We start from the raw sequence: 57671 nt of genomic DNA, 5'->3' as shown, positions 1-57671 counted from the left end.
CTTTTTGACGGCATTTTTTATATCATCTTGTCTCATAAAATGCTCTCCTATCAAGAAAGCATCTACGCCTATTTTACTTAGCTCTCTAAGCTGTTCATGCTCGTAAAGACCGCTTTCAGCGACTATTATCTTGCCATTTGGCAAAAGTGGTATGAGCTTCTCACAAAGGCTCATATCCATCGTAAAATCATCTAAATTTCGGTGATTTATACCTATTATATTTGCTCCTGCAAAGATAGCTTTTTTCACATCACTCGCATCGTGAGTTTCAACCAAAACTTCAAGACCTAAATGATGAGCGTAGTCTAAAAACTCTTTTAGCTCGTTTTGAGTTAGTGCTTTTGCGATGAGCAAGATAAAGTCTGCCCCATAAACAAGAGCTTCAAGAATTTGATACTTATCAACGATAAAATCTTTTCTAAGGATCGGCCTTGAGGCGTAGCGGCGAACTTGCGTGATGTATTCAATATCGCCTTTAAACCAATGTGGCTCAGTCAAGATACTAAAAGCATTTGCGTATGGCTCGTATTCCTGGGCTATTTTTATCGGCTCAAAGTCTTCTCTTATCACGCCCTTACTTGGGCTTGCTTTTTTGATCTCGGCTATGATTCTTATAGGCTCATTTTGACTTGCTCTAAGTGCATTTAAAACATCTCTTGGCACGTATGGATTGTACGCTAGCGAGCGACCAAGCCACTCCTCAGGGAAGTCTATTTTTCTTTTTTCAAGATCATCTTTAGTCTTTTTTATTATCTCATCAAGTATCATTTTTTAAGCCTTTTGTTTAGATTTATTATACAGCGCTCTATTAGGTGCAAATGCTCTTTTGCCTCTTTTGAAGCTCTAAAATCAACATCTTTCATCGCATGCTGTATAATGCTTTTTGCCTTTTTGCACTCACCAAGCTTAAAATATCCCCACGCTAGCGAATCCTCGTAATAAGGCGAATCAGGCGAGATATCAAGTGCCTTTTGCACAAGCTCTATACCCTTTCTAGGGTCAATATCATGATCTATCAGCAAGTAGCCATAATAGTTAAAAAACATATCATTTTCTAGCTTTGGCACGCTAGCTTCAAATTTATCTAAAATTTCAGCCATTTTTTGTTCGTTCAAGTTATCTTTATTCATCTCGTATTCGTAAATCGCGGCTTTTGCTAAAAAATTTAAATCCCTGCTATCGTTATAAATTTTAACAGCAAGTATGTATGCGTCACCAAAATTACTAGTTGCCGCATAAAGATCCATAAGTGCCACATCGTTGTAGCTATATTTTTTTAAAATTTCAATTGCTGCTTTGTAATTTTTATCATAGATAAAAAACTGCACGATCTTATCAATATATGAAGTATCGTGATTTAGCTCATAAAGCTCTTCAAAGAGCTCGATCACTTTTGGGAAATTTCTTTGCTGGGAGTAAATTTCAGCCAAAAGCTCGCAAGTCTTTAGTGTGCAGCCTTGTTCATCTCTAAAATTTTCAAGATATTTTGTAGCGTCTTTTATCTTATCCATGCGATTTATCAAAATATCAACGATGCGGAGCAAGTTTTCTTCTTCTTGCTTTAGTGAGTATGCCTCTTCAAAGTATTTTAAGGCTGTTGCTGCCTCATTTTGCATCATACAAATAGTGCCAAGCATTAGTAAATTTTGAGCATTTGGCTCTTTTGTAGCAAGCTCTTGCATTAAACTTTTAGCTTCATTTAGCTTTGAAAGATTTACTAAATTTGCCACCTTTATACGTATAAAATCGCTGTCGTCTTTTAAGCTTTTTTCGCCTTCACTTATCAAAGCATCTAAATTTTCATTTTTTGTAGCAAAGGCGAGTTTGATCGCCTCTTTTAAATAAGCTTTTTGATTTGTATCTTTAAAAATGTTTGAGTAAGCTTGAATGCTAGCATTCACATCTCCGCTATCTTGAAACAATAAAGCCTGCATTAGACGTAAATTTATACTTTTATTATCATCAGCCAAAAGTAGCTGCGAGTTAAAAAATACGCTCATAAAAATTACTAAAATTTTACGCCAATGCATTCTGCTTTTAACTCCTTTAAATTTTTTTTAAAATAATCCCAAAATGGAAAAGTCCTACATTGCTGTGGCCTTAGCTCATAAACTGAGCAGTTTTTATTTTTTTCATCAAAAAATACACAAGCAAAGCCATCTTCATAAGGCTTCTCTTTTATGCTACACCTTAGCCCAACTCTTATTAAAAACTGCTTTTCAAACTCATCTTTACTCATATGAAATGCGGTGCAAAATTTTGAAATTTCTTCTTCATTTATCCAAGTGTAGCCACTCTCTCCCGTGCAACACTTGCCACCGCAGTTCTCGCAAAAACTAGCATCAAACTCATAGTTAAAGCCTTGCACCCTCACGCTAGCCCCTGATAATCAACGCTGTTTGTATCAGCTTTTTTAAAAATTTCAATCGCCTCTTTTGTATGCGAGCCATTTTCACTCATCACTAAAGGTGGCAAAATTTTTAGCTTTGAGTTTGAATTATTTCTCACCTCAAATAAGGCCAAATTTGCTGGCTTATCTGCCTTTGTATGAATAAATTTTAGGTTTACTAAATTTAGCTTAAACTCTTTTAGGCACATTGCGATCTGGCTAAGATCATCAGGTGCATAGCAAAAAAATGCCCTTTTGTGAGGCTTTAAATTTATGCTTATACCTTTTATAAAGTCTTTTAGACCCAAAGAGCTTGTGTATCTACTAGCCTTTATATGCTCATCTTCGCTCTGCTTTGCACCCTCGTGATAAAATGGCGGATTTGATACGATGAGGTCAAATTTCTCACTATCTTTAAAATTCGCAAAATTAGCATTTATAATTTCTGCTTCCAAGCCGTTCTTGCTGGCATTAAATTTAGAAATTTCGCCATTTATCTGCAAGATATCAAGCAAGCTTAGGCTGGAATTTTTAAAGTCGCGTTTAAGCAAAAGCCCAAGTATCCCGCACCCTGCGCCAACGTCTAAAATCCTGCCTGAAAAATTTTTCAAACTTGAGCTTATAAAATCATAAAGTACCAGCGTATCGCTGTTGTAGCGATAGCCACTTTTTAGCTGAGTCAAGATCATCTATAAACCTTGATGATAAAGCCACGCGTGACATCTTTTACGATCACTTCTGAGCTAAAGCTGATCCTTGCAAAATCGCCAAATTCTTCTTTTATAAGCTCGGCTGCTGCCTTTGCGCGCTCTTTACCAACGCCATAATTTACATAGTTATTTAGCCTGCCAAGATCGTCTTTTTTGATGCTTTGCGCCACATTTGATGGGATGACAAAATTTTTCTTATCTACGATCGGAATTATCTCATAAAGGTAGTTTGAGTTAAATCTTTGCAAAAATTCGCTCACTCTATTCTTGCACATCACGCTAACCTTATCTTTTGCATCCATATCATCACACTCAAGACTAGAGATCAAAACTAGCTTTGTTGGCGTCTCTGGCTTAGTTGTCGCCTGCAAGATATTTTTTAAATTCACATTTTCATTTTCAAGCTCATCTTGCCTATTTAAATTTTGCTCGATATCTTTTTGAAGTTCGATAATTTTGGCATTTACTGGACTTCCTTTTACGCTAGATGAGCTAAGTTCATTTATTTTAGAATTTAACCTCTCAATCGTCTTATTGCTCTCGTTTAACTTATGTTTTGCGCTTTCAAGCTCATTTTGTAAGCTTAGTAAATTTTTACCACCACTTTTATTACTATCAGCAAAAAGAGCTGATGTATCAGCTATCTTTTTTTGCAAAATATTTATTTGCTGACGCAAAATTTCATAATTTTGCATATCGATCTTTAGCGTCCTTTTTTGAGCTTCTAGCTCACTTTGCTTTGCTGCTAGCATTTGACTTGTTTGCGTGAGATTATTTTCTAGCTCTTTTATCTTTTCATCTTTTAAGTTTATCTTTGCACTTAAATTTTTTAACTCGCTGTCATTTAAACCAAGCTTTTGAGTCTGCAAAGAGATAGTTTGATTTTGCTCAAACAAAGTTTTTAAAAATTTATTTGTCTTTGTATCAAGCGTCTTTAGCTCATCTCGTGCATTTTTAAAGCTCTCTTCACTTAAATTTAGCTTTTTATTTAGCTCACTTAAACTTGCATTTGCATCTAAATTTTGCTTCTCTAGCTTTTTATTTATCAAATTTATCCGTTCAAGCTCTTTTTTAAGCAAGCTTATATTTTCATTTGCGAGTTTATTTTCCTGCTCACTTTTAAGATTTTTTTCTTTTAGATCATTAAAACTTTTATGAAGTGCCGCAAGAGAGGCGTTTAGCTCTAAATTTTTACCATTATAGTTTTCAACTGCCAAATCTTTTGAGTTTAAATTTTTCTTTATCTCATCAAGCTCATAAATTCTATCTTTTAAGGCGGTCTTGCTTGACTCAAGTGCTTCCTCAAGATCAATTATCTTATTTGCCTTTTTTGAAAGCTCATCCTCCATAACACTCTTTTGCGTTTCAAAGCCATCAGTTAGAGCGTTTATCTCTTTTTCATAGCTAAATTTTTGTGTCTTAGCGTCATTTTTTGCTCGCTCGATCTCCTCTTTTAAAAGCAAAATTTCTCTTTTTTCGTTTTTATCTTTTTCATTTTGAGTATTTTCATACTCTTTTATTAGCGCGTCTTTTTGAGCCAGCGTCGTATTTAGCTCTATATTTTGCTCTTTTAAAGCTGTGTAATTTGCCTCAGCTGCCTCTTTAAATTTAGCAAAATTTGCTTCGATATCTTTTACCTTACTTTCATCACCATTTTTTGCCTCATTTATCGCATTTTCAAGGTCTATTATCTTTTTTTCATAGGCTTTTGAGCTCTCTATCATATCAGCTTGAGCTTCATTTAGCCGTTTTGTGAGAGTTTGTATATTTTCAAAGTGTTGTGCTTCAAGCTCGCCTAGCGTCTTTTGATTTTTCTCAACTATCTCATTTTTTTCATTTTCTATATTTTTTTTCATCTCTGAAATTTTGCTTATAAAGTCTAAATTTTTCTCGCTAATATCGACATTATCAGTAGCTAAAATTTTATTTTTTTTACTTAGCTCACGAACTTGTTCTTGAAGTTCGTTTACATCATTTGATAAATTTTGATCGTTCGTTTCAGTAAAATTTTGGATATAGCTTTTTGGAGTTATATATCCGCCATATTCGTAAAGATCGTCTTTACTGATGTATTTTTGTCTCTCTTCTTCTGGCAAATTATCAAAATTTATAGAATAAATCGTTTGATTAGTATCTTTTGGTGTCTCATCTTCTTTTGGAGATTTAAAAAACGATAGGCAAAAGCCAGCTATCAAACAAAAAATAGCTAGTAAAATTTTATTTATCAAGCTTATGCCTTGCCCTTTAGAATGTCTTTTATGACGTGATGAGCGTGATTTAGAGCAACGACTATTGAGCCGCCATTTTTTAGTACTATATCACCGCCCACATAAAGTCCTGGTACGCTACTTTGGTAGTTGCTATCAACTATTGGAGTGCCTTTTTCATCAATTTTTATCTGACATTTTTGTAAAAAATCAACCGGACTTGAGCCACCTATTGCATAAACAACTCTATCATAAACGCGAATTTTGCCATTTTCGTAATGCACTCTAACTTTGCCTGATTCGTTATCTATCTCTTTTATATCGTGATTTAGCCTAACTTTTATCTTGCCGTGCTTTTCTAGCTCCCAAAGTGCGCTTAAATTTGTCTCATTTACGCGGCTAAAATTATCTTTTCTATAAGCGATTGTGGTTTTATTGTATTGGCAAAGCTCGATCGCATACTCAACTGCTGAGTTTCCGCCACCTACAACAAGCACCTTTTCGCCGTTCGTACAGCTATCAAGATTAAAATTTACAACCGAGTTTAGTGAAGGCGGGATTTTATAATCAGGCTTATTTGGTCGTCCCATTTTGCCAATTGATATCATCACATTTTTAGCTTCATAGACGGCTTTTGAGGTAGTTACTTTAAAATTTTCTCCATCTTTTTTCACGCTCTCTACTTCAGAGTTAAAAAAAGCTTCGATCTTTTCAGTATCAAGCAGCTTGTCAAAATAATCAAGCGTGCTCTCTTTCGTGCCATCCTCAAATGAAACTACGCCATGTATCGTGCTATCTTGCCCTTTATACTCTTTATCTACGCGTTTATTATCTTTATAAAATTTTCTTATCGTTTGGCTGTGATTATCGCCTTTTTCAAGAAGCAAAACGTTGTTTAAGCCATTTCTTTTTGCCTCAACTACACTAGCAATTCCACAGGGTCCGCCACCAACAACAATTAGATCATAAACATTTACCATCTTTTTCTCCAAATTTTATAATTTTAAGCTTTTTTAACTAGATCAGCCATCAAAAATGCAAGCTCAAGTGCCTGATCAGCATTTAGCCTTGGATCACATTGTGTTTCATATCTTTGCTCAAGCGAGCTTTCAGTGATATTTAATGCCCCACCCGTACACTCAGTCACGTCTTGGCCTGTCATCTCAAGATGTACGCCGCCAGCTCTTGTGCCCTCAGCTTTGTGAATTTCAAAAAAGCTTCTAACTTCACTTATTATCTTGTCAAATTCTCTGGTTTTGTAGTTATTTGAGGTTTTTACGGTGTTGCCATGCATCGGATCGATACTATAAACGATATTTAGCCCTTCTCGCTTTAGCTCTCTTAAAATTTTTGGTAAATTTTCGCCTATCTTATCAGCGCCCATTCTGATTATCACATTTAGTCTACCAGCTTCATTTTCTGGATTTAGCTTATTTGCAAGTGTGACGACATCTTCAGCCTTTGCACTTGGTCCGATCTTTACGCCGATAGGATTTTTTACACCGCTTAAAAAATGCACGTGAGCGTCGTTTATACCACGCGTTCTTTCACCTATCCAAAGCATATGAGCCGAGCAGTCGTACCACTCACCACTAAGACTATCAACTCTAGTTAAAGCCTCCTCATAAGGCAGTAAAAGTGCCTCGTGAGATGTATAAACCGCGGTTTGATTTATGACTGGCGTATTTGCTGAAGTTATGCCACAAGCTGCCATAAATGAAAGCGTCTTTGTTAATTCATCAGCTAGTTTTGCGTATTTCTCGCCGATCTCTGGCTTTTTGACAAAGCCTAAATTCCACTTATGGACTTGATGAAGGTCGGCCAAACCGCCTCTTGAAAAGGCTCTAAGTAAGTTCATCGTAGATGCACTTTGATAATACGCCTCGATCATGCGTTTTGGATCAGGCACTCTTGCCTTTTCGTCAAATTCAAAGCCATTTATGATATCGCCTCTATAGCTTGGAAGCTTAACGCCATTTGCCTCTTCAAAATCGCTACTTCTAGGCTTTGCAAACTGCCCTGCTACGCGGCCCACTTTGACCACTGGATAGCCACCTGCAAAGGTTAAAACTATCGCCATTTGAAGTAAAACCTTAAACATATCTCTGATGTTGTTTGCATTAAAATTTGTAAAGCTCTCAGCACAGTCGCCACCTTGAAGCAAAAATGCCTCGCCATTACAAACTTTTGCAAGTTCTTCTTTTAAACTTCTAGCCTCGCCAGCAAAGACCAAAGGAGGAAGTGATTTTAATTTTTCTTCGACTTCTTTAAGCTCTTTTAAATCTGGGTAATTTGGTTGTTGCAAGATATTAAATTCTCTCCAGCTATCGCGGTTCCAAGTCATTTATTTTCCTATCTTTTTTGCCTTAAATTAGACGCTGATTATATCACGGCAAACTTAAAAAATAAAAGCCATTAATGGGTTATTAAAGATATTTTGCCTACAATCGCTACTTTAAATTTACCCAAAAAAAGAGAAGATTTTTTTCATGATAAAAGGCATTTTTTATTCGCTTTTGGCATCAGTTTTATTTAACTGCATTTACTACATGTCAGTGCTTATGAATCCAATTAGCACGCAAGCTCTTATTGGATACCGCATGATCTTTGCCATGCCTTTTGTCATCGCCGCCATTTTTTTGTTAAAACAGCAGCGAAATTTCAAATTTTTACTTCTAAAAATAAAGCTAAAACCTAAAATTTTACTAGTTTTGCTTGCTACCTCGCTCATCGTCTCATTTCAGATGTGGCTCTATCTCTGGGCTCCAAGTAACGGCGCAGCGCTAAAAGTCTCGATAGGCTACCTCATCATGCCAATAGTCATGGTCCTTTTTGGACGGATATTTTTCAAAGAGCACCTCTCAAAAACAAAGTTAGCATCGATATTTTTCGCTGCCATTGGCGTCTTTAGCACAGCAGTCATTAGTGGTGGCATCTCGTGGGAGAGCGCTGTAGTTTTTTGCCTTTATCCAGTCTATTTTACCATTAGAAAGTACTACAACCTTGCAAATTTCTCAAGCTTTGTTATAGAGATAATTTTTATGTTTTTATTCTCATTTTATTTTGCGCTCACAGCCGATATGGACTACGTAATGAGCCAAAATCCAAACATTTACTATCTACTCATCTTGCTTGGTGCTATCAGCGGCATAGCCCTCATCGCCCAGATCCTCTCAAGCACGCTCGTGCCGATAAATGTACTAGGTTTGCTTACATATTTTGAGCCTATAATGATGCTTTTTGTCTCATTTGCTATCGGCGAGAGACTGGAAAAAAGCTCATACTTTTTGATGATCTGCCTAGCCATCTCTGTCACGCTTTTGATGATAGATAGTATAAATTCTATAAAAGGTGACAAAAATACCAAGACTAAATGAGAGCCAAAAAGGCGTTATTCTCGCGCTTAGCGCCTTTTTTATGTGGGGATTTTTGGCGGTTTATTTCAACCTATTTAGCAAAGATGTCGATGCTTATGAAATTTTAGCCCACAGAGTCATTTGGTCATTTTTCTTAATGGCTGGAGTGCTTTATTTTAGTGGCAGAATGGGTGAAATTTTTGCTTTACTTAAAGATATTCGTTCGCTAAAAACCTTATTTTTGAGTGGTATATTTATCACCACAAACTGGGGCGTTTATGTATATGCGGTTAGCAATGGCAAAATTTTGGACACAAGCTTGGGCTATTTTATAAATCCACTAATAAGCATGCTCCTTGGCGTTATCATCTTCAAAGAAAGGCTAAATAAAAGCGGAATTTTAGCCATTTGTATAGTCGTTTTAGCCATTAGCGTACAAATTTATGCCCAAAGCGGATTGCCATTAGTTTCCATTATCTTGCCGCTTTCATTTGGATTTTACGCAGTAGTTAGAAAGATGGCAAAGATTAGCGCATTTAACGGGCTTTTTATAGAGACATTTTTTATGTTCCCATTTGCACTTGCTTACGTCCTTTACATAGCATTTTTAGGTAAAAGCCATTTTGGACTAAACGAAGACTCACTTTTAATGATCGCTTCAAGCATCGTAACTATCGTGCCACTTGTCGCATTTAACGCAGCTGCAACAAGGATAAATTTAACCACGATTGGCTACTTGCAATACATCTCGCCGACCATCGCGATCCTTTGTGCGGTCTTCATTTACGGCGAAAATTTGGACGGCTACAAGGTCATCTCGTTTTGTATGATCTGGCTGGCACTTGCGATAATTAGCATAGATAAATTTAGAAAAAGGAGTAAAAATGAATAGTGTGACGATTTATTTGCTACTTGCATTTTTTGCAGCGCTTATTTTATATTTTCAGATACAAAAACTAACCAGAAAGCTCGACAAAGAGGGGGCGGTGCCAGCTTATCAAAAGGCTGCGCAGGAGATTTTAGAAAATTTAAGCAATGCTGAGAAATATCCAAAATTTTGCAATGTAATATTTAAAAAAATAAACGCCTTAAGGCAAGATATTTTATTTGAAGATGCGCTAAATAGTGAGTCTGAGAAGGATAAAGCATTAGATGCCTTAGAGCAAATAAGAGAAAAACTGGAAACTTTATCAAAGCAAGAGAATTTAAGCTGGGAGAGCGAACTCTTTGCGATCTTGGACGAGCTTGATGGCTTTATAAAGATAAATTTCAAAAACGGCGAAAATAGAGCCGAAGAGCTAAGAGAGGAGCTAAAGAGAGAATTTGATGGGCTGTGAAAAGATACTTAAAAGGTCTGAAGCTATAAAATAACAAAAACTAAGGATAGAAATATGATAAGCGATAATTTAAAAAATGAAATTTTAGATGGGTTTAAATATTTTACAAATAGATACGTTCAGGGTACAAAATACAGCAAATACGAAAAAATAACACGTGACAAATTAAGTAATTTTCGTGAAAATTTGATCAAATTTACAGATAATACTTTTAAAAATTTTACAAGTGAGCGTAATGGAAATTGGCTAAAAGCAGATGGTAAAACTATTGCAAGATATATATGGAATAGATATCAACCTTTTAAGAATGAGTCTCATTTGGTTGTTTATTTTGCCGTTTTAGCAGAACCAAGTAATTTTTATGTATCTATAGGACTAACTGACACAAAACTAAGCGATACAGAAGAAAATCTAAAAGATGAAATATATAACTTCCTAGAGTCAGAATGCAAAAAGATACATATTCCTGGCTTCAAGCTCGATAAACTTGCATGGGAAAAGTATATATACTTTACCATAGAAAATATATATACTTTTACAACTCTTGACTACACAAGCTTACTTAATGCACTAACAAATGTATATAAGCTGGCATATGACAAATTTTATAAAAACATAGAAAACAACAGACAAAATAATAGTGATAACAAAGGATATGAAATGACAAATGATGACAAAAAATTAACTTATCCCCTTAATCAAATTTTATACGGTCCTCCTGGAACTGGAAAAACATATAACGTTGTTCGTAAAGCACTAGAAATTATAGAAGGCAATGCGTCAGATGATATGTCTAAATTTAAAAGGTATATTGAAAGCGGACAAATAAAATTCGTAACATTCCACCAAAGCTATGGATATGAGGAATTTGTCGAGGGGATTAAGGCCAAAAATGATACCAACGGAAATTTGAAATACGAAGTAGAGGATGGCGTATTTAAGGCTCTATGCCAAGTAGCAAAAAAGAAAAATGAGATAATAGTAAAAACAAAAGATGACAACAAAATCATAAATGAGGAGAATTTTAAGGAGCTATACGATAGCTATGTTTTGACTTTACCAGAATACTCTACATCGCCATCAAGCAAAGTTTTAACTACTCAAACTGGATATGAATTTTATCTATATAAAAACACAACTCCATCTATAGTCGTTCGCGCAAAAAACGGTTCGTCGCCCATGTCTGTCGCATACAGCAAGCTTAAAAGAGTATTGTTTGATGGTGAAGAGTACACATATTCATCATATGAACCAAAGATAATTGATGACATGAGGCTAGATATACAAAAATACATAGTAGATAATAGCTCTAAAAACTATGTCTTAATCATCGACGAGATCAATCGCGGGAATATCTCTAAAATTTTTGGTGAGCTCATAACTCTAATAGAGCCGTCAAAAAGGCTAGGGGCAGATGACGAGATAATGGTCGAGCTGCCATATTCAAAAGAGAAATTTGGAGTGCCATCAAATTTATACATAATAGGCACGATGAATACAGCAGATCGTAGCATAGCCCTTATGGATACGGCACTTAGAAGAAGGTTTGAATTTGTGGAGATGATGCCAGAATACAATAATCTAAAAGAAGTTGCTGGCATAGATATCGGACAAATGCTAAAAACGATAAACAAACGCATAGAGTATCTTTACGACAGAGATCACACGATAGGACATGCTTATTTTATAAATGTGTCAGACATGGAAATGCTTGCAAATGTCTTTAAAAACAAAATTTTACCGCTGCTACAAGAGTATTTTTATGACGATTGGGAAAAGATAAGGCTAGTACTAGGAGATAATGGGTTTATAAAAGAAAAAGAGAAAGATAGAAAATTGCTTGTGTTGGATGGCAAAGAATACGAAACTGATAAAATTTTATATGAGATAAAATTTGAAGCCTTTAAAGAGCCAGAAAACTATATAAAAATTTACGAATGAAACAAAACGCAAAGCAATGACCAAATACTTAATAGAGTTTGAAAAATTTCGCCCGGAAGATAACCAAGACCTATTTAAAGCCATAGATACCTTTACTAGAGAAAATTTTGCCGCAGTAGAGTTTTTAAAGCTCGGCAGAGATAAGAAGGGCGATTTTTTACAAGCTCAAAACTATGTCGGTATCATCCAAACAAAAAGTGGCGATAGCCTTGAGATACTTCCTAAAATCCACGATAACGACAATGGCAACAATAAAGAAGCGGTAGAAAATTCTAAAAGAATTTTACTGAGAATGTTAAAAACTTTAAAAAACCATCCATTTAAAAATATAAACATAGCAAATTTAAAAAGCCTAAATTTACCGCTTCTTGAAATTTTTATATCAATGTTCCTCGACGAAGTATCAAAACTCGTAAAAATAGGCATAAAAAGCGACTATGTAGAGCTTGAGGATAATCTAAAATTTTTAAAAGGAAAGCTAAAAATCTCGGAACAAATACGTAAAAATATCGTCCATAAAGAGAGATTTTACGTTTGCTATCAGGAATTTTCCATAGATAGAGCCGAAAATCGCCTCATAAAAAGTACGCTTGAGTTTTTATACAGGCACTCAAAATCAAGCAGAAATCAACGACTCATTAGGGAATATTTATTTATTTTTGATGAAATTTCATCTAGCTCTGATATAAACGCGGACTTTAGCCGATTAAAACTAAATCGCCAAACAAAACACTATGAGCAAGCGCTTTTATGGAGTAAGATATTTTTACAAAATAAGTCGTTTAGCCCGTATAGAGGTAGCGATGTGGCTTTTGCTTTGCTATTTGATATGAATGTGCTCTTTGAAAGCTATGTTGGAAATTTTATTAAGAAAAAGCTTCCTAACGTCATACTGCAACACTCAGAAAAGCACCTCGTAGAAAATCCAAAGAGCTTTAGATTAAGGCCTGATATATTTTTAGAAAGCAAATTTATAGCTGATACAAAATGGAAGATCATAAAGTCAAGAGATAATATCTCACAAGCTGACCTATATCAACTTTACTCTTATGGTAAGAAATACGAGTGCGGTAGGCTTTATCTTGTCTACCCAAGAATAAGTGGTGTTGACCAAAAAGCTATGAAATTTAGATATGAAAACAATATGTGGCTTAATGTTTTATACTTTGATTTAGAAAAAGACGAGATTGCTAGAAATTTACTAGTCTAAAGTACTTTTTAAAGTCTCTTAAAATTCCACTCTAATTTTCTATTTCTTAATAAGTGGATTGCAACTCATCAGAGCAACCATTAAAGCTTCGCTTTTAGAGCCATTATCCTCTTATATGAAGCATCGATTCGCTCTTTGCTGATCTTTTTCTCGTTTACTGCATCGACTATGATTTGAGCGACTAGATCGGCCGTTCTTTGGTTATTTATCTTGAACTCGCTAAAGAGCAAGATGTCGCCACCAGCGTTTATAAATTTCACCACTTTTTGAGCCAAAGCTTCGTCGCCAACGCCTTTCATCAGCATATCATCGCTTATGACTACGCCATTAAATTTAAGCTCATTTCGCAAAAGATCGGTTATTATTTTTTTAGAAAGTGTGGCTGGATTGTCCTCGTCGATGCCCTTTACAAAAAGGTGTCCTACCATGATGATCTGCGCTCTACCAGTGCTTATGGCGTCTTTATATGGCAAAAGCGCGTCTTTGCTTAGCGTGACTTCGCTCTTATTTTTATGCGAGTCCTCTTTTGAGCTGCCGTGTCCCGGAAAATGCTTAAGCGTCGTTAAAATGCTCTGCTCTTTAAATGCGTCCATAAAGGCATCAGCATAGATCACCACCTTGCTTGCATACTCGCTAAACGCCCTTTGCTTAGCAGCGATGATCGGAGAGTTTTCATCGTGCAGATCGACCACTGGAGCGAAATTTAAATTTATGCCACACTCTTTTAAATTTGTAGCCATTTTTGAGTAGAGATCGTATGCACTTTTGATATCAAGCGTACTTGCGACCTCGTATGCGCTAAGATATGGGCCATCAAAGCTCTTATCCTTCATGCGGCTTACGTTGCCGCCCTCTTCGTCGATAGCGATAAAAATTTTAGGACTTTTCTCTTTGATAGCTTTTATGCTAGCTTTTAACTGGGCTTTATTGGTGACGTTTCTGCCAAGTAGCATCACACCACCGAATCTCTCATATCCAGCGTCACTTAACATCGCGCGAAACGCAGCGTCCTTTGTGCTAGCTCCGTTAAAACCAACCATTATCATCTGCGAGATTTTGGCTCTTAGGCTCACTTCAGCGCCGTTTAGCCCCAGAGCAAAAATAGCCACAAAAAGTATAAATTTAAAAGCTTTCATCTTCTTCCCAAAAGCGATTTTACGCTCTCAAAAACGTCTTTGCCATTTAGCATATTTTCAACCTCACTGGCAATCGGCACGTATATGCCCTTTTCTTTAGCGATCTTGCTAATAGCCCTTGCAGTATCGACGCCCTCTGCCACCTCGCCAAGCTCATTTAAAATTTTCTCTAATCTCTCGTGCCTTGCGATGCCAAGACCTACACGGTAGTTGCGTGAAAGTATCGATGAAGCGGTTAAGAAAAGATCCCCTGCACCGCTTAGCCCCATAAATGTCTCATCTTTTGCGCCAAAAAATTTACCAAATCTAGCCATCTCGACAAGCCCACGTGAAATGAGACTTGCCCTTGCGTTGTTGCCAAGACCAAGGCCGTCACAGATGCCACCAGCTATGGCGATCACGTTTTTATACGCCCCACACACCTCAGCGCCGATCACGTCATCAGAAGTATATGCTTTCATATAGCTTGGAAAAAAAGAGGCAAATTTTAAAGCTAAATTTTCATTTTTAGAATTTACCACCAAGGCACAAGGAAGCTTTTGCATGATCTCTTTTGCAAATGTTGGTCCTGAGAGAAAGGCCAAATTTTCTCTATCCACAAAGTCTTCATAAATTTCATTTAGAAATTTAAGATTTGCCGTGTCTATGCCCTTGCTAGCGACTAGGATCTTTTGACCTTTGTTTTTGTAGTTTTGTTTTAGCCATAAATTTGTAGCTTGCGTTGAGATCGTGCAGACTAGATATTCGCATTCCAAAGCTTCATCCAAGCTTACAAAATTTGGCATCTCTCTTGGCGTTCTTGAGCTGATGACGCACTCGTTATTTTCACTAAATGAGTGAAATAGCGCACTGCCCCACTTGCCAGCTCCGATGACTGCTATGTTCATTTTAGCCCTTTTTTAGCCTATTTTGGCCTTTAAAAGCTCATTGACCTTGCCTGGGTTAAAGGCGCCCTTGCCCTCTTTCATCACCTGACCGACAAAGAAGCCAAACATCTTATCTTTACCGTTTTTATACTCTTCGACTTTGTCAGTATTTGCAGCCAAAATTTGATCTATGATCGCAATGATCGCTGAGTCGTCGCTCACTTGTTTTAAGCCAAGCTTTTCAATGACGCTATCAACGTCCGCGTCGTTTTCCATTAGATAGTCTAGCACCTCTTTTGCAGCCTTGCCGCTTATCGTTCCATCTTCTATGCGCTTTAGTAAATTTATCATCTTAGCGCTGCTAACTGGGCTTGTCTCGATCGTTACGCCGTTATTTAAGCGGCCAAGAAGCTCGACTATTAGCCATGTAGTAGCAAGCTTTGGCTGAATTCCAGCGGCGATCAGCTCTTCAAAATATCTAGCCATCTCAACGCTTTGAGTTAAATTTAGAGCATCACTCTCTTTTACGCCTAGCTCGCTAACGTATCTTGCGACCTTTTGCTCGGCAAGCTCTGGAATTTTTATCGCTTCGTTATACATATCTTCTGAGATCTCAACTGGCAACAAATCAGGGTCAGGAAAGTACCTATACTCCGCGCTATCCTCTTTGCCACGCATTGATCTTGTCACTAAATTTGTCGTGTCAAACAGCCTTGTCTCTTGATAGACTTCTTGGTCGTATTTGCCATCTTCCCAAGCTGCACTTTGGCGCTCTACTTCGTAGTCAATCGCTTTTTGGATAAATTTAAATGAGTTTAGGTTTTTTATCTCAACCCTTGTATAAAGCTTGGTATCGCCTTTTGGACGGATAGAGACATTTGCGTCGCAGCGAAAGCTACCTTCCTGCATATTTGCATCGCTAATGTTTAAAAAGCGAAGGATTGAGTGTAGTTTTTTAAGATAAGCCACTGCCTCATCGCTACTTCTAAGATCTGGTTCGCTAACTATCTCAAGAAGCGGTGTGCCGGCTCTGTTTAGATCAACCAAACTCTCGGTTTCTTCATGGATGTTCTTTCCAGCGTCCTCTTCAAGGTGTGCTCTTGTTACGCCGATGCGTTTTTTAGTACCATTTACGTCGATTATTAGCTCGCCACCTTCTACGATAGGTATCTCAAACTGAGAAATTTGATATGCCTTCGGAAGGTCTGGATAGAAGTAGTTTTTTCTATTAAAGACTGATTTTTTATTGATCTTAGCATTTATCGCTGTGCCAAAACTGATAGCCTTTTTTACAGCCTCTTTGTTTAGCACAGGTAGCGCTCCAGGCAAAGCTAAGCAGGTCGGACAAACGTGAGTATTTGCCTCGTCGCCAAAGCTAGTCGAGCAAGAGCAGAAAATTTTAGTTTTTGTATTAAGCTGAGTGTGAACTTCTAAACCGATAACGACTTCAAACATATTTTTACCTTTAAATTTATGCAAATTTTTAAGGCATATTTTAGCGATACTTTCTTTTAAAATATCTAAAAATGAGCGTTTTGACTGGAAAAATAAAGAATGTGATTTAAAAATTTAAAGAGTTTTAAAAAGGAAAAAGCCATATAAAAATATGGCTTTAAATTTTAATGCTCGTGCTCACTAATAGCAACAGCACCAGCTAGATAAACGTAAGTTAGCATCATGAAAATAAATGTTTGCAAAACAGCCATAAGTGTTAGAAGCGCAAAAGCTGGAAGTGGAGCAAACCAAGGTGCAAGTGTAAGCATTGCTAGCAAGAACAAATCATCTCCCTTGATATTACCAAAAAGACGAAATGATAGCGAAACTACACGTGAAAGATGTGAGATGACTTCAACTGGAAACATAATAGGAGCTAGAAATTTATTCGGTCCCATAAAGTGTCCAAAGTATTTGAAAAATCCATTTTCTCTAATGCCCTCAAAGTTGTAATAAACAAATACAACTAAAGCCAAAACTAGAGTTAAATTTAGACTTGAAGTTGGCGACTCAAATCCAGGAATAATACCTACAACATTTGAAAAAAATACGATAAAACCGATAGTTGCAACAAGTGGAAGATATTTCCTTGCTAGTTTTTCACTACCTAAAGTATCTCTTCCCATCGATATAACGCCCTCTAAATAAGCTTCAACTATATTTTGAAGACCTCTTGGCACAAGTTGCATCTTACTCCTTGCTATATAAGCAACTATGATAACAATCAAAGCTACAAGCAGAAAGTGAAACGCATAGATAAAGGCGTGGGAGTTATTTAGGAAATTTGAAAATAGAAACAAATCTTTCATTAATTTACCTTGGATTTAGAATTTTGCGTGATTGTAACAAAATTATTGTTAAAACATTTTTAATTTTAAACTCTGAAATAATCTAAAAGCAATTTACAAATAGTCACCGCAACTACCACTAGAAACATTATTCTAATAAATTTTACCTCTTTTTTAATGACAAGATTTGATCCAAAATATGCACCTAAAATTTGACCAACTGCCATCAAAAGTCCAACAGCCCAAAGCATCTGTCCGCCGGCTATAAAAATGCCAAGAGCAACGATATTGCTAGTAAAATTTAAGAGTTTCGTATGAGCAACAGCCTTTTTTAAATTTAGCCCAATCAATGCCACTATCGCAAATGTCCAAAAAGAGCCTGTTCCTGGACCAAAAAAACCATCATAAAAGCCAAGCATTAGTCCAAAAACTACATAAAATAGTTTTTCATTCATCTTTGCAGCTCTATCATTTTCGCCGACTTTTGGCATAAAAAGCGTATAGATAAAAATAGCAATCAGTAAAAATGGGATAATTATCTTTAAAAAATTTGTATTTAAAAATAGGATAACCACCGCTCCGATGATAGCTCCAATAAAAGTAAAGATGATACCTACAAAGCACTCTTTATAATTAATTAATCCCCGTTTTGTGAAATTTAAAGTCGCTGTAAAGCTACCAAAGACACCTTGAAGCTTATTTGTACCAAGTGCAAGGTGTGGTGGCACGCCCATCGCCATAATAGCTGGAAGCGTTATAAGCCCACCTCCACCAGCGATAGAATCGATAAAACCACCTAAAAACGCAGCTATAAAAAAAACGACATAGCTAAGTAGATCAAAATCCATTTTTGCTCTTTTGATAATTGAAATAAAAGCAGATTGTAATTTATTTGTACTTATCTTTTTGTAAAATTTTTATATTTAAAATGAGAGATTTTTGAAATTTATAAATTTAAACGAGCCTTTAGATCTAGCTCAAAGACTCGTTTATTAAAGTGATTACTTAATAACGCCACAAAGCATTCTAGCACCGCCACCGCCAAGTGCTTTTGGATTGTCGCTGTGATTATCACCACCAACATGAACCATTAATGAGTGACCTTTTAGCTCGTCAAGACTTTTTATCTTTGGGGCTAGCACTGGATAGTTTGCATTGCCATCAGCATCTACGTAAAGCGCTGGCAAATCGCCCTTGTGGCCTTTGTCATCCCATGCAAAAGAGTGCATTTTTGTGCCAGCTGGATCCCAGTGACCGCCTGCTTTCATGCCAAGGCCTTTTTCAGTCGCACCACAGTCAGCATTTTCATGGATGTGAAAGCCGTGTAGTCCTGCAGTAAGTCCCTTTAAATTTGGAAAAAATGCAACGCCGTAATTTGTCTTAACAGCTACTACTTCGCCGACACTCTTGTCGCCCTTCTCGCTTAGCTCGTTAACAGGTATAACTAGATGCTCTCCGGCTTTTACATCAAAGTGATGGCCTTCGTGAGCAAAAAGCAAAGTTCCTAAAACTGCACTTAGTAAAACGATTTTTTTCATACAAGCTCCTTATGGATAAAATTGTATTGAAAGTCTATCCTAAATTTAAAAATTTAGCAATAATTTTTATTTTTTGAGATTTTTTACGATAGTTTCTAGTTCTTTGCTCTGCCCTATCCTATAAAGCGCAAAGTCGTATTTGATGGGATCAAGCTTATCAAATTCCCTAAGCCTATTTGTAAGCTCCATGACCGCTTTGAAATCGTAGCTCTTTCTATTTATAAGTCCTAAATTTAAAGAAACTCTATGCGTATGCACATCAAGCGGTATCAAAAGCTTATCTTTTGGCAAATTTTTAAATAGTCCAAGGTCAATATCGCTATCTCTAACCATCCAGCGAAGATACATGTTATAGCGTTTATATGGGCTTTGTGGCTCTTTGTCAAAACTCTTACCAAAGAAAAACTCATATCCACCTGAGCGGTAAGAATTTAGCTTATATATAAATTTAATAAGCTCATTTACGCCATCTATCATTTCGCCTTTTTTTGCAAGACCTTGGCGTAAAATTTCCTCTATCTCGCCCTCTTTTTTAAGGCGTGAAAGAGTGATAAAAATTTCTCTTACATCATTTTCATTTTGAAAGCGGTATTTGAAATTTGATAAATTTTTTTTGATATTTTGCTCACTCTCATCAAGCAAACCAAAATCAAGCGAATTTAGAAATTTCACTATCATTTTTGCATTACCATAAGCAAATAACGCACAAATGAGTGCTATGTTTGGCTCTTTAAATTTAGTGGCTACTTGAAGTGGATCTGGGGCTTCAAACAGCCCCAAATTTGTATTTTTGCTAAGTACGTGTGAGTCTAAAAGGCTCTTTAGCTCACTCATTGTTTTAATGAAAGAAGCGTGTCAAGCATTTGATCAACTGTTGTGATGATCTTTGCCGCTGCGCCGTAACTTGCTTGAAAACGGATCAAATTTGTAAGCTCTTCGTTCGTATCTACGCCACTTGTTGATTGAAATTCCTCTTCAGCTGTCTTTTGCAAAGATGTATTTGTATCGTGGATCGTATTATTTGCCTCTGTATCACTCGCCATGTCAGTCGTAAGATAGCGGTAATATCCCTCGATCGTCTCATCTCTATCAAGCGCTATACCACTTGAGTAAAAGGTCTGCTTTTGATACTGAAGCTGGATCATTTTATTTGCAACTTCATTATTTCCGATAACTGGCTTTGAGTAGGCACGAAGCTTTGTGTGGTCTTGGGTAAAATTTTGATTTATGCCGATACTATTTGAGTCAGTACCTGAAAAAAATCTATTTATGCCAACAGCGCCTGGAAAATTTGTACCGTGATCGACTATCGATATGCTATAAAGCCCTTGAGCTTGTTTTGGAATGAGAGAAAATGTACCTTTTTTAGTATTTTTATCATAAAAATATGATGCCTCGAAAAAGTCATCAACGTCATTTAGCATATTATTGTCTTTATTGTCATCTGAGTTTGAGTTAAAGTCTTTGACGATAGAGTTGCCATATCTTGTATCATTCATCGTCGTCGTGCCATTTACATTTATAGTTTTTCTGGCCACGACATTGCCTTTGTTATCATAAACAATAGCTTCAAAACTTCCATTTCTTATACTATTATCATGATTCATCAACGTCTTATCGCCTTCTAAATAACTTATCGGATCTGAGTTAGAAATTTCAACCGCGGATTCGGCATAGATATTATTTGTACTTGTTATCAAGGTTTTACTAAATGTATTTAAATTATCAATATATTTTTGGATCGTTCCGTCGCTAAATTTATCATTATCTGGCTCGTAGTTTCTACCCCTAAGATCAAGTGCAGCTCCGATTTTACCACCTGTGATCTTTTCTTCCATTGGGATTCTTCTGCCATCTTCTCTTTCATAATAAATTTTTGTATATCGTCCACTTTCAGTTGAACTCATAGAAATTTCATGAAAATTTACACCATCAACGATACTTACACCGCCAATATTTAGATTGTAGTATTTTCCTTGATCTGTTATTCCTGTATCTACCCTAGAATTGCTCTTTAGATCACTTTTATAAACTGCTGTATTTACCAGCTTTGACATCGCAAGCTCAAGCTCATCACGTTTATCACGAAGATCATTTGCATTTATTTTTATACCAGCGTCCGCGCCTGATTCTATTCTTTGGATTTGCTTATTAATGTTTGCTATTTGCCTGCCTAGCGAATTTATCTCTTTTATATTTATTTTTATCGTTTCATCGATCTTTTCATGCATATCATAAAGCATCTTTGACGAGCGGTTGATACTTGCAGTCAATACACTTGCTTTATTTATCAAATTTACTTTCTGAGCACCTGCATTAGGGTTTGAAGCAAAGTTATTCCACGCGGAAAAATACTCCTGAATATCCTTCACCATTCCATTATCTTTTAGATCAGGAAAATATTTTGTAGCTTCTTGCAAAATTCTTTGTTTATAGGCTGTATTTTCTAAATTTGACGATGAATATTTTAGTCTTGAGTAGGCAAACTCATCATGAAGTCTTGTTATAGTATCTACTTGTGTGCCTGTGCCAACTCCACCAGGTACTGTATTCATCGCTGGAGAAGCAGACTGGACAACACGCTGCCTTGTATAGTAGTTACTATCGGCATTTGCGATATTATTTCCGGTTGTACTTATTTGAAGCTGGGCCGCATTTAGCCCCGAAACACCCGTGCCTAATGACATAAAAATATTAGCCATCTTTTAAACCCTTGATTTATAAAAATTATTATCTATGCTATTTCTATCTTGGCCGTACTCACTTGCTTTAGTACCAAAAATTTTTTCATTAAGTGAGTCAAAAAATTCTTTAACAGCAACAACATGTCTTGCATATTCTTTATTAACTTTATGTAAATTTTCAAGCTTTGAACGCATAAGTACAAGCTTTGACTTCACTTCATCGTCTAAAACAGTAGCAAGTGTAGTCGTACCGCTCTCTTTTGATACTTTTAAAAGCTCTTTATCTAATGCTCTTTTCGTATCTTCAAATGCACGAACTAAGGCATTTTTTTTCTTTACACTCTCATCAACACTTGAGTGTTTAGCCTCTTTTATATTTGCGATATCTTGTATGGTTAAATTTATAAGCTCATCAAGCTCGCCTATAGCCTCGTCCAAAAGCTTTTTTATCATTTAAATTCCTTAATTACAGCAACGCATCAGCCACAGCCCTAGCCGTTTTTGAGATATCAACCTGATAAGTGCCATTTGCTATGGCGTCAGCTATCTCTTTTAGCTTTGCGTTTTCGTTTGTTCTTATTTCTTTACTCTGAGTTTCGACCTTGGCATCGCTATTTTTATTTAGCGTATTTGCTTGAAAATTTGGCCTTTGATTCAAAGGTGTTATCATATTCATACCTCTTAAAATAAAATGTTTATATCACTACATCGGCAGAATATAAATTTACTTAAGAGTCTCTCTTTAAAAAATCGTACAAAAGTTCTGAAAAACCAAGATTTCCGCTCAGTGCCTTACTCATTGCATCGTTATACATTGACCTATAAATATCGCTACCAGCAGCCTTTGGATATAGCGAGTTGTGCTCATCTTCTTTTAAAGCAATATCAAGCACAGCCTTTACCATATATGCCTCAAATGCATCGGTTTGTTCTTTTAAAAGTGCATCTTGTTTAGCATTTGCGTTTTTTATCTTATTTGTTGAAATTTCATTGTATAAATTTAGCGCTAAGGTGTTATCTATTTGCATTATATTATCTCCAGATCGACTTGTATCGCACCAACTCGCTTTAAATTTTCAAGTATCGATATGATATCACTTGGTGTCGCTCCAAGCTTATTTAGCGCTCTTGTTACATTTGCAACGGTAGTTTTTTCACCTGAAATTTTAAGTAAATTTTGACTAGGTGCGACCGACGTATCGCTTCCTATATTTACATCGTTTTGCGCTGCTTCGTCATAGCTATTTGGCTCTATTTTTATTGTGATTGCACCATGCGTTAAGACAACTGGGCTAACTACGGCATTTATGCCACTTACTATCGTGCCAGTTCTTTCATCAACCACTATCTTTTCATCTGGCTTATACTCCACATCAAGATCAAGCACAGCGCTTGCAAGCTCGATAATGCTAACATCATCTGGCTTTTTAACGATAACCGTTCTTGGATCAATCGCCTTTGCAGCATCATCAGAGATATTTGCATTTATAGTATTTTGGATATCAAGAGCAGTTTTAAAATTTGTATCTTTTAGGCTTAGTCTTATGCTATCTTGATTGTAAATGTCATAAGTCACTTCTCGCTCAACTAAAGCACCATTTAGGATAGAGCCAACGGTTGGGTGGTTGCCACCTGATCTACCCATGCTTTTACCACCGATACTTAAAGCACCTTGAGCCAAAGCGTAAATATCACCATCAACGCCTTTTAGTGGTGTCATGAGAAGCGTACCACCTTGCAAACTTTTTGCATCGCCGATAGATGAGATCACAACATCAAGCTTATCGCCATGCCTTGCAAATGCAGGAAGCTTAGCTGTTACCATAACAGCAGCTGCGTTTTTTGACTTGATATCATCTGGGTTTATCTTTACGTTTACACCTTGAAGCATGTTTGATAAAGACTGGATCGTAAATTTTGACGTTGAGCCATCACCTGTGCCATTTAGTCCAACAACTAGACCGTAGCCTATTAGCTGATTATCTCTTACGCCAACTATGCTTGCAAGCTCTTTTATCTGCGTAGCAAAGGCTGAAGTAGCTATCACTGAAGCTGCTACAAAAGATAAAAATTTTTTCATATTTTTTCCTAAAATTTAGCTATTTTAGGTTTTTAAAGCAAAAGATGTTCCAAATTTTTATAAGTTATTGGAAGTAAGAGAGTGAAGTAGCTCCAAATTTTTTAAATTTTACAAGCTTATATGTAGAAATTTCATCGCTCAATTTAAAGTCGCTGTTGTGCTCAAAAACTATCATATAAATTTTCTCTTTTTTTAGCTGTGAGATTAAATTTACAAGCTTTTCGTAGATGCCATCAAAGCCAGCTCTTATGTCAAATGGCGGATCAAGATAGAGCAAGACCTTGCCACTTTGAGAATTTACAATATCGGGTAAGACAGAAAAGGTATCGCCATTTATCGCTTTTAAATTTGAGCACTCTAGGCTTGCAAGGTTGCTTTGCGTGATCTTAAAAGCGGCTCTATCTTTTTCGATAGCGATAGCCTCACGTGCTCCGTTGCTAACGGCCTCGCTTGCCATCACGCCACTTCCACCAAAACCCTCTATAAATGTAAGTGGGTAAATTTCATCTCTAATGACGTTAAAAAAAGACTCTTTTACGATACTTTTTGTACTTCTAGTCGTGCTTAGGCTTGGCAATTCAAGCCTTTTGCCTTTAAATTTACCACTTGAAATTTTAGTGTAAAGCTTCACTGATTTGCCCTTAGAATTTCAAGAAGATCAGCTTTAAATTTATCTATCAAAAGTGAAATTTTCTCTTCTAAGCCCTTTTCATTTTTAGCTTCATTTAGCTCATTTGCTTTTGAAATTTGCATAGCTGAGTAAAATTCTTCAAGCGTATCAAGAAGTGCCATTTTGGTAAAAGGATGAGAAAGATGAGCATTTTTACCTATTATAAATAGCGGTTTTTTTGTCGCGATCTCGCGGTCACTCACTACAAAATCACAATCCTTATGATGAGCAGCCAAATTTCCACAAAAAAGCAGCAGTGTCTTTTGAAGCAAAATACACTCGCACTCAAATGAAATTTTCATATCTCTTCCTATAAATTTTTGCTCGATTTTAGCCTAAATAATCAAAAATTTGTATAAACACTAAAGGATTTTAAAATTTTACCGATGTAGAAGCTAACGTAAGTTTTAAGGAGTAAAACTATGGAAATCTTTAAGGCAGCAGCAAATCAGGTGCTAGATACGAGCATGAGCACATCTGCTCAGCGTCAAATAGATAGCAGACCTATCGAGCATTCTGATGTTAAATTAAGTGCTGATAAAAACAATGAATCAAAAGATATGAACGAGCTAGACGGACTTAGCAACGAAGAGCTTGCCAAAAGAACAAGAGAGGTCACCGATAGACTAAACTATCAAATGCAGCAGCTCGATACTAATGTAAGATTTGCTTACAATGAGAAGCTAAATTTAATGGTCGTGCAAGTAAAAGACGCTAAAACTGGAGAAGAGATAACACAACTTCCAAGCAAAGAAGCTATAAGAATAAGCGAGTATTTCAAGGAAAGCATCGGAATACTTTTTGACAAGGAGAGTTAAAAATGGCAGTAGGTAACGTAACAAATTTAGGCATCGGTACAAAAAATAGCGGGCTAAATGACGATCTTATCAAGAAATTAAAAGAAGCAGATGAGGCAGGACAGATCAAGCCTTTAACAAAAAGGCTAGAGAGAAACGACCTAAAGCAAAAAGACCTTGCAGCTCTAAAAACTCTAGTTAGTAACGTAAATGTAAGTGGCAAAACACTTGGCGGAGAGGCACTTTATCTAAAAAGAACTACAAATAATGCTGGCAAAAGCGTAACAGCCTCAGCAGCAAATGGCGTTAGCGTTCAAAATTTTAATATCGATGTGCAAAAACTTGCTCAAAAAGATACATTTCAAAGCTCAAATTTCAAAAACGCTTCAAACTTAGTAGGTGCGACAAATAACGGCTCTTTTGATGTTGAGATCGATGGACAAAAATTTTCTATTAGCGTAACTAGATCAACCACATATCAAGATATTGTAGACAAGATAAATGATATCAGTGGCGGTAAATTGCAAGCTAGAATTTTAAATGTTGGCGGAGATAAGCCAAATCAAATCATGCTTCAATCAGGTAACACTGGTGCTACGCAGACTATTAAATTTTCAAATGATACGGCTGGTGTTTTAGATAAGCTTGGCTGGGATAGTACGCAGTTTCAAGATAAAGATGCAAATGGCACTCTACTGACAAATCCTGATGGCACACCAAAGATGACATCAAATTTTGAAAAGAATAGAATTTTAAAGGCACAAGATGCGGAATTTACATATAACGGAGTAAATGTAAAAAGAAGCAAAAATACCTTCAACGACTTAAGACCGGGAATTTCTATTACATTAAATGAAACTGGTAAAACAAACGTAAGCGTCTCTCAGGATACAAAAGAGATAATAAAAGCGGTTGAAGAATTTATCAAAGACTACAACCTAATGACCATGAACCTTGGCATAGCTACAAAATATGACGAGGAAAAGGGAGCTGGCACTTTCCAAGGCGTTAGCGAAATTTCAAGCTTAAGATCAAACATTGGTCGTCTTGTAAATGGACAAGATAGCGAAGGCAAAGCATTAAGCAAATATGGCATAGTACCTGATAAAGACGGACAACTTCAGCTTGATCTAAATAAACTAAATGCAGCTCTTAGCAAAGATCCTGAAGAGATTCAGAAATTTTTCATGGGATCAAGCAAGATCGAGCCAATAAGCTATATGGGAGCATCGACTGTTAGCGCTGGGGCATTAGATATAAAAGCTGGTGATCTTACGATAAACGGCAAGTCAGTTACATTCTCAACTACTGCTACTGCCACAGCTGAAGAGAACGCACTAAAACTTCAACAAGCCATAAATGACGCTGGCATAACTGGAGTTACAGCCAGTCTTGATAACAGTGGCAAAAGAATCGTCTTAAAAAGAAGCGATGGCGAAAATATCGAGGTAAAAGGTAAAAATTCAGCCTTAACAGCTCTAGGTATGAATGAAGCTACCATAAATCCAGTAACCAAAAAGACAGATGGGCTATTTACAAAGCTAGCTAAAATGCTTGATGGTGTCGTTGGCAAAAGTGGCACGATGGTTGCTATGCAAAATCAGTTAAAAGATGAAAATGAGTCGATCACAAAAAACAAAGAGAGCACACAAAAGCTTTTAGATGAAAAATATACAACAATGCAAGAGCGCTTTATCAAGTATAACGCTATCATCGCAAGCTTAGAAAATCAGTTCTCAACACTAAAATCAATAATCGATGCAGAGATAAATAGCAGAAAATAAGAGAGAAAGATGAATCAAAGTGCATATAGTGCATACGCACAGTCTAGTTTTGGGGGCATTGAGTCCCCAACTAAATTAATAGAAATGCTTTATGACGGAATTTTAAAATTTATATTTCGTACAAAAAAGGCGATAGAAGCTGGAGATATAGAGAAAAAAGTTTATTATATCAATAGGACAAACGCTATTTTTGTTGAGCTTTTAAATTCGCTTGATTATTCTCAAGGCGACGTAGCCCACTATCTTAGCGGCCTTTATACAAGACAGATGCAGCTTCTTGCTATGGCAAATATACAAAACGATGTCGCAGCCTTAAATGAAGTAACCAATGTCGTAAAGCAACTATCTGAAGCATGGAGAGAGGTAACTTCAGGTGAATAGTTGGATCAATGAATTTAAATTAGCATTGATAAACGAAGATACGGGCAAGATAGCTGCTTTATCAGAAAATTTTAGTGAAGATATGTTTACTAGCCTAGCTTCAGCACAAGAAGCACAAGCACTAATTGGCGGTGCAATAGAGCTTTTAAAAAGCAAGTCTTCGCACATCCAAAATGAGCTTATAAAACTACAAAAAGCTCAAAAATACGTAGCAAACTAATCTATTTTTATAAATTTAAAGGCACGGCGTTAAGCCGAGTTCTGTCTTGAGCGATCATTTATCTACGCTTGCTTTTACAAACAAGCTCTAGCGAAGGGTTTTAATATAAGACCAAAACCATCCCTTCTTGCTGCAGGTTGGGTTTATATGGCCACGCAAGTTACCAAGCGTGCCGGTGGGCTCTTACTCCACCGTTTCACCTTTACCGCCGAAGCGGAAGTCTACTTTCTGTTACACTATCCCTTAGGTTTCCCTAGCCATCCGTTAGATGGAACCTTGTCTTATCGCAGCTCGGACTTTCCTCTTTTGCAAAGAGCAAAAGCGATCGCTTACCGTGCCAGAGCGAAATTATAGCGGCTTTGGCTTAAATTTATAGCTTTAGCTTTTATCACAACTACACTTGCTTCTTCTAAGCCATATGATTTTACATACAAAAAGTGACTTTATAGACAACCCTTTGAGCAAAAGCCTAGCTTGCGTTTTATATAAATTTTTACTCGTCAAATAGATGTATTTTTATATTAAAGTGCGATAAATTCTGCATTATTTATAGGACGCAAATCACAAGAATTGCCAAATTTTTTCATTGTCTCGCGTGCAGCTTCCACAAAAGGTTCGCAACCAAAGTGTGGCACTATGAAAAAATCCACCAAATTTAACCCTGTAAAATCACTCGTTTTCGCGCTATTTTCATCCATCAGCGTAGCATATCTCGTATCTGGTGCCGCTATGATCGCACCTGCTGACTCACCGATATAAATTTTGCCCGCTTTGACTGCATTTTTTATAGCTTGGGCGGCACACGATTTTCGCAGCTCGTTAAGCAGATAAAATGTATTTCCACCGCTAATGTAAATGATGTCGCACTGACTAATGGCAGATAAAATTTCATCTTCACAAGATGGCTCATCTTGGCTAGATACTAGTGCCGCCGAATTCTTGGCGCAAGAGACGTCAAGGCGTCTTAGCTTCGCACCAAAATTTTCTAAAATTTCCACCGCTTCGCCGACGTAGAAATTTACCTCTTCAAATTTGGCCGCAGTATCTATAAAAACAATATCTTTGCCTTGAAAATTTACCACTTCATTAATCTTGCTCGCAACCTCCGCAAAGTAAGAGCAAAGAAAAATATTTGCCATTTTTAATCCTTTTAAAATATAAATTTGCAAACCCATTATATCCAAACGAGCTTAGAAACACTTGTGTTTCGCGTCGCCAGCGTATCTTGCTTTACGAGTAAAATTTAGTGATATTAAGGTGCGGGTCTTAGTGCGCAAATTTGAGCTTAAAACGATAAGGTAAAGTTTTTGCACCGCTTTACTCACAGTTTTTAAAGGGCATTAGGTGAGGCGGATTTTGATTTGCGAAATTTAAACTTGAAAGTTAAGGTGAAGTCTTGCGAGATGGTTTTAATTGCTTCCTACGTCGCTATGCTCTTAGCTAAATAGAAGAAGTAAAATTCGTCCCAAGATAAGACACACAGCCTATCGTAAAGCGAAATTTATACTCTGCTTGCACTTGCGAGCATAGATGCAAAAATCATTTAAAAGCGCTCGCAAGACGAGCCGCTGCCCTACTCAAAGATATTTTTATGCAAGATTTCTTCTAGCACAACAGTCGCGTAGCTGCCTTTTTGCAGTGTGAAATTTATCGTAAAGTGTGCTTTTTCCTCGTTGTATTTATAGCTTGCATCCTCCAAATAACACCACGCAAAGCGCCTAGATCCCGTCATTTTAGCTTTATATTCATTTGCCTGCGCGAAAACTTGATCCTCTACCATTCTCGCCGCGCCCTGCGCCTCATACGCCTTTGCGCCCGCGATCAGCCCGCAGCTAGTGATATCTCTAGCGTCAAAGCGCGCGCCCTCCGCGTCCAAATCCTCGCACAAAAAGCACTTGCCGTGCGGATAGTGGCCCAAAACTTCGCCCTCCATCAGCTTAAAAAATCTCTTTTGTGATTTTAAATTTTTCAAAATCGCGTTATCAAGATACGGGTAAATTTGAGCTAGCTCGCCTAGGCTAAAATCCTGCGCAAACCTCGAAATCTCCACGCGTTTGCTAAGCCAGCGGTTAAAAAGATCACTTTGATATGCCGAGATCAAAAAGTCGTTTAGCTTTACATTTTTGCTCTTTTTGCCGTTTATCGTCCCGTTTTCAAGTAGCTCAAGCCCAGTTTCGGCATTATCGCCAAATTTACCAAAACGCTGATAGCCAAAATAGTTTGCATAGCCCATTTTATCGATACTAACAAATGCTTGCTCGAGCTTTTTAGCGCTACTTGGCAGCACCTTTTTTAAACGAATGAAAAAGCTATTTCCCTTTAGATGTCCGATGCGAAGCTTATTTTTATGCACGCTTAAATTTAAAATTTTCATCTTTTCATGGCTAAAGTTTGCAAGCGCGCCCTCAAATTTACGTGGCATCGAGATAAACTGAGTCGTCATGCCTTGCTTGTCCTTTAGCCCAGCGTAGCCAAAGTCGCGCATCTTAGCTCCTGTAACCTCGCTTAAGACATGCAAGGCCTCTTGTGTCGTCATATCTTTTTTAGAAATTTCAATGATTAAGTGCTCACCGTCACCGCTAAACTCGTAAAGTGGTATCTCGCGCACGACAAAATCATCTGAATTTTTAGAAAAGTAAGCCTCTATGGGCGCATGAGTGAGTGCATAAAGTGGCTTAAAAGTGGTGGTTTCTTGCATTTTGTTTTAACCTTTTATTTGAAATTTTTGCAAAGATACTAATCTTTGTCCGTGTTTTTGCGGCGATCCTTTTGATAGCGTTTAAATTTTTAGGACTAAAAGTAAATAAAATTTCATACTCTTCGCCACTACTAAGCTCAAATTTACTTAGCTTTTTTGTAAATTTAGCACCCTTTTTGCTAGCCTTTAAAAGCTTAGCAAGATCGGCATTTAGCCCATCTGAGATATCCATAGCGGAGTTTATAAGATGAGCTGCTTTGTAGAAAAATTTATCTCTTAAAATAGGCTTTTTAAATCGTGAGTTTTTTGAAATTTTAGCTAGCCTTAGAAGCGAATTTAGCCCCTTTTTGCTACCTCCAAGCTCACCAGTAAAAGCTACCAGATCACCGTATTTTGCATTTTTCCTAAGCACAGCTTTACCATTTAGCTCACCAATTATACTAACGCTTATATTTAAAATTTTACTACTTATCGTATCGCCACCGATTATCTTTACGCCAAACTCCTCGCAAGCTCTATTTATGCCTACGCTTAGCTCTTTGATTTGCTGCGGCGAAAAATTCTTTGGCAAGCTAAGTCCAAGAAGCGCAAATTTTGGCCTAGCATTCATCACGATCGTATCTGAAAAATTTACGATCATCGCCTTATAACCGATCTCTTCAAAGCTTAGCCAGCCATGTCTAAAGTGCGAGTTTTCAGCAAAAATATCCTTGCTAAAGACCTGCTTACCAAGCACAGCCGCATCATCGCCAATATAAGCGTTACCAAAGCATTCAATCGTGAAATTTTCTTTATCCATCGGGCCATTATAATGAAACTCCTTTTAATTTTAGGATAAAATAAGCCAAAAAAGGAGTCAAATGCAAAAAATAGAAATTTTTAGATTTAATGCAAAAAAGGATATTTTGTCGTATTTTAAACCATATTTTTTAGAAATTTTAGATTACGCAAATCTTGACGAGCTGTTTTTGCATGTTAAAAAAATTGATCCGTATTTTCAGCCAACAACTGGCTTTGTGAAAGTAAATGATGTCGTAGTGAGCACTGCTGAACCATTAGAGAATTTATATGAGAAATTTGCAGGCGAGCTTGTGATTTCGCCACTTGATGAAAAAAGAGCGGTTTTAGATCTTGAGATAAGTGATGACGACTTTTGGGAGAAATTTAAACCATTTGATAAATTTTGTGATCAAACAGACAAAGAATTTTATGCAAACTTAAAGCCATATTTTTATGCTGATTTTGTGAGAGAATACGAGCCAAATTTTATAGGTGCAGCTGCTATCATACTGGCTCATCATCTTTATAAAAAAGAAAAAAATGATGAGATCATAAGGTTTATCAACAATGAAAATGGTATTTTGATAGCTTACAATATTGATGATTTTATCTTTGGCGGAAGCGAAATTTATACCGAAGCGATTAGGTTTTTTAAAGAAATTTTAGGAATAAAAGAGGATGAAACCTCAAAAAACGAGCTTGAAAAGATAAAGAGTTTGGATAAATTTAAAGGATTTAAGATAGCCGTAAGCGATAAAATCCCTGTAAATTTAGATAAATTTAGAGCAAATTTTATAAATCTAAACAATAAATTTCCTTGTGGATTTGAACTTTTAAAAGCAAACGAAAAGCTTGCGTTTGCACTTGCAAGCAAAACCATTTTTAATGCGTTTGATAGTGGGGCTGATTTTTTACTAGCTAGCAATGAAGCTGAGTTTTATATGTTTGACACGCTTTCAAAAAAGCTTGAAAAATTTGCAAACAGAAGTTTGCAGGATTTTTATATTTTAAGAGTTAGCGAACTGATAGAGCTTGAAAATGGCAAAATTCCAGCAAGCCTAAAAGAGCATACGCTAAAAGTAAATCTAGTCTAAAACTAGAGAATTTATTTTTGCAAAGTTGCATTTTGCTCGCTTAGGGCTTCTTCTTTTTCGTCTTCTTGCTTTATCTCATCGTACCTTGCTTTGGCGTTTTCATAAACACCAGTTGGAAGGCTTATGTTTAAATCGTCCCTTAGGCTCATCACATCATCACAAGCATTTTGGTAGCCAAGGTCGCAGCTTTTCATATAATAACTCACGCCAAGCTCGATATTTGAGTACTTTTTTAGATCACTATCCATTTGCTCATTTATCTCTTCATTTACAAACATATCGCCCAAAGCTTCGCACGAAAGCACATCTTTTTGCTCACAGCCATCATAGAAAATTTCATACGCAGCTACGTAATCTCCAGCATTTAGTGCCTCAATGCCCCTGTCATAATCATCAATATCAAAGCCAAATGCCAAATTTAAAGCTAGGATTAAAAAAATTATCTTTTTCATATAAAGCTCGGTGCGTCATTTGAAAATAGTATGAGATCGCCAGCACACGTATTTTGAGCTAAAATTTCTTGCATTTTATTTTTATCCTTTAAGATGATGATCTTTGGTTTTATGATGTACTTTAGTAAAACTTCGGCGTTTAGCGAGCTTGTGATGATAACAAGGTCAAAAATTTCATTTATCACCTTGGCTAAATTTGCATTTTGCTCTGCATCGCTCTCGACGATACCAGGTGTTAGCAGCACTTTTCTGCCAGCATAGGTGCTTACTAGCTCGTAGCTTGAGCTCATGCCTGAAAAATTTCCATTAAAGCTATCATCAATTATCAGCTTGCTACCAGCCTCGATCTTGCTTAGGCGGTGCTCGACGTTTTTCATCCTAGATAGCGCTTTATCTACCGCTTCATCGCTCATTTTTAGGTATTTTGCCACCTTTATACAAACTGCTAAATTTGTAGCGTTAAATTTGCCAAGCAGCGGCGAAGCGTAACTCTTGCCATCAAGCATAAATGAAATTCCATCTAAATTTGCGTTTATATCTTTTAGGCTCTCATCGTAAATTTCTAAATTTTGGCTTGGCTCTTTTTTTGTCGAGCTATGTAAAAATGCCATTTGCAAACGAGCGCTTTGAAGTGCTTCGAGCTTGGTAGAGCGGATATTATCAAGCGTTTTAAAATACTCAATGTGTTGCGCACCTATCTCACCTACGATGACGATTTGTGGGTTTAGAAATTTAGTGATCTCTAAAATGTCGCCCTTTAGCCTAGCGCCTGCTTCTACGATATAAATTTGCGTTTGCTCACTTAAGTTTTCATTGATATCTTTGATGATGCCAGCCATTGTATTTACGCTGCGTGGAGTTTTATAGCAGACAAAGCTATCTTTTAAAATTTCAAATAAGAAATTTTTGATACTCGTTTTACCGTAGCTTGCTGTGATCAAGATAATTTTTAGATCTTTATTTGCGCCAAGTTTTTTAAGTGCTTTATTTTTAAATCCTTGAAATTTTATCTTTTCTAAAATTTCACTAAAAAATAGGCTCACAACCAAGACAAAAAGTGGCATCGGAGCTAAAAATACCTTGTGAATGATAAAATTTAGAGCGTAGTTTAGGATAATAGCGCAAGCAAGGATCACAAAGAAGTGCTTGACCCTGGCGGTAAAGACTAGCTTTTTATCAAGTTTTTTGTGCCAAAGATAAAGAGCTGGCAAAAGCGCAAAGTAAAAATAGATGAAAAACCACTTGCCAGTCGTGTAAAAAAGCACCAACGGCACAATAAAGAAAAAAACGTGCCAAGCAGGCTTTGTGAAGTGAAAGAGCACGCGCTCAGGCCTATATGAAAACCACTGAAAGCAAGTAATCACATAAAAAGCGAGCGCAAAGATAAATAAAACTGCGCTTATGTTTAAAAATATATTCATCTTATCTCCTCGATACCGCTCTCATCGTCATCTAGCACGACATTTTTAGCTTCATCTAGCTCAAATTTTAGCCCTTTTTCTATCTCTTCGCTTATAAATTTAGCGTGAAGCAAAAAGAAAAAGTGATCGCCACTAAGCGGGAAAAATGAGCTATCTTTTATGAGCTTATGTATGCTCTCTCCGCTTGTTATAGGCGTTGCCTTGTCATTTTCACCCCAAAATATCAAAGCCTTGCCCCCAAAATCGGCAAAATGCTTCGTAAAATCCTCATCAACTACGTTTTTTAGAGTCTCATACATCACTCTGCTCATACCGCTCACATCTTTTGTGGCAAAGAGTTTATAAAATTTTCCAAATCCAAAAAGCTTAAAAATTTTAAAAATAGCGATCTTTGCGCGCACGATAAATGGCTTTTTGACAACTATGCCAGCTGAGCTTAAAAGTACAAGATGTGGCGGTTTTAGAAGCGTTGCGACCTTGCCACCAAAGCTATGACCTACGATGATATCTGGCTTTATGTCAAGCTCACCACAGAAATTTTCAACGATTTTTGCGTAATCGCTTGTTTTTAAAGGATCAATAATGGAGCTTTTACCAAAGCCTGGCATATCGATATAAACATGGCACAGTTCGCTCAAATATGAGCCAAATACCTTTTTCATTATCTCTTTATTAGCACCCCAGCCGTGTAGAAAAAGTACCTTTTTTTTACATTTTGGATTTACGATCTCGTAGTTTATTTCAAACTCGTCTGAGCCGTACTTTACCGCCCTACTCGCCATCGTTTTCTCTTTTTTTTGCAGTATAAATGCTCTCAAGCACGCTCACTGCTTCGCAAAGGCGCTCATATTCTTCCATATTTAAAAGCACTGCTTCAAATTTATTATTTTTAACAATGACCGCTCTTTTTAATTCATTAGCTCCCACACGAGAGAGCACTGAACTAAAATTTCTAACCACTTCAGTTGCTGTATAAATTTCATCTTTTGTAAAAGTTACCATTGTCGCTCTTTGTGTAAAATTTTACGTAAAATATCACAAACTACTTTATAATCTACTAAATGGCCTAAATTTTTCCGCGACCTTTTACTGAGGTGATCGAGTTTATAAAGCTATAATCGATCTTTATATTACGCTCTCTTGGAAGTGAGTTTGCAAGAGCATTTAAAGTGCTCTCAAAATCCTCAAATAGATAGTTTGCAAGGCTTCCTGGATTTGGATTTATCTCATTTAGATAGACCTCATCATCTATCACAAAAAAGTCGCATCTAATGATCGCTCCGTCAAATCCACAATCATAAATTTTTGAAAAGTTAAATTTAAGCTTTTGCTTTAGCTCTTCAGAAATTTCAGCCTCTTTTACCTTGTTTTCATTTGAAAAGCTAAGATACTTTTGCTCGTAGTCAAGAAATTCTTTCTTTTTTGGCTCTTCTATGATAGAAAATTTTATCTTTCCATCTATCTTACAGCCTGCAAGGTTGTACTCTTTTACTCCTTTTATAAAAGGCTCGACAAGCACATCTTTATCAAACTCAAATGCCACGTCTTTTGCATAAGTTAGCTCGCTGGCGTCATGCACTATATTTACGCCGATGCTACTTCCAAGTCTTGCTGGCTTTAAGATAATAGGATAGTGAAATTTTGGCTCACTTTGACGAGTTAACATCTCATAATCAAGCGCCTTTACGCCAGCTTTTTGCGCTAGAAATTTAGTAAGCTCTTTGTTGTAGCTAAGTGCACTTACTTCAAGCCTTGGACCTATATATTTTATGCCGTAAAAGTCAAAAAGTGCTGCTATCTTGCCATCTTCGCCGTCCATGCCGTGGATCAAATTTATAATGACATCGCACTCTACTTTTTTATCGCCAAAAAGAGAGTGTATGAAAAATCCGCCTTTAGATAAAATGAGCTTTTTTGAATTTTTGTATTTACCAGAGCTAAAAAAATTTGCTCTCATATCTTTTTGCTCGATAAGATAAAAGTCTCTATTTGCGTCGCAAAATATAAATTTTAGCTCTTGTTTTAGGACATTTTTTAAAACTATCGCACTAACTATGCTTATCTCATGTTCATAGCTCTTTGCTCCAAATACCACACCTAAATTCATCTTTTTATCCTTATCCTAATTTCTTTAATGCTTCTTTTATAAGATCACTTGTATTTTCACTCTTGCACTCAGGCAAAATTTTCACTATTTTTTCACGTTTAAAGCCAAGCGCTTCAAGTGCCAAAAGCGCCTCATTTTGGTAGCTTGGCACGCTCTCGTCACTTATAAGCTTAGCATCGCTTAGCTCGGCTATTATGCGCCTAGCCGTCTTTGGTCCGATGCCTGGCACGCTTTTAAAGGTATCTGCGTCGCCGCTTACTATGGCATTTGTAAATGCTTGCGAGCTAAGACTTGAGCAAACTGCCATAGCCGTACTAGCTCCGATGCCATTTAGCTTTATAAGCATCTCAAACATCTTTTGCTCATTTGCGTCTAAAAAGCCGTAGAGTAAATTTGCGTCCTCTCTTATGATCTGCGTTATGGCAAGCTCAACCTTTTCACCTTTGCTAAGCTTGGCTGAGCAAAAAAGTGAGATAAAAATTCCATAGCTTACGCCGCTATTTGTTTTAAGTATCACAAATGCGGGATCTTTTCTGCTGACGACACCTTCGATCGCTTTTATCATCATTTAACCTTTTATTCTTAAAAATTTGTATCTGTGTAGTCTTCTAATTTATTTGACTTTTTGATCTTATACTCAGCCTCATCGCCATCGCCGATCTTCTCTAAAGTAATAGCATGAGCGGTTTCATTTTGCTTTGAGATATAAGTGACATTTTGTGGAGGATCAACGATAACAAATCTAATCTCATTTAGTTCAACCCAGTTGCCTCTATTTATCACTTTTGCAGAAAATATTCCATTTTGCATGATCTCAAGCTCATCTTTTAGAGTAGCTAGCAACTCTTTTTTATCTTTAAAAATTTTTAGCAAAGTATTGTATTCATTGACTAGACCTTGATACTCTTTTAGCTTTTTCATAAAAGTAACTGGCGGTATCACTTTAGCCTTTGAGAGCTCTTCTACCTTTGCTTTTATGGTATAAATCGAGTCTTTATTTTCATTTATGACATTTTTCTTTGTTTCAATATTTTTTAGAAGCGAAGCAAGCTCTGTTTTTGTATCTTCGATCTTATTTAATTGCTCTTGCGTAGCCTCAGCACTCTCAGGCATTTTGCTGGTATCGATTATAAATTTATTGTCAGTGCCTCTTAAATATCTTACGTCTATTAAGTGTGAAGCTGTGATAGTGCAGTTTGAGCCAAGCGTATTTATTTGGATATTTTGAGCGGTTATAGAGCCACCAACGACGCTATTTATCTTAACCCTTTTTGCTACGACATTTCCGCCTTCTAGCCTATCTATCTCGACATTTTCAGCTTCAACCTTACCGATATGGATAGAAATTTTTGCATTCTTTGCATAAATTTTAGCCTTTTGGTGTGTTTGACCGCCGATTATTACTTCATTTGCTTTAACCATCGCATTTGCACCGACGTTTCCTTTAACCTCGATCTCGTCAGCCTCCACGATGATGCCAGTGCCGATGGCGTCTTTTATAGTATCAGTTTCCCTAACCACCAAGGTCACATTTGTATCAGTACCTGCTTGAATAGAGCCAGTTGTTTTAAAATTTGCTTCATTTATCTCTATACGCTCTTCAATATCAAATGAGCCATTTTTCTCAACTACATATCCTGATTTTTTAGCGATATATATTATGCTATCATCATTTTCTACTCTCTCTATATTTTCGCTTATACTTATCTCTTTGCCAGTATCTTCTTTTGGCTTTTCTACTGCTAATAATTTACCTCTCGCATCACGGCCACTTTGCCCTTCGTGAGACTTTTTCTCTTCCATTATCACTTCATCTTGTGCCACGCCAAAAACAAAACCTCTATCAGCATAATCAATCTTATCTTCTTCTTTTATCGCATCAAGTTTATCTTTGTAGTAGTAAAGTATCTTTGCATCAGTAGCTTTTTTTGGATTTATACCTTGTGTTATGTTTAGTATGTAGTCTTTATCAAGTTCGCCCTTTACATGCACAACTGAGGCGATTTGTTTTAACTCATCTTTTAGTTTGCCGATCCTTATACCTATTAAAATTTGAGCTTTCATAAGCTGTTTGGCGATATATTCAAAAAGCTTATCTTCATAATGCTGTTCGTATTCACAATCTTTTGTGGCTTTTACCTTTGCGACTACTTTTGTAACCGTTGAATTTACACCGATTTCTATCTTTGGAAGCTTTGGCACAGCATTTAGCCTAACATCAAAAAATTCCACATCATAGACCTGCTCGATCTCTAGTGTCTCGTCAAGATAAAAAGCATTATCATCAAAAAAGTCTAAATTTTCTTCAGGAACAAAAACTGGCTCTTCATTATCTTTATTTTTATAATAAGTCAAAATATCTAAAATTTTAAAATCTATAAATTCTACCGGTACGCTGTGTTGCTTGCTTAATTCTTTAAGCGATATATAAGGTGTTGAAGTTTGAATTTGCGTTGGCGGTAAAAATCTCTCGTTTTCTTGCACGTTCTCGCTCAAAATTGATCCATTTCACATAAAATTTGGCTCTTATTATCGCCAAAATTTTATTAAATTTGGGTTATGTAAGCTTTAAAGCATCTTTTGTTACTATTGCGTTTTCAAATTTAATAGGTGGGCGATGTTTATAAAAGGCTTTTTTTCAAACTCAGTTGGCATTATGGTTTCAAGAATTCTTGGACTTATAAGAGACCTTTTAACAGCCTCCATCCTTGGAGCTGGCATATTTAGCGATCTTTTTTTTATCGCTTTTAAAATACCAAATTTATTTCGCCGCATATTTGGAGAAGGTGCCTTTACACAAGCATTTTTGCCAAATTTTGCAAATAGCAAGAAAAAAGCGATCTTTCAGGCTGAAATTTTCATCAAATTTCTACTTTTTATAGGCGTTTTGACACTTCTTGTAAATTTATTTACGCCCTACTTTATAAAGATCATCGCAAGTGGCCTGAGTGAGCAAAATATCATGGGTGCAGTGCCGCTTGTGCGTATAAATTTCTACTATCTAGCCCTTGTTTATATCGTCACTTTTATGGGCGCATTACTTCAGTACAAAGGACACTTTGCTACAACTGCGTTTTCTACGGCACTGCTAAATTTAGCCATGATAGCTTCACTACTTTTAGCTCGTGGCAAGAGCGAGAGCGTGGTTGCGCTTTATCTTAGCTTTGGCGTCGTTGCAGGCGGTATTTTGCAAGTTTTGGTGCATCTAATCGCTATGAAATTTAACGCCTTAAATAAAATTTTTTGGGGCGGTTTAAGCGGATATTTTAAAGGCAAAAAAGCTAGCAGCAAAGGTTTTTTTGTAAATTTTTACCACGGCTTACTTGGCTCAAGTGCGATGCAAATAAGCGCATTTATGGACACTTGGCTAGCTAGCTTTTTAGTAAGTGGCTCGATAAGCTACCTTTTTTATGCAAATAGAATTTTTCAGCTTCCGCTTGCTATCTTTGCGATCGCACTCTCTCAAGCGCTCTTTCCAAAGATCACTAGGCTTTTAAAGCAAAAAGACGAGGTAAACGCCCTAGTTTGGACAAAAAAGAGTTTTTACTTGCTTCTTTGTGCTCTGCTAGCAGCCACCATCACAGGCGTAGTGCTAAGCGAGTTTATCATCTGGCTCTTGTTTGAGAGAGGGAATTTTGTAAGGGCAAACACCATTGAATGCGCTAAGGTGCTAAGTGCCTATTTGGTGGGGCTTACGCCATTTGGGCTGGCTAAAATTTTCTCACTTTGGCTCTATGCAAATATGAAACAAAAAGAGGCAGCCAAAATTTCCATCATCTGCCTTGTGATAAATTTGATCCTAGCTGTCATTTTGATGCAGAAATTTGGAGCAGCCGGCCTTGCATTTGCAAGCTCACTTGGGGGATTTTTACAGCTTATTTTATACGTTAGAGCCTTTGGAGCTAAGCGATTTTTAGCTATAATCGAGCCTAAATTTATAGCCACCATCGCTATTTTGGCGGTTTTGCTCTATTTTGGTTTAACATTTTTAAAGGATATATTTAATGCGAATTTTTGATACTTCTAAAAGAGAAAAGGTTGAGTTTAGCCCTATTAAAGATGGTGAAGTTAGCATCTATCTGTGCGGTCCAACGGTCTATGACGACGCACATTTGGGACACGCAAAGTCAGCCGTTAGCTTTGATCTTTTAAGAAGAGTCTTAAAAGCACTTGGCTACAAGGTCAAATTTGCAAGAAACTACACTGATATTGACGATAAAATTTTAAATAAAATGGCGCAAACTGGCCAAAGCTTAGAAGAGATCACAAACAAATATATAGCGCATTATGAGAGCGACATGAACGCTTTAAACGTGCTTGATCCAGACTTTAAACCAAAGGCTACGCAGTGCTTGGAGGCGATCATTAGCTACATCAAGGTGCTTATGGATAGAGGTGTGGCGTATAAAACCAGCGATGGAATTTACTTTGATACGAGCAAGGATAGTGGATATTTTAGCATTAGCGGCAAGGATAATAATACCGATCTAATCGCACGAGTGGCAAGTTTTGGCGAAAAAAGAGATGAAAAAGACTTTGTTCTTTGGAAATTTGACGAAAAATGGTATGAAAGCCCATTTGGCAAGGGTCGCCCTGGCTGGCACACCGAGTGCGTGGCGATGATAAGAGAATTTCTAAGTGATAAAGAAAATGATAAATTTGAGATCGACATCCACGCTGGTGGCATCGACCTGCTCTTTCCGCACCACGAAAATGAGGCAAGTCAGTGCAGATGCGCCTATCATAAAAATTTGAGCAAATACTGGATGCATAACGGCTTTATAAAAGTGAATAACGAAAAGATGAGTAAGAGTCTAAATAACAGCTTTTTTGTAAAAGACGCCCTAAAAAACGTTCATGGCGAAATGCTTAGATTTTATCTGCTTACGAGCCATTACAGGGCGCATTTTAATTATTCAGATGAAGACTTAGTGGCTTCAAAAAAGAGGCTAGATAAAATTTATCGCCTTAAAAAAAGGGTTGATGGCGTGCAAGCTGGCGCCATAAACGAGAGCTTTAAAAATGAGCTACTTGAGGCACTAAGTGATGATCTAAACGCTTCAAAAGCACTTGCAAGTGTTGATGAGTTTGTAAAAACAGCAAATGAAAGGCTTGATAATAGCCCAAAAGATAAAGCCTACAAGGCCGAAGTAGTGGCAAATTTGGAGCTTATAAGTGAAATCTTAGGCATTGCTAGCACAAATTATGTTGAGTATTTTCAGTTTGGCGTAAGTGGCGAGCAAAAAGAGCAGATAAAAAGGCTTCTTGATGAGCGCGCGGTAGCTAAAAAAGAGAAAAATTTTGCAAGAGCTGATGAGATAAGAGACGAGCTAGAAAATATGAATATCTCTATCATGGATACACCAAATGGCGCAGTTTGGGAGAAAAATAATGACTAACTTTGGCTTAAAAGATGTGCTAAAACGCTTTGGTCCTTATTTTAAAGACTACATTCCACACTTCATCCTAGCCTTCATAGGTATGGGGCTTGCAAGTGGCGGAACAGCAGTCAGTGCATATCTGGTGGAGCCAGTACTTAATAAAATTTTTGTTGAAAAAAACGAAACATTGCTTTATTTGTTGCCATGTGCGATTATTGCCATTTATGTGTTAAAAAATATAGGTACATTTATGCAGGCTTATTTTACGGCATATATCGGCCAAGATACGATTAGAAGATTTCGTGAAAAGATGGTCGAAAATTTACTAAATTTGGACATGAAATTTTTTAATGATTTTAGAACAGGCGAGCTAATAAGCAGAACCACGAACGACATAGAGCGCATAAGATCTATTGTTTCAAGTTTCATACCTGAGCTTATTAGAGAGCTTGTAACTATCATAGGCCTGCTTTGTGTAGTCATATATCAAAGCCCTAAATTGGCGTTTTTTGCACTTGTGGTCATGCCAGTAGCCATTTATCCGATCTCGCGCCTTGCAAAGAAGATGAAAAAAATTTCAAAGCAGTCGCAAGAAAAGACATCCGATATCACTTCAGCCTTGAGTGAAATTTTTACAAATATCGAGATAATTAAAGCAAATAACGCTCAAAAATACGAGCACTCACGTTTTATTGATGAAAATAATAAATTTTTTAAACTAAATCTTAAAACTGTAAAAATTGAGCAATTAGTAAGTCCACTTATGGAGACGATAGGCTCTATTGGTGTTGCAGCCGTTATTATCGTAGGAGGCAAGGACGTTATCGACGGAAATATAAATATGGGTGCTTTCTTTTCATTTTTAACTGCACTTTTTATGCTCTACACTCCACTAAAACGCATCGTAAATATATACAACAAAATGCAAGACGCGATCGCCGCAAGCGAGAGAACATTTTTCTTGATGGATAAAGTAAGCGATATAAAAGATGGTGAGAAAGAACTAAACGAAGAGATAAGACTTATCAAATTTAACAATGTCTGTCTAAACTACGGTGACAAAGAGGTTTTAAAAGGTATAAATTTAGAGGCTCGTGAGTCAGAATTTATAGCTCTTGTTGGCTCAAGTGGTGGCGGAAAAACCTCGCTCATGAATCTGCTCATGAGATTTTACGACGTAAATAGCGGAGAAATTTTAATAAATAATACAAATTTAAAAGATATCAAAATCCACTCACTTCGCCAAAACATCGGACTTGTAACGCAGCGTGTCTATATCTTTAACGATACAATCGCTAAAAACGTGGCTTACGGCAGAGAATTTAACGAAGAAGCCGTGATAAATGCACTAAAAATGGCAAATGCTTATGAGTTTGTAAACAAACTAGATAACGGCATAAACACTATCTTAAACGAATTTGGCACAAACCTTTCAGGCGGTCAAAGACAACGCATCGCAATAGCAAGGGCACTTTATCAAAATCCACAAATTCTTATCTTTGACGAGGCCACTTCAGCGCTTGATAACGATAGTGAAAAAGAGATCACAAAGGCTATAAACAACCTAAGAAACAAAAAGATCATCTTTGTCATCGCTCACCGTCTAAGCACAGTTGAAAGTGCTGATAAGATCGCGGTTTTAAGTGATGGAAAGATAGTTGATATCGGAAGCGATGAAGAACTTAGCAAGAGAAATGAAATTTATGCAAAACTTAAAGGCAAAGCCTTAGTTTAAGGCGATTTTTGCTAAGATTTGCACAAATTTTTAGGCATTTTAAAGAGGTTAAAATGAGCTTAAACTACGAAACTTTAAAATCTATATTTTTTAAATTCGATCCTGAAACTGCCCATAAAATCGCAGAACTTGCAATGATCGGAGCAAATAAAATTTTTCCAGGATCATTAAGCTTTGTAGCAAATAAGTGCGTGGTCGATGACAATGCGCTAAAACAAAATTTATTCTCAAGCACTTATCACAATCCAGTTGGCATAGCTGGTGGCTTTGATAAAAACGCCACAATGTTTGAAGCACTCACGGCTCTTGGCTTTGGGTACTTAGAATTTGGCACATTTACTCCAAAACCTCAACCTGGCAACGATAAACCAAGACTTTTTAGGCTCGTAGACGAAGAGAGCATCCAAAATGCGATGGGCTTTAACAACGATGGTTGCGAGGCTATTAAAAATAGAGTCAAAAAACTTTATCCTTATACTTTACCTATCTGGGCAAATATCGGTAAAAACAAGGTTACACCAAACGAAGATGCAATAAAAGACTATGAAATTTTAGTAAAAGAATTTAGCGAAATTTGCGACACCTTTGTCATAAACGTCTCATCACCAAACACGCCAAATTTAAGAGCCTTGCAAGATGAGAGCTTCATAAAAGAACTTTTTAGCGTCATTTTGCCACTTACTAAAAAACCAATTATCTTTAAAATCGCTCCTGATATGAGCCACGAAGATGCGATCAAGCTTTGTAGTTGCGCGGTAGAAAACGGCGCTAGCGGCGTGCTTGTTTCAAATACAAGCGTTGATTACTCGCTCTCTCACTCGTCAAATTTAAAGGATTTTGGCGGACTAAGTGGCAAAGTGATAGCTCAAAAGTCAAAAGAGATCTTTAAAGCCGTGGCAGATGAGCTTTATGGTAAGACGACACTTATCGCATGCGGCGGCATAGACAGCGGTGCAGAGGCATATGAGCGCATAAAAATGGGAGCAAATTTGGTCCAAATTTTTACAAGCTTTATCTTTAAAGGGCCGATGATCGCAAGAGGTATAAATTTAGAAATTTTAGAGCTTTTAAAAAGAGATGGCTTTGGCTCTATTAGCGAAGCAGTCGGCATAGATGTTAAAAAATAAAAGGCAAAAGATTGATAAAATTTAATAAAATAAAACTAGAAAACGGACTAGAAATTTATCACGTACCAGTAAATCCTGGCTCAAAAGTGATAAGCGTCGATGTCTTTTATAAAGTTGGATCAAGAAACGAAGTGATGGGCAAAAGCGGCATCGCTCACATGTTAGAGCATCTAAATTTTAAATCAACCAAAAATTTACGAGCTGGTGAATTTGACGAAATAGTAAAAGGCTTTGGCGGCGTAAATAACGCAAGTACAGGCTTTGACTATACCCACTACTTTATAAAAGCGTCAAATGAAAATTTAGACAAAACGCTTGGTCTTTTTGCTGAGCTTATGAAAAATTTAAGCCTAAAAGACAAAGAATTTCAGCCAGAGCGAGACGTGGTGCATGAAGAGCGCAGGTGGCGAACAGATAATAACCCTATGGGATACCTCTACTTTAGGCTCTACAATCACGCATTTATCTATCATCCATATCACTGGACACCGATAGGCTTTATAAAAGATATCGAAAACTGGAATATCTCCGACATAAAAGAATTTCATGCTACATACTATCAGCCCAAAAACGCCATTTTAATGATAAGTGGCGACATCGGCAAGGACGAGGCATTTAAGCTGGCTAAGAAAAACTTTAGCAGTATAAAAAACAAAAAAGCCATACCAAAACTACACTGTAAAGAACCTGAACAAGACGGAGCTAGAAGAGCAATCATCTATAAAGATAGCCAAACACAAATGCTAGCGATCGCTTACAAAATCCCAAATTTTAAACACGCTGATCAAGTGGGACTAAATGCGATGAACGAATATCTAGCCACTGGCAAAAGCTCTGTTTTACAGCAACGTCTAATCGATGAGCTAATGCTCGTAAATCAAATTTATGCTTATAATATGAGCTGCGTTGATGAAAATTTATTTATATTTTTAGCAGTTTGCAACCCAGATGTCGAAGCAAGCGTAGTTGAAGCTGAAATTTTAAAGATCATAGATGATTTAAAAAATAAGCCAATCGACAAAGATGATGTTTTAAGAGTTAAAAATTTGATAAAAACTGATTTTATTTACTCATTTGAGAGTGCGAGCAAGGTTGCAAATTTATATGGCTCATACCTTGCTAGAGGCGATATAAAGCCAATTTATGAGCTTGAAAAAAATATCGATAAGATAGATGCCAAGCTTTTAAAAGAGATAGCAAATAAATATTTTAATGAAAAAACCAGCACAACAATAATTTTAAAAAAGGAATAAACGTGGAAAATTCGCTTCAAGGTGCGATGACCGCACTCATTACGCCATTTAAAAATCAAAAAGTGGATGAAGTCAGTTTTGAAAAGCTAATAAAAAGACAGATAAAACACGGCATAGATGTCGTTGTGCCAGTTGGAACTACTGGTGAGAGTGCAACACTAACGCATGATGAGCATAGAATTTGCATCGAAATAGCCGTAGATGCATGTAAAGGCACAAATGTAAAAGTACTAGCTGGTGCTGGCAGTAATGCAACTCACGAAGCTATTGGTATCGCTAAATTTGCTCAAGCTCATGGTGCTGATGGCATCCTCTCAGTTGCACCTTATTACAACAAACCAACGCAAGAAGGGCTTTACGAGCACTACAAAGCTATTGCAAATAGCATTGAAATCCCTGTGCTTCTTTACAATGTCCCTGGCAGAGTTGGAGTGGATATCTTGCCAGCGACTGTTTTTAGGCTTTTTAAAGAGTGCAAAAATATCTACGGCATCAAGGAGGCTACAGGTAGCATAGATAGATGCGTCGATCTACTGGCTCACGAGCCAAATTTAGTAGTCATTAGTGGCGAAGATGCGATAAACTATCCTATCATATCAAATGGCGGCAAAGGCGTTATCTCAGTTACTGCAAATCTCTTGCCAGATCAAATTTCACAGCTTACGCACCTTGCAATGAACGAAGAGTACAAAAAAGCAAAACTAATAAACGACAATCTATACACGATAAATAAAACACTCTTTTGTGAAAGCAATCCGATACCGATCAAAGCGGCGATGTATCTAGCTGGACTAATCGACTCTTTGGAGTACCGCTTGCCACTTTGCAAACCAAGTAAAGAAAATTTTAAAAAGATAGAAGAAGTAATAAAAAATTACGAAATAAAGGGTTTTTAATGAAGGACACACTAAACGAATTTAAAGGAAAAACACTAGTCATCAGCGGCGGCACTAGAGGCATCGGCAGAGCCATAGTCGAAGAATTTGCAAAAACTGGCGTAAATATAGCATTTACCTACAACTCAAACGAAGAGCTTGCAAAAGAGCAGGCAAAAGAGCTTGAGGCTACTTACAAGATAAAAGCAAGAGCATATGCACTAAATATCCTCGAGCCAGAGACTTATAAAGAGCTATTTTTAAAGATAGACGAGGATTTTGATAGGATTGATTTTTTCATCTCAAATGCTATCATCTCAGGTCGCGCAGTAGCTGGTGGATACACTAAATTTATGAAACTAAAACCAAGAGGCATAAACAATATCTTTACAGCAACCGTAAATGCCTTTGTCGTAGGCACCCAAGAAGCTGCAAAACGCATGGAAAAAGTTGGTGGCGGTAGCATCATCAGCCTATCATCAACTGGAAATTTAGTCTATATCGAAAACTACGCAGGTCACGGCACAGCAAAAGCAGCAGTTGAAGCCATGGCAAGATACGCTGCGACCGAGCTTGGCGAGAAAAACATCCGCGTAAACGTCGTAAGTGGTGGTCCTATCGAGACAGACGCACTAAGAGCCTTTACCAACTACGAAGAGGTGCGCGATATGACGGCAAAGCTTAGCCCGCTAAACCGCATGGGACAGCCGACTGATCTAGCTGGAGCATGTCTATTTTTATGCTCATCTAAGGCTAGCTGGGTGACAGGACATACATTTATAATAGATGGTGGCACGACTTTTAAATGAGAAGATTGAAATTTTAAGCATAAAGGCATATTTGTGAGTTTAAATTTACCAAACGCATTGGCATTTTTTAGGATACTACTGGCTCCGCTTATGTTTTTTATGCTCGTAAATGCGCCAGGAATTTTTACGCAAATTCACATAAGCTGGATAAACTACTTTGCAGCTCTTATTTTTGTGATCGCCTCAGTGACTGACTTTTTTGACGGCTACATCGCCAGAAGCTGGGATCAAAAGACCAAGCTTGGCGCTATCCTTGACCCACTAGCTGATAAGATGCTGATCTTGGCTGCATTTTTGGGCCTCATGATGCTTGGTAGAGCGAGTGCTTGGGCTGTTTATCTCATCTTGGTAAGGGAGTTTTTTATAACTGGCTTTCGTGTCGTGATGGCTAGTGACGGCGTCGAGGTCGCTGCATCAATGGCTGGCAAGGTAAAGACCGTTTCACAGATGTTTGCGGTTGGATTTTTACTGATGAGCTGGCCTGGTGGCGAACTTTTGCTATGGATAGCTGTTGCGCTCACACTTTATTCTGGATTTGAGTATATTTTTGCCTATGTAAAGGCGATGAAAAAGAGTTAAAATTTCTTTCACTCGTAAGACCAAAAGTTTTTACTTTCAAATTCTTATATAAAATAATCAAATCTTCATTTTCAAAATAAGTAAAATCAAGTTAAAAATTTCTCCTAGCTAAGAGAAATTTTTAACTAAACGCCGTTTGAGAGTAAATTTATAAATTTTGGCTAAAATCTCATCAATTTTTCAAAAAAGGTAAGTTTTGAAAGGCATTCTCTTCACGCTAGTCCTATTTTGCCTTGGGCTTTATGCGTATTCGTTTTATTTTTTAGTGACCATTTTAGCCATTAGTTTTCTCATATTTTTTCACGAGCTTGGCCACTTTTTGGCAGCAAGAACGCTTGGAGTAAAGGTAAATACCTTTAGTATCGGCTTTGGTGAGAAAATTTATACCAAAAACATTGGTGGCACCGACTACTGCCTAAGCGCGATCCCACTTGGTGGATATGTACAGCTAAAAGGACAAGACGACACCGACCCAAAGGCCAAAAATTACGACACGGACAGCTATAACGTGTTAAGTCCTATAAAGCGAATTTACATCCTCTTTGCAGGGCCATTTTTTAACTTTATCTTAGCGTTTTTTATATACATTTTGCTTGGATCTATCGGAGTTGAAAGACTTGCACCAAGTGTAGGCCACATAGCTGAAGGCTCGGCAGCTGCAAGCGCTGGACTAGCTAAAAATGATAAAATTTTAGCAATAAATGGCGTAAAGATAAACGAGTGGGATGAGATCAGTAAAAATGTGAAATTAGAGCCAAGCACCATTTTGATAGATCGCAACGGCTCGCAAATGACTATAAATTTAACACCAAAGATAGGCGAGACGATAAATCTATTTAATGAAAAGGTACAGCACCCATTGATCGGGATCTCTCCAAATGGCGAAGTGATAAAAATTTACCACACTGGTCTTGCAGGCATAAATTTTGCCTTTAGTGAGACGATCGAGGCATCAAAACTAATCTTTAAAAGCTTTACCAAACTAGTAAGTGGAGCTGTGCCGCTAAAAGAGGTCGGTGGCATCGTACAAATCGCTGATGTCACTTCAAAAGCCGCAAAAATAAGTCTTGGCGTGCTTTTGACGATTGTCGCTTTAATCTCAGTAAATTTAGGCGTTTTAAATTTATTCCCCATCCCTGCACTTGATGGTGGCCACATACTTTTTAACTTATATGAGCTAATTTTTAGACATGAGGTAAATGAGCGAGTGCTCACGACGCTTACCTACTGCGGCTGGGTGCTGCTGCTTAGTATAATGGTGCTTGCAACCTTTAATGACATTATGAGATTAAGCGGAGGTTTATGATGATAGTTTTAAAAGATCTGCTTGAAAAGATAGAAAATTTAAGCAAAGATGTGACACTAATAGCCGTTAGCAAAAACGTGACATGCACTGAAGTAAGAGAGCTTTACGCGCAAGGACAAAGAGATTTTGGCGAAAATAGAGTCCAAGAGCTAGCCAAAAAAGAGCTAGAACTACAAAATTTTACTGATATAAAATGGCATATGATCGGCCGCTTGCAAAATAACAAAATAAATCAAATGATAAGCCTAAAGCCCACACTTTGGCAAAGCTGTGATAGCTTTGAAAGGGCCGTAGAGGTCGATAAAAGGCTTAGCTATAAGCTAGACACCTTGCTTCAAATAAACTCGGCTGATGAAGATACAAAGCAAGGCGTAAGCGTAGTAAATGCGGCAGAAATTTATGAGCGCATCCAAAGCGAGTGTAAAAATATCAATCTAAAAGGCGTGATGAGTATCGGAGCGCATGTGGATGAGCCAAAAGAGATTCAAAAAAGCTTTGAGCTAACATATAAAATTTTTGATAGCCTAAAGCCAAAAGGCGCAACTATCTGCTCGATGGGCATGAGTAGTGACTTCGAGCTAGCGATAAAATGTGGCTCAAATATGATTCGCCTTGGCACTATGCTTTATTTGTAATTTTATCGCTTTTGCATGCTCTTGCTGCTAACGAAGTAGATTACTGCTGGAACTATGTAAATTTCTGCCCAAAGAGACTTGAGAAAAAATTAAAATTTAATATTTAGCGTCAGCCAAAACTAGAGCAAAAAGTACTTTTACGCCAGCTTTTTCTAGAGTATTTTTAGCCTCAAGTATTGTAGTGCCAGTAGTTACGATATCATCTACTAAAATAACTGGAGCAGTGATCTTTTTTAGGATTTTAAAATTTCTTGGGTTATTTTGTCTAAATTGCAAATCCTTGCCACTATAGCTAATATTGCTGGTTGCCTGCAGTGCGTGAAATATGGGCTTTAGATTTTTAGCCCTTAGTGCATTTGCCAAAATAGCCGTGTGCGAGTAGCCATGATGCACTCTATCATCTATCGGCAAAGCATAGACTTGCTCCGGAAAGCTAAAACTTTTGGCAAATTTCTTAAATGCAAATTTGGCTAAGTTTTTATATATAAAATATCCGTGCATTTGGTGCTTAGAGTGGATGAGTTCTTTTATTTCAGAGTAGCCGTAAAAGCTATAAATTTTAAAGCCCTCTAGTTCTCTTACTATCGGGCTTGGCTCGCTTAAAATTTGTGAGCAAATTTTACAAAATGTATTTAGCGTAAAGCTCTTGCAAAACGCACAAAACATTAGCTATTTAAAATAGCAATTGCAGTGCGTTTGATAGCATCATTTACTATTTCAGTCAAAAATGATTTAAATGCTCCACCTGTGGGAATTAACTCAAATTTGGTTTGATTATTTGAAATATTTTTAACGATACTTTGATCGCCTTTTTGGATTTTTAGCGTAATCTTAATATTACCTTTTGTATTATCAGTGCCGTATCCGCTCATATTTGCTTCAAACTCGTTGATAAAAATTTCAACCACGACGCCACCCATGCCATTTACATTTGCGCCGCGTGCCATAAGTTCTTTTTTAAGAGAATCGCTAAAATAAGCATCAAGGTCATTTTGAAGCACAACATATTCTTTTACTGTGCCTTTGCTATCAGTGATCGTAGCAATGGTACTTTTGTTTTTGCGGTTGTCATGCACCGCGCTTATATAGGCCTCAAAGCCACTATTTTGCTGGTTCGCAGCCACCTTATACGGATCAAATGCGACAACACTTTGACTTGGAGCACAACCAGTTAAAAACAAAACAAAAAGTCCAAAAATAGCTAAAAATTTAAATTTATTCATCGTTTTTCCTTTTAAAGTTTAGTGATCTCATCGGCTACTTTTATCGCAGCTTGTTTAACTAAAAGTGCGATAAAAAAGTCAAACTGACTAGACTCTGAAGCCTCTAGCTTCTCCACATGGTGCCTAGTCGAGATAGGTAAAGTTTTTTTGAAATTTATATTTGAAAGCACAAGAAGACCTTTTAGATGTCCATTTAAAATTTCTGAACTTCCCGAATAGCTTCCTCTAAGCTCGTCAAATCTAAAATCAAGTCTATATGTGTAAGGCGATGTTTGAGTATCGACAACAACGATTCCGCGAGAATTTAACTCACGCTGCAAAAACATGTAAAAAAGCACTTCAAGGCGTGGGTTTGAGTTAAAAACTGCACTGTTTCCTTCAACACCTGTGTAATATATCGATCTAGCGCTACTTCTAGCATCGACGATCCTGTGGAAATAAACCTTTTTTAATCCAACATTAGTATCGATCATATTTTTTTCTAAGCAGCAATTTATTGCTACATCACTTTTGTATTTGACACCATTTATAAAAAGACCATCGCCACTGCCTTTACAAGCACTGCAATCAGCCGGTATCCTCATAACCTCTTCGAAATACATCTTATCTTCGCTGTTTATGCTCGCACTTTGCACACCATCTATTCCCTCACACGATAGACAAAGGCTAGCTTTAGCCACGCAGCCAGTTAGAAAGATAGCTACAAAAACTGCTAGTAATGTCGTTCTTAGCATTTTACTTCCTTTTGCTCTTTTTGTTTTTTGCGGAGATTTTTCACACTCTCGCCTGCGATGCCGTAGTTATTCGTATCGATCTCATCGATAATGACAACGGTATTTTGAGCGCTTCTACCTAAAATTTCGCTTATTAGCTTTGTAACTCCGCTTATCATCTTCTCTTTTTGCTCAACACTTGGGCTATCGCCCTCTTTTGTCACACAAATTTTCACAAATGGCATAGCGCTCCTTTTTTGTAAATTTAATATTTAAAATTTAATCAAAAACAAAAACCAAGTGCGGCAGTATCGCCACCTCATAACAAGGCGAGATATTTTGTGATGATTTTGAAAGCTGTGACGTAAAATTTTGGTGCAGATAGAACATGTAGTTCATCAAGCCAAAATTTCACTAACTCTTTCAAAAGGACACAAAAGATAAGCCGCTAGTCTATTTTTAAGACGGACAAAAACGCCTCCTGCGGCAAATTCACCTTACCTATCGCCTTCATCCTCTTCTTACCCTCTTTTTGCTTTTCTAGCAACTTCCTCTTACGCGTGATATCGCCGCCGTAGCACTTGGCTGTGACGTTTTTACCCATTGATTTTACGGTTTCACGAGCGATTATTTTGTTGCCGATGCTAGCTTGTATCGCCACCTCAAAGAGCTGACGTGGCACGATCTCTTTCATCGCCTTTACGAAGTCCCTGCCCTTTGTCTGCGCCTTACTCTCAGGCACGATGATAGAGAGTGCATCGACCGTTTCACCAGCCACTTTAACATCAAGCTTCACTAGATCACCCACGCGGTAGTCGCTAGGCTCGTAGTCAAAGCTTGCATAGCCTTTGGTGCTTGACTTTAGCTTGTCATAAAAGTCCATAACGATCTCATTCATCGGTATGTCATACTCGAGCAAAACGCGGTCAGTCGTGATGTAGTCCATCTTTGTTTGTATGCCACGGCGATTGTTTAAAAGCGTGATGATGTTGCCCAAAAACTCGCTTGGCGTGATGATAGTCGCTTTCACATATGGCTCAAGGATCGAGTCTATTTTATTGACCGGTGGTAGTTGGCTTGGGTTTTGGATTTTTAAATTTAGCCCATCAGTTTGGATGACTTCGTAAGTCACGGTTGGCGCTGTGGCGATGAGATCAAGATCAAATTCGCGCTCCAGCCTCTCTTTTACCACTTCCATATGAAGCAGCCCTAAAAAGCCAACCCTAAAGCCAAATCCAAGTGCGACCGAAGTCTCTGGCTCATAGCTAATGGAGCTGTCATTTAGCTTTAGCTTATCAAGCGCGTCACGCAGATCTTCAAATTTATCAGTTTCAATAGGATAAAGTCCCGCAAAGACAAACGGCTTAGCCCTCTCAAAGCCCCCAACTGGCTCTTTTAGAGGATTTCTTGACTGCGTTATCGTATCACCAACTTGCACGTCGCTAACGTTTTTAAGCCCCAAAACCACGATACCAACTTCGCCAGCGCTAAGCGTTTTGGTCTTGATCGGCGCGATAGGATTTGGATACATGAGGTCAAGCACGATGTGCTTTTTGCCTGTTCCCATGACTAAAATTTCATCATTTTTTGAGATAGTGCCGTCATATACGCGAACGAGTGCGAGTGCGCCAAGATAGTTGTCAAACCAGCTATCATAAATAAGTGCCTTTGTTGGCTTATTTACATCACCATTTGGCGCAGGGATCCTCGTGATGATCGCTTCAAGCAGCTCTTTTATGCCAACGCCTGTTTTTGCGCTCACTTCGATCGCTCCCGAGCAGTCAAGTCCGATGATATGCTCGATCTCGTCTTTTACTCTAGCAGGATCAGCCGCAGGTAGGTCAATCTTGTTTATCACTGGAATGATCTCTAAGTTGTTTTCAAGTGCGATATAGACATTTGCGATGGTTTGTGCCTCCACACCCTGAGAAGCGTCTACGACTAGCAGAGCACCCTCACAGCTGGCTAAAGAGCGGCTCACCTCATAACTAAAATCCACGTGGCCCGGAGTGTCTATCAAATTTAGAACAAAATTTTCTCCATTTAGTGCGTAGTTTAGGCGCACGGACTGAGCCTTGATCGTGATGCCGCGCTCTTTTTCGATATCCATCGTATCCATGATCTGGCTGCTCATCTCACGGTCACTGACAGCGCCACACTCCTGAATAAGGCGGTCAGCAAGCGTGCTTTTGCCGTGGTCTATGTGAGCGATGATGCTAAAATTTCTGATGTTTTTCATATAAGTTTTACTTTTTACTAAATTTTGGGCTTTATTTTGCCTAAAGTTGATTTAAATGCCAATAAATATATTTTTATCATAAGCCCGTCACTAGAGCTTGGCTCTATTCTTAAAAATCTTAATGACAATGTCCAAAGTGCTCATGTCCTTCATCGTCATTTAACTCGCAGATGAGATCGTCTTTATGTCCAAGGTTCTCACTTTCAAACTGAAGCGTGACGTGACCGATGCCTGCGTGAGAAAGCTCGTGCTCGATGCGCTTTATCATCTTTGAAATTTCAGCCACGCTTAACGCATCATCCACCACCACATGGGCTATGAGCGCATTTGTGCCAGCATTTATCGCCCATATATGCAGGTCATGCACGATTTTAACGCCATCTACGCCCTTTATAACGCCTAAAATTTCATCCATATCAAGCTTAAGCGGCACAGCTTCGATCAGGATATTAAAGCTATCTTTTAGCAAGCTAGCGCCACTTTTTATGATGAGTAGCGAGACAAAGATACTTGCGATGCTGTCAGCCTGCGTGAAGTTAAATTTCATCACAAGAAGCGCTGCGACGATAGCACCAACCGAGCCAAGCGTATCACCAAGCACGTGCAAATAAGCACCTTTCATGTTTAAATTTTCTTTTGTATCAGCGCTTTTATGCATATAAATAGCCACGACTAAATTTACCACAAGCCCCAAAATGCTAACAAATAGCATCGTTTCAGCTTTGATCTCTGGCTCGTTAAAAAGCCTAACGATCGCCTCGGCTATGACAAAGATAGCCAGCGCGATAAGAGCGATAGCATTTATGAAAGCAGCGATGATCTCGACCCTTTTGTAACCAAAGGTCTTTTGTAAATTTGCCCTTTTTTCTGAAATTTTAAACGCCATGAGCGACAAAAATAGCGCGGCAGCATCTGAGAGCATGTGAAAAGCGTCGCTAACAAGCGCAAGCGAGTTTGAAACGAAGCCAAAAACGGCCTCAACTATCATAAACGTAAAAATTAGAAAAAACGAATTTCTAAGAACGCTCTTATTGTGCATCATTGTCCTTCTTTTGGGCGTCGATCCTCTTACCTATATCTTTTAAATTTGAAAATTCCTCGATGAGCTTTGGCGAGTCGTCAAGGCTGATGACGAAATTCCATATATAAGTCATCACAGAGTAGATGTGGCCGGCATTTGTCTGCTGCGAGCTTAGCACTATTATCGCCACCAAAAAGAGCAGCGAAGCGCTAATACCGATGATAAAATAGCTCATCGCCTCCCTGTTTGAGATCGCTATACGAAATTTAGAAACGACGTCGTAGTGCCTATTTAGCGTGCTTTTATTAAAAACACCTATCACCTTTGCCTCTTTTTCTAGGCGGTCATTTAAGCGAAGATAAAGGTCGTCATTTTTCTTAATATATCTTGGCAAAAATATAAGAAAAACGATCATCACGGCAAAGCACGCCACAGCGACCTTTGGCTCGACAAAGATGAGCATAAACGCTGAGCCGATGATCGAAATAACCAATGTAAAAAACATAGGAAAATGCGTCTCAAAGAAATTTACAAACTCTCGCGAGAGCGCTACTCTGGCGATAATGGCGGAGTCGTCTTTGGCATTTTGTTTTTCATTCATGATGACATTTACAGCAAGCTTTGCGTAGATATTTGCAAAAACTTGCGTATCCACGCGGCGCCTAATGGCTCCTACAAGCCACGCTATGAGCACAAAAAGTGCGTAAATGAGGGCATTTAACGTATTTCCTTGCATGATTGCGTTTATCGCAAAGCCCGCAAATATCGGATAAGCAAGAAAAAGTCCGTTCTCTGCTAACACCAAAGCAAAGGTCAAAATGAGCTTTTTGTTATGCTCGGTCGCTATGCTCTTTAGCGTTTTAAAGGCGTTCTTTTGCAAATTTACTCCTAGAATTTTTTGCCAATTCTAGCCCAAATTTATAAAAATTTGAAATTTTTTGTTGTAACTCTTGACATTACAACTAAAAATTATTATACTTCACTCATCAGTTGTAAATAAAAATATTACAACAAAAAATAAGGAGAACAAAATGAAAAATTTTCAGGTTGCAAAGATCGCAAAAGAGCCAAGAGTCGAGCTAAAAGAGGCTTTAAATTTAAGCGGCTGTGAGGTATCTATAAACGAGCTTCCAGCAAATGTGAGCGTGCCATTTGTCCATGCACATAAGCAAAACGAGGAGCTTTACATCATCCTAGAGGGTGAGGGTGAGCTTTTCATCGACGGTGAGGTGCTAAAAGTAAGCAAAGGAGATGCGGTGCGCATAGATCCAGAGGGCAAAAGGTGCTTTAAAGCTGGCAAAAACGGCATCAAAATGATCTGTATCCAGACAAAACGCGGTAGCCTAGAGCAATACACAATGAGTGACGGTGTGATAGTTGATGACGTAAAGCCAAGCTGGTTGTAAAATAAAAAACAAAATTTAAAGGAGAAATAATAAAAATAGCAATCATCGGAGCAAACGGCAAAAGCGGTACAAATTTGGTAAACGAGGCTCTAAAACAAGGACATGACGTAACGGCAATCATTAGAGACAAAGAGTATAAAAATGGGGGTGTAAAGGTTATTTATAAAGATATCTTTGAGCTTACAAAGACTGATCTGGCTGGCTTTGACGCAGTGATCAGTGCATTTGCAGCGTGGACGCCAGATACCTTTGCGCTTCACAAAAAAGTGGCTACTCATCTTAGAAATTTGCTAGAGGGTGGCGACACAAGACTAATTGTAGTTGGTGGTGCTGGTACATTATTTGTAGATGATAAGGGCACAATGGTGATGGATACGCCAGACTTCCCGACTGCATATATGGGCGTGGCAAAGGCGACCGCGGAGTCTTATTTTGAGCTAAAAGATAGGAGCGATTTACTTTGGACATACGTAAGCCCAGCAGGCGACTACGACGCAAATGGTGCTCGTACTGGTAAATACGTGCTTGGTGGAGATAATCTCATCTTAAACTCAAAAAATGAGAGCTATATAAGCTATGCAGACCTTGCGCTTGCGATCATAGACGAGCTATAAAACAAAAAATTTATACAAAAACGCTTCACAGCAGTTGGCGAGCGAGCATAAAAATTATAGATTTGACATAGCTGGCACAAAAAGTCGGCTTGTCAAATCTAAACTGAAAATAAACTATTTTTAGTAGAAATTTAAAGTATAATCAGAAAAAATTTCAAGGATGATCATGCAAGTAGGGATCAAATTTTCAACCGCGATCCATGTAATTTTAGCAGCTTGTTTTTTTAAAGACGAGAAAGTCACGAGCGAATTTATAGCAGGTAGTATAAACACAAATCCTGTCATAGTTAGGCGCCTGCTTGGCACTCTAAAGGCTGCAGGACTTGTGAATGTTGTAGCTGGAGTTGGTGGTGTGAGTCTTGCGAAAGAGCCAAAAGATATAACCCTCCTTCAAATTTTTAACGCAGTAAATGATAAAGAAAAACTTTTCAAGATCCACTCTGACTCACCTAAAGCTTGCCCACTTGGTGGCAAGATCGAAGGCCTCTTAACCCCTCCCCTCCTAAAAGCACAAGAAGCTTTAGAGGATAGTTTAAGAAGCATTACTTTACAAGATCTATTAGATGAACTTATTAATCTATAAAATTTAAAAAGTTGACAAACTAAGTTATAGAA

General features: G+C 37.5%; 61 protein-coding genes and 1 other RNA gene (1 of these 62 running past the window's edge). 23 read left to right on the top strand and 39 right to left on the bottom strand.

Going from position 1 to position 57671, the window contains the following annotated elements; genetic code table 11:
• The 7 genes in view from trpC to F3H01_RS01120 are tightly spaced (at most 23 nt apart) and all read right to left on the bottom strand, a layout consistent with a single transcriptional unit that may run on beyond the window.
• Nucleotides 1-768, bottom strand: the 5' portion of a protein-coding gene (trpC, locus tag F3H01_RS01150) for an indole-3-glycerol phosphate synthase TrpC (protein ID WP_087577099.1). 18 nt of this gene lie to the left of the window's left edge; only the first 768 of its 786 coding nucleotides appear in the window; its start codon is at nt 766-768; the stop codon falls past the left edge of the window.
• A complete protein-coding gene (locus tag F3H01_RS01145; RefSeq protein ID WP_149724559.1) occupies nt 765-2030 on the bottom strand; it encodes a tetratricopeptide repeat protein in 1266 nt (421 codons plus the stop codon). The genes trpC and F3H01_RS01145 overlap by 4 nt, the downstream gene beginning before the upstream one ends.
• The gene (locus F3H01_RS01140) at nt 2009-2374 is read right to left on the bottom strand and encodes a YkgJ family cysteine cluster protein (protein ID WP_149724558.1); all 366 of its coding nucleotides are present in this window, start codon (nt 2372-2374) and stop codon (nt 2009-2011) included. Before F3H01_RS01140 ends, F3H01_RS01145 begins: the two co-directional genes overlap by 22 nt.
• Nucleotides 2371-3078 (bottom strand): tRNA1(Val) (adenine(37)-N6)-methyltransferase, encoded by a 708-nt coding sequence (locus tag F3H01_RS01135; RefSeq protein WP_149724557.1) that lies wholly within the window; start codon nt 3076-3078, stop codon nt 2371-2373. The genes F3H01_RS01140 and F3H01_RS01135 overlap by 4 nt, the downstream gene beginning before the upstream one ends.
• The gene (locus tag F3H01_RS01130) at nt 3075-5327 is read right to left on the bottom strand and encodes a coiled-coil domain-containing protein (RefSeq protein WP_149724556.1); all 2253 of its coding nucleotides are present in this window, start codon (nt 5325-5327) and stop codon (nt 3075-3077) included. The genes F3H01_RS01135 and F3H01_RS01130 overlap by 4 nt, the downstream gene beginning before the upstream one ends.
• A gap of 2 nt (nt 5328-5329) precedes the next feature.
• Nucleotides 5330-6286, bottom strand: coding sequence for an NAD(P)/FAD-dependent oxidoreductase (locus F3H01_RS01125; RefSeq protein WP_103641514.1), 957 nt, complete (start codon nt 6284-6286; stop codon nt 5330-5332).
• Nucleotides 6287-6309: 23 nt separating this feature from the next.
• Entirely contained in the window at nt 6310-7650 is a 1341-nt protein-coding gene (locus F3H01_RS01120; protein ID WP_149724555.1) for a class II 3-deoxy-7-phosphoheptulonate synthase, read from the bottom strand.
• A 145-nt stretch (nt 7651-7795) separates the two neighbouring features.
• On the opposite strand from F3H01_RS01120, the gene rarD (F3H01_RS01115) reads away from it, so the two are divergent.
• The 5 genes from rarD (F3H01_RS01115) to F3H01_RS01095 are packed head-to-tail and all read left to right on the top strand — an operon-like array spanning nt 7796 to nt 13150.
• Entirely contained in the window at nt 7796-8683 is an 888-nt protein-coding gene (rarD, locus tag F3H01_RS01115; protein WP_009293763.1) for an EamA family transporter RarD, read from the top strand.
• The gene (rarD, locus tag F3H01_RS01110; RefSeq protein ID WP_223155304.1) at nt 8658-9554 is read left to right on the top strand and encodes an EamA family transporter RarD; all 897 of its coding nucleotides are present in this window, start codon (nt 8658-8660) and stop codon (nt 9552-9554) included. Before rarD (F3H01_RS01115) ends, rarD (F3H01_RS01110) begins: the two co-directional genes overlap by 26 nt.
• Nucleotides 9547-9999 carry an aryl-sulfate sulfotransferase gene (locus tag F3H01_RS01105; protein WP_149724554.1) on the top strand — a complete coding sequence of 151 codons (453 nt, stop codon included), beginning with the start codon at nt 9547-9549 and terminating at the stop codon, nt 9997-9999. Before rarD (F3H01_RS01110) ends, F3H01_RS01105 begins: the two co-directional genes overlap by 8 nt.
• Nucleotides 10000-10053: 54 nt before the next feature.
• The gene (locus F3H01_RS01100; RefSeq protein WP_107776542.1) at nt 10054-11940 is read left to right on the top strand and encodes an McrB family protein; all 1887 of its coding nucleotides are present in this window, start codon (nt 10054-10056) and stop codon (nt 11938-11940) included.
• A gap of 16 nt (nt 11941-11956) precedes the next feature.
• Complete coding sequence (locus F3H01_RS01095; protein ID WP_107776541.1) at nt 11957-13150, top strand: McrC family protein; 1194 nt, start codon at nt 11957-11959, stop codon at nt 13148-13150.
• An 80-nt stretch (nt 13151-13230) separates the two neighbouring features.
• On the opposite strand, the gene F3H01_RS01090 is transcribed toward F3H01_RS01095, so the two are convergent.
• The 14 genes from F3H01_RS01090 to F3H01_RS01025 form a co-directional block, all read right to left on the bottom strand.
• A complete protein-coding gene (locus tag F3H01_RS01090; protein WP_149724553.1) occupies nt 13231-14286 on the bottom strand; it encodes a glycoside hydrolase family 3 N-terminal domain-containing protein in 1056 nt (351 codons plus the stop codon).
• Nucleotides 14283-15173, bottom strand: coding sequence for an NAD(P)H-dependent glycerol-3-phosphate dehydrogenase (locus tag F3H01_RS01085; protein ID WP_149724552.1), 891 nt, complete (start codon nt 15171-15173; stop codon nt 14283-14285). The genes F3H01_RS01090 and F3H01_RS01085 overlap by 4 nt, the downstream gene beginning before the upstream one ends.
• A gap of 12 nt (nt 15174-15185) precedes the next feature.
• Nucleotides 15186-16607 (bottom strand): Asp-tRNA(Asn)/Glu-tRNA(Gln) amidotransferase subunit GatB, encoded by a 1422-nt coding sequence (gene gatB / locus F3H01_RS01080; RefSeq protein WP_149724551.1) that lies wholly within the window; start codon nt 16605-16607, stop codon nt 15186-15188.
• Between the two features lie 164 nt (nt 16608-16771).
• Nucleotides 16772-17455: a F0F1 ATP synthase subunit A gene (locus F3H01_RS01075; protein ID WP_103628838.1), complete on the bottom strand. Its 684-nt coding sequence runs from the start codon at nt 17453-17455 to the stop codon at nt 16772-16774.
• 65 nt (nt 17456-17520) lie between these two features.
• The gene (locus F3H01_RS01070; protein WP_149724550.1) at nt 17521-18282 is read right to left on the bottom strand and encodes a TSUP family transporter; all 762 of its coding nucleotides are present in this window, start codon (nt 18280-18282) and stop codon (nt 17521-17523) included.
• A 153-nt stretch (nt 18283-18435) separates the two neighbouring features.
• On the bottom strand, nt 18436-18972 hold the full coding sequence (locus tag F3H01_RS01065) for a superoxide dismutase family protein (protein ID WP_149724549.1): 537 nt from the start codon (nt 18970-18972) through the stop codon (nt 18436-18438).
• A gap of 66 nt (nt 18973-19038) precedes the next feature.
• On the bottom strand, nt 19039-19806 hold the full coding sequence (locus F3H01_RS01060) for a TIGR02757 family protein (protein WP_149724548.1): 768 nt from the start codon (nt 19804-19806) through the stop codon (nt 19039-19041).
• Complete coding sequence (flgK, locus tag F3H01_RS01055; protein ID WP_087580149.1) at nt 19803-21674, bottom strand: flagellar hook-associated protein FlgK; 1872 nt, start codon at nt 21672-21674, stop codon at nt 19803-19805. Before flgK ends, F3H01_RS01060 begins: the two co-directional genes overlap by 4 nt.
• 3 nt (nt 21675-21677) lie before the next feature.
• Complete coding sequence (gene flgN / locus F3H01_RS01050) at nt 21678-22109, bottom strand: flagellar export chaperone FlgN (RefSeq protein WP_149724547.1); 432 nt, start codon at nt 22107-22109, stop codon at nt 21678-21680.
• 13 nt (nt 22110-22122) lie between these two features.
• Nucleotides 22123-22326 carry a flagellar biosynthesis anti-sigma factor FlgM gene (locus tag F3H01_RS01045; RefSeq protein ID WP_188116333.1) on the bottom strand — a complete coding sequence of 68 codons (204 nt, stop codon included), beginning with the start codon at nt 22324-22326 and terminating at the stop codon, nt 22123-22125.
• A gap of 58 nt (nt 22327-22384) precedes the next feature.
• The gene (locus tag F3H01_RS01040) at nt 22385-22684 is read right to left on the bottom strand and encodes a rod-binding protein (protein WP_149724546.1); all 300 of its coding nucleotides are present in this window, start codon (nt 22682-22684) and stop codon (nt 22385-22387) included.
• Nucleotides 22684-23736 carry a flagellar basal body P-ring protein FlgI gene (locus F3H01_RS01035; RefSeq protein ID WP_107691251.1) on the bottom strand — a complete coding sequence of 351 codons (1053 nt, stop codon included), beginning with the start codon at nt 23734-23736 and terminating at the stop codon, nt 22684-22686. Before F3H01_RS01035 ends, F3H01_RS01040 begins: the two co-directional genes overlap by 1 nt.
• A 64-nt stretch (nt 23737-23800) precedes the next feature.
• On the bottom strand, nt 23801-24367 hold the full coding sequence (gene rsmD, locus F3H01_RS01030) for a 16S rRNA (guanine(966)-N(2))-methyltransferase RsmD (RefSeq protein ID WP_149724545.1): 567 nt from the start codon (nt 24365-24367) through the stop codon (nt 23801-23803).
• Nucleotides 24364-24708, bottom strand: coding sequence for an ornithine carbamoyltransferase (locus F3H01_RS01025; protein WP_087577118.1), 345 nt, complete (start codon nt 24706-24708; stop codon nt 24364-24366). Before F3H01_RS01025 ends, rsmD begins: the two co-directional genes overlap by 4 nt.
• A 120-nt stretch (nt 24709-24828) precedes the next feature.
• Here F3H01_RS01025 and flaG point away from each other — a divergent pair, with 120 nt between their 5' ends.
• From flaG to F3H01_RS01005, 4 genes are read left to right on the top strand one after another with little or no spacing between them, the layout of a single operon-like run.
• Nucleotides 24829-25224: a flagella length regulator FlaG gene (flaG, locus tag F3H01_RS01020; protein WP_103619116.1), complete on the top strand. Its 396-nt coding sequence runs from the start codon at nt 24829-24831 to the stop codon at nt 25222-25224.
• A gap of 2 nt (nt 25225-25226) precedes the next feature.
• Nucleotides 25227-26987: a flagellar filament capping protein FliD gene (gene fliD / locus F3H01_RS01015; protein WP_149724544.1), complete on the top strand. Its 1761-nt coding sequence runs from the start codon at nt 25227-25229 to the stop codon at nt 26985-26987.
• A gap of 9 nt (nt 26988-26996) precedes the next feature.
• On the top strand, nt 26997-27368 hold the full coding sequence (gene fliS, locus F3H01_RS01010) for a flagellar export chaperone FliS (RefSeq protein WP_072594313.1): 372 nt from the start codon (nt 26997-26999) through the stop codon (nt 27366-27368).
• The gene (locus tag F3H01_RS01005) at nt 27361-27588 is read left to right on the top strand and encodes a hypothetical protein (RefSeq protein ID WP_149724543.1); all 228 of its coding nucleotides are present in this window, start codon (nt 27361-27363) and stop codon (nt 27586-27588) included. The genes fliS and F3H01_RS01005 overlap by 8 nt, the downstream gene beginning before the upstream one ends.
• Before the next feature lie 14 nt (nt 27589-27602).
• On the opposite strand, the gene rnpB is transcribed toward F3H01_RS01005, so the two are convergent.
• The 4 genes from rnpB to F3H01_RS00985 form a co-directional block, all read right to left on the bottom strand.
• An RNA gene (gene rnpB, locus F3H01_RS01000) (RNase P RNA component class A) lies at nt 27603-27929 on the bottom strand.
• A gap of 180 nt (nt 27930-28109) precedes the next feature.
• A complete protein-coding gene (locus F3H01_RS00995) occupies nt 28110-28727 on the bottom strand; it encodes a Type 1 glutamine amidotransferase-like domain-containing protein (RefSeq protein WP_188116332.1) in 618 nt (205 codons plus the stop codon).
• A 434-nt stretch (nt 28728-29161) separates the two neighbouring features.
• Nucleotides 29162-30286, bottom strand: coding sequence for a tRNA pseudouridine(13) synthase TruD (truD, locus tag F3H01_RS00990; protein ID WP_149724541.1), 1125 nt, complete (start codon nt 30284-30286; stop codon nt 29162-29164).
• Nucleotides 30264-31085 carry a thiamine-phosphate kinase gene (locus tag F3H01_RS00985; RefSeq protein ID WP_149724540.1) on the bottom strand — a complete coding sequence of 274 codons (822 nt, stop codon included), beginning with the start codon at nt 31083-31085 and terminating at the stop codon, nt 30264-30266. Before F3H01_RS00985 ends, truD begins: the two co-directional genes overlap by 23 nt.
• Before the next feature lie 61 nt (nt 31086-31146).
• Between F3H01_RS00985 and F3H01_RS00980 the strand changes: the two genes are divergently transcribed.
• Nucleotides 31147-32160 carry an HdrB C-terminal domain-containing protein gene (locus F3H01_RS00980; RefSeq protein ID WP_149724539.1) on the top strand — a complete coding sequence of 338 codons (1014 nt, stop codon included), beginning with the start codon at nt 31147-31149 and terminating at the stop codon, nt 32158-32160.
• 11 nt (nt 32161-32171) lie between these two features.
• Here the strand turns inward: F3H01_RS00980 and F3H01_RS00975 are convergent, their stop codons facing one another.
• The 7 genes from F3H01_RS00975 to F3H01_RS00945 all read right to left on the bottom strand — a co-directional run bounded on the left by F3H01_RS00975 (nt 32172) and on the right by F3H01_RS00945 (nt 38636).
• A complete protein-coding gene (locus tag F3H01_RS00975; RefSeq protein ID WP_149724538.1) occupies nt 32172-32612 on the bottom strand; it encodes a hypothetical protein in 441 nt (146 codons plus the stop codon).
• Nucleotides 32609-34033, bottom strand: coding sequence for a Mur ligase family protein (locus F3H01_RS00970; RefSeq protein ID WP_149724537.1), 1425 nt, complete (start codon nt 34031-34033; stop codon nt 32609-32611). Before F3H01_RS00970 ends, F3H01_RS00975 begins: the two co-directional genes overlap by 4 nt.
• Complete coding sequence (gene estV / locus F3H01_RS00965; protein ID WP_149724536.1) at nt 34030-34815, bottom strand: EstV family lipase; 786 nt, start codon at nt 34813-34815, stop codon at nt 34030-34032. The genes F3H01_RS00970 and estV overlap by 4 nt, the downstream gene beginning before the upstream one ends.
• Entirely contained in the window at nt 34805-35035 is a 231-nt protein-coding gene (locus tag F3H01_RS00960; protein WP_021091404.1) for a type II toxin-antitoxin system Phd/YefM family antitoxin, read from the bottom strand. Before F3H01_RS00960 ends, estV begins: the two co-directional genes overlap by 11 nt.
• 64 nt (nt 35036-35099) lie before the next feature.
• Nucleotides 35100-36140, bottom strand: coding sequence for a D-alanine--D-alanine ligase (locus F3H01_RS00955; RefSeq protein WP_149724535.1), 1041 nt, complete (start codon nt 36138-36140; stop codon nt 35100-35102).
• 10 nt (nt 36141-36150) lie between these two features.
• Nucleotides 36151-36705, bottom strand: coding sequence for a Holliday junction branch migration protein RuvA (gene ruvA, locus F3H01_RS00950; RefSeq protein ID WP_149724534.1), 555 nt, complete (start codon nt 36703-36705; stop codon nt 36151-36153).
• 17 nt (nt 36706-36722) lie between these two features.
• Nucleotides 36723-38636 carry a flagellar assembly protein A gene (locus F3H01_RS00945; protein WP_149724533.1) on the bottom strand — a complete coding sequence of 638 codons (1914 nt, stop codon included), beginning with the start codon at nt 38634-38636 and terminating at the stop codon, nt 36723-36725.
• A gap of 121 nt (nt 38637-38757) precedes the next feature.
• Here F3H01_RS00945 and murJ point away from each other — a divergent pair, with 121 nt between their 5' ends.
• From murJ to F3H01_RS00895, 10 genes are all read left to right on the top strand, one after another.
• Nucleotides 38758-40158, top strand: coding sequence for a murein biosynthesis integral membrane protein MurJ (murJ, locus tag F3H01_RS00940; protein ID WP_149724532.1), 1401 nt, complete (start codon nt 38758-38760; stop codon nt 40156-40158).
• Nucleotides 40145-41539 carry a cysteine--tRNA ligase gene (gene cysS, locus F3H01_RS00935; RefSeq protein ID WP_149724531.1) on the top strand — a complete coding sequence of 465 codons (1395 nt, stop codon included), beginning with the start codon at nt 40145-40147 and terminating at the stop codon, nt 41537-41539. Before murJ ends, cysS begins: the two co-directional genes overlap by 14 nt.
• Nucleotides 41532-43256 (top strand): ABC transporter ATP-binding protein, encoded by a 1725-nt coding sequence (locus F3H01_RS00930; RefSeq protein WP_149724530.1) that lies wholly within the window; start codon nt 41532-41534, stop codon nt 43254-43256. Before cysS ends, F3H01_RS00930 begins: the two co-directional genes overlap by 8 nt.
• 53 nt (nt 43257-43309) lie before the next feature.
• The gene (locus F3H01_RS00925) at nt 43310-44383 is read left to right on the top strand and encodes a quinone-dependent dihydroorotate dehydrogenase (protein WP_149724592.1); all 1074 of its coding nucleotides are present in this window, start codon (nt 43310-43312) and stop codon (nt 44381-44383) included.
• A gap of 11 nt (nt 44384-44394) precedes the next feature.
• Nucleotides 44395-45636 carry a M16 family metallopeptidase gene (locus F3H01_RS00920; RefSeq protein ID WP_149724529.1) on the top strand — a complete coding sequence of 414 codons (1242 nt, stop codon included), beginning with the start codon at nt 44395-44397 and terminating at the stop codon, nt 45634-45636.
• Between the two features lie 26 nt (nt 45637-45662).
• Nucleotides 45663-46532, top strand: coding sequence for a 4-hydroxy-tetrahydrodipicolinate synthase (dapA, locus tag F3H01_RS00915; RefSeq protein ID WP_035167707.1), 870 nt, complete (start codon nt 45663-45665; stop codon nt 46530-46532).
• Entirely contained in the window at nt 46532-47320 is a 789-nt protein-coding gene (locus F3H01_RS00910) for an enoyl-ACP reductase (protein ID WP_149724528.1), read from the top strand. Before dapA ends, F3H01_RS00910 begins: the two co-directional genes overlap by 1 nt.
• Nucleotides 47321-47353: 33 nt before the next feature.
• Nucleotides 47354-47899 carry a CDP-diacylglycerol--glycerol-3-phosphate 3-phosphatidyltransferase gene (gene pgsA / locus F3H01_RS00905; protein WP_085657289.1) on the top strand — a complete coding sequence of 182 codons (546 nt, stop codon included), beginning with the start codon at nt 47354-47356 and terminating at the stop codon, nt 47897-47899.
• Between the two features lie 196 nt (nt 47900-48095).
• Nucleotides 48096-49205, top strand: a complete 1110-nt coding sequence (rseP, locus tag F3H01_RS00900; RefSeq protein WP_149724527.1) for an RIP metalloprotease RseP — start codon at nt 48096-48098, stop codon at nt 49203-49205.
• Nucleotides 49202-49840: a YggS family pyridoxal phosphate-dependent enzyme gene (locus tag F3H01_RS00895; protein WP_188116331.1), complete on the top strand. Its 639-nt coding sequence runs from the start codon at nt 49202-49204 to the stop codon at nt 49838-49840. Before rseP ends, F3H01_RS00895 begins: the two co-directional genes overlap by 4 nt.
• A 96-nt stretch (nt 49841-49936) precedes the next feature.
• Here the strand turns inward: F3H01_RS00895 and F3H01_RS00890 are convergent, their stop codons facing one another.
• From F3H01_RS00890 to F3H01_RS00860, 7 genes are all read right to left on the bottom strand, one after another.
• Nucleotides 49937-50506: a phosphoribosyltransferase family protein gene (locus F3H01_RS00890; protein ID WP_149724526.1), complete on the bottom strand. Its 570-nt coding sequence runs from the start codon at nt 50504-50506 to the stop codon at nt 49937-49939.
• Nucleotides 50506-51063, bottom strand: a complete 558-nt coding sequence (locus F3H01_RS00885) for a YajG family lipoprotein (protein ID WP_149724525.1) — start codon at nt 51061-51063, stop codon at nt 50506-50508. Before F3H01_RS00885 ends, F3H01_RS00890 begins: the two co-directional genes overlap by 1 nt.
• 11 nt (nt 51064-51074) lie before the next feature.
• Nucleotides 51075-51797 carry a hypothetical protein gene (locus F3H01_RS00880; protein ID WP_149724524.1) on the bottom strand — a complete coding sequence of 241 codons (723 nt, stop codon included), beginning with the start codon at nt 51795-51797 and terminating at the stop codon, nt 51075-51077.
• Nucleotides 51791-52021: a 2-hydroxymuconate tautomerase family protein gene (locus tag F3H01_RS00875; RefSeq protein WP_009294206.1), complete on the bottom strand. Its 231-nt coding sequence runs from the start codon at nt 52019-52021 to the stop codon at nt 51791-51793. Before F3H01_RS00875 ends, F3H01_RS00880 begins: the two co-directional genes overlap by 7 nt.
• Nucleotides 52022-52224: 203 nt before the next feature.
• The gene (gene lepA, locus F3H01_RS00870; RefSeq protein ID WP_149724523.1) at nt 52225-54015 is read right to left on the bottom strand and encodes a translation elongation factor 4; all 1791 of its coding nucleotides are present in this window, start codon (nt 54013-54015) and stop codon (nt 52225-52227) included.
• 118 nt (nt 54016-54133) lie between these two features.
• Entirely contained in the window at nt 54134-55057 is a 924-nt protein-coding gene (locus tag F3H01_RS00865) for a cation diffusion facilitator family transporter (protein WP_223155303.1), read from the bottom strand.
• The gene (locus F3H01_RS00860) at nt 55044-55916 is read right to left on the bottom strand and encodes an ABC transporter six-transmembrane domain-containing protein (protein ID WP_149724522.1); all 873 of its coding nucleotides are present in this window, start codon (nt 55914-55916) and stop codon (nt 55044-55046) included. The genes F3H01_RS00865 and F3H01_RS00860 overlap by 14 nt, the downstream gene beginning before the upstream one ends.
• Before the next feature lie 151 nt (nt 55917-56067).
• Between F3H01_RS00860 and F3H01_RS00855 the strand changes: the two genes are divergently transcribed.
• The 3 genes from F3H01_RS00855 to F3H01_RS00845 all read left to right on the top strand — a co-directional run bounded on the left by F3H01_RS00855 (nt 56068) and on the right by F3H01_RS00845 (nt 57639).
• A complete protein-coding gene (locus F3H01_RS00855) occupies nt 56068-56442 on the top strand; it encodes a cupin domain-containing protein (RefSeq protein ID WP_149724521.1) in 375 nt (124 codons plus the stop codon).
• A 74-nt stretch (nt 56443-56516) separates the two neighbouring features.
• Complete coding sequence (locus tag F3H01_RS00850) at nt 56517-57056, top strand: NAD(P)H-binding protein (RefSeq protein ID WP_410470343.1); 540 nt, start codon at nt 56517-56519, stop codon at nt 57054-57056.
• Nucleotides 57057-57222: 166 nt separating this feature from the next.
• Entirely contained in the window at nt 57223-57639 is a 417-nt protein-coding gene (locus tag F3H01_RS00845) for an Rrf2 family transcriptional regulator (protein WP_149724519.1), read from the top strand.
• The last annotated feature ends 32 nt before the right edge of the window (nt 57640-57671 follow it).

The sequence above is a fragment of the Campylobacter concisus genome (assembly GCF_902460875.1).
GTDB lineage: Bacteria > Campylobacterota > Campylobacteria > Campylobacterales > Campylobacteraceae > Campylobacter_A > Campylobacter_A concisus_AA.
The sequence above is the reverse complement of the archived record's forward strand: the minus strand, read 5'-3'. Positions and strand labels throughout refer to the sequence as shown.

Coding starts and splice junctions, on each gene's coding strand:
- F3H01_RS01145 (WP_149724559.1), bottom strand. CDS start 2,030: ATGCATTGGCGTAAAATTTTAGTAATTTTTATGAGCGTATTTTTTAAC.
- F3H01_RS01135 (WP_149724557.1), bottom strand. CDS start 3,078: ATGATCTTGACTCAGCTAAAAAGTGGCTATCGCTACAACAGCGATACG.
- F3H01_RS01125 (WP_103641514.1), bottom strand. CDS start 6,286: ATGGTAAATGTTTATGATCTAATTGTTGTTGGTGGCGGACCCTGTGGA.
- F3H01_RS01120 (WP_149724555.1), bottom strand. CDS start 7,650: ATGACTTGGAACCGCGATAGCTGGAGAGAATTTAATATCTTGCAACAA.
- rarD (WP_009293763.1), top strand. CDS start 7,796: ATGATAAAAGGCATTTTTTATTCGCTTTTGGCATCAGTTTTATTTAAC.
- F3H01_RS01105 (WP_149724554.1), top strand. CDS start 9,547: ATGAATAGTGTGACGATTTATTTGCTACTTGCATTTTTTGCAGCGCTT.
- F3H01_RS01100 (WP_107776542.1), top strand. CDS start 10,054: ATGATAAGCGATAATTTAAAAAATGAAATTTTAGATGGGTTTAAATAT.
- F3H01_RS01095 (WP_107776541.1), top strand. CDS start 11,957: ATGACCAAATACTTAATAGAGTTTGAAAAATTTCGCCCGGAAGATAAC.
- F3H01_RS01090 (WP_149724553.1), bottom strand. CDS start 14,286: ATGAAAGCTTTTAAATTTATACTTTTTGTGGCTATTTTTGCTCTGGGG.
- F3H01_RS01085 (WP_149724552.1), bottom strand. CDS start 15,173: ATGAACATAGCAGTCATCGGAGCTGGCAAGTGGGGCAGTGCGCTATTT.
- gatB (WP_149724551.1), bottom strand. CDS start 16,607: ATGTTTGAAGTCGTTATCGGTTTAGAAGTTCACACTCAGCTTAATACA.
- F3H01_RS01075 (WP_103628838.1), bottom strand. CDS start 17,455: ATGAAAGATTTGTTTCTATTTTCAAATTTCCTAAATAACTCCCACGCC.
- F3H01_RS01070 (WP_149724550.1), bottom strand. CDS start 18,282: ATGGATTTTGATCTACTTAGCTATGTCGTTTTTTTTATAGCTGCGTTT.
- F3H01_RS01065 (WP_149724549.1), bottom strand. CDS start 18,972: ATGAAAAAAATCGTTTTACTAAGTGCAGTTTTAGGAACTTTGCTTTTT.
- F3H01_RS01060 (WP_149724548.1), bottom strand. CDS start 19,806: ATGAGTGAGCTAAAGAGCCTTTTAGACTCACACGTACTTAGCAAAAAT.
- flgK (WP_087580149.1), bottom strand. CDS start 21,674: ATGGCTAATATTTTTATGTCATTAGGCACGGGTGTTTCGGGGCTAAAT.
- flgN (WP_149724547.1), bottom strand. CDS start 22,109: ATGATAAAAAAGCTTTTGGACGAGGCTATAGGCGAGCTTGATGAGCTT.
- F3H01_RS01045 (WP_188116333.1), bottom strand. CDS start 22,326: ATGATAACACCTTTGAATCAAAGGCCAAATTTTCAAGCAAATACGCTA.
- F3H01_RS01040 (WP_149724546.1), bottom strand. CDS start 22,684: ATGCAAATAGATAACACCTTAGCGCTAAATTTATACAATGAAATTTCA.
- F3H01_RS01035 (WP_107691251.1), bottom strand. CDS start 23,736: ATGAAAAAATTTTTATCTTTTGTAGCAGCTTCAGTGATAGCTACTTCA.
- F3H01_RS01025 (WP_087577118.1), bottom strand. CDS start 24,708: ATGAAAATTTCATTTGAGTGCGAGTGTATTTTGCTTCAAAAGACACTG.
- flaG (WP_103619116.1), top strand. CDS start 24,829: ATGGAAATCTTTAAGGCAGCAGCAAATCAGGTGCTAGATACGAGCATG.
- fliD (WP_149724544.1), top strand. CDS start 25,227: ATGGCAGTAGGTAACGTAACAAATTTAGGCATCGGTACAAAAAATAGC.
- fliS (WP_072594313.1), top strand. CDS start 26,997: ATGAATCAAAGTGCATATAGTGCATACGCACAGTCTAGTTTTGGGGGC.
- F3H01_RS00995 (WP_188116332.1), bottom strand. CDS start 28,727: ATGGCAAATATTTTTCTTTGCTCTTACTTTGCGGAGGTTGCGAGCAAG.
- truD (WP_149724541.1), bottom strand. CDS start 30,286: ATGCAAGAAACCACCACTTTTAAGCCACTTTATGCACTCACTCATGCG.
- F3H01_RS00985 (WP_149724540.1), bottom strand. CDS start 31,085: ATGGATAAAGAAAATTTCACGATTGAATGCTTTGGTAACGCTTATATT.
- F3H01_RS00980 (WP_149724539.1), top strand. CDS start 31,147: ATGCAAAAAATAGAAATTTTTAGATTTAATGCAAAAAAGGATATTTTG.
- F3H01_RS00975 (WP_149724538.1), bottom strand. CDS start 32,612: ATGAAAAAGATAATTTTTTTAATCCTAGCTTTAAATTTGGCATTTGGC.
- F3H01_RS00970 (WP_149724537.1), bottom strand. CDS start 34,033: ATGAATATATTTTTAAACATAAGCGCAGTTTTATTTATCTTTGCGCTC.
- estV (WP_149724536.1), bottom strand. CDS start 34,815: ATGGCGAGTAGGGCGGTAAAGTACGGCTCAGACGAGTTTGAAATAAAC.
- F3H01_RS00960 (WP_021091404.1), bottom strand. CDS start 35,035: ATGGTAACTTTTACAAAAGATGAAATTTATACAGCAACTGAAGTGGTT.
- F3H01_RS00955 (WP_149724535.1), bottom strand. CDS start 36,140: ATGAATTTAGGTGTGGTATTTGGAGCAAAGAGCTATGAACATGAGATA.
- ruvA (WP_149724534.1), bottom strand. CDS start 36,705: ATGATAAAAGCGATCGAAGGTGTCGTCAGCAGAAAAGATCCCGCATTT.
- murJ (WP_149724532.1), top strand. CDS start 38,758: ATGTTTATAAAAGGCTTTTTTTCAAACTCAGTTGGCATTATGGTTTCA.
- cysS (WP_149724531.1), top strand. CDS start 40,145: ATGCGAATTTTTGATACTTCTAAAAGAGAAAAGGTTGAGTTTAGCCCT.
- F3H01_RS00930 (WP_149724530.1), top strand. CDS start 41,532: ATGACTAACTTTGGCTTAAAAGATGTGCTAAAACGCTTTGGTCCTTAT.
- F3H01_RS00925 (WP_149724592.1), top strand. CDS start 43,310: ATGAGCTTAAACTACGAAACTTTAAAATCTATATTTTTTAAATTCGAT.
- dapA (WP_035167707.1), top strand. CDS start 45,663: ATGACCGCACTCATTACGCCATTTAAAAATCAAAAAGTGGATGAAGTC.
- F3H01_RS00910 (WP_149724528.1), top strand. CDS start 46,532: ATGAAGGACACACTAAACGAATTTAAAGGAAAAACACTAGTCATCAGC.
- F3H01_RS00895 (WP_188116331.1), top strand. CDS start 49,202: ATGATGATAGTTTTAAAAGATCTGCTTGAAAAGATAGAAAATTTAAGC.
- F3H01_RS00890 (WP_149724526.1), bottom strand. CDS start 50,506: ATGTTTTGTGCGTTTTGCAAGAGCTTTACGCTAAATACATTTTGTAAA.
- F3H01_RS00885 (WP_149724525.1), bottom strand. CDS start 51,063: ATGAATAAATTTAAATTTTTAGCTATTTTTGGACTTTTTGTTTTGTTT.
- F3H01_RS00880 (WP_149724524.1), bottom strand. CDS start 51,797: ATGCTAAGAACGACATTACTAGCAGTTTTTGTAGCTATCTTTCTAACT.
- F3H01_RS00875 (WP_009294206.1), bottom strand. CDS start 52,021: ATGCCATTTGTGAAAATTTGTGTGACAAAAGAGGGCGATAGCCCAAGT.
- lepA (WP_149724523.1), bottom strand. CDS start 54,015: ATGAAAAACATCAGAAATTTTAGCATCATCGCTCACATAGACCACGGC.
- F3H01_RS00865 (WP_223155303.1), bottom strand. CDS start 55,057: ATGATGCACAATAAGAGCGTTCTTAGAAATTCGTTTTTTCTAATTTTT.
- F3H01_RS00855 (WP_149724521.1), top strand. CDS start 56,068: ATGAAAAATTTTCAGGTTGCAAAGATCGCAAAAGAGCCAAGAGTCGAG.
- F3H01_RS00845 (WP_149724519.1), top strand. CDS start 57,223: ATGCAAGTAGGGATCAAATTTTCAACCGCGATCCATGTAATTTTAGCA.